Here is a 56,643-nt window from a genome sequence, read left to right as displayed (position 1 = left end):
CGAGGGTGGGGTGGCGATGGTCTACCAGGAATCCAGCCTGGTCCCCTCCATGACGGTGGCGCAGAACCTTGAACTCGGCATGGAGAAATGGGTCACGGTCTACAGCAAGATCAACATCGCCGCGACCCAGTCGCTGCAATCGATGAACTTCAACGTCGACCCGCTGGTGCTGGTGGAGAATCTCGGAACGGCCAAGCGGCAGATGGTCGAGATCGTGCGTGCGGTTCGCCACAACGCCCAGGTCTTCATCTTCGATGAGCCGACCGCATCGCTGACCCCTGAAGAGACCCAGCACCTGTTCCATCTTCTCAACACCCTGAAGGAGAAGGGCGCCGGGATCATCTTCATCTCGCATGCTCTGGAAGAGGCATTGAACATCGCGGATCGCATCACCGTGCTGCGCGATGGCAAGCTGGTCGCCACCGTACCGGCGAAGGACGTCACGCGTGACGCCCTGGTGCGGATGATGGTTGGCCGTGAGGAAACGGCAGCGCAGTACGCGACCCACGGGGCTGATCCGGATGCGCCGAAGCCGCATGCCTCCCGCGGTGAGAAGGTGCTTTCGGTCGAGAACGTGACGATGGGCAGCATCGTCAAGAACATGTCGTTCTCGGTGTTCAACGGCGAAGTGGTCGGGATCTTCGGGCTGGTCGGGGCAGGCCGCTCCGAGATCGCGCAGATCGTCAGCGGCGCCCGCAAGCGCAACTTCCTGCGCGGCGGGATGATCTATCTGCGGGACAAGCCGGTCCGCTACCGGGTGCCGCGGCAGGCGGTGCGCGACGGAATCGCCTACATCACCGAGGACCGCAAGGTCGACGGCTTCTTCGAGACGATGACGGTGGATCAGAATATCTATCTTGGCTATCTGTCGTCGCCGCGCGTCAAGCGGTTCCTTTACTCCGCGCGCGAGATGAAGCGGATCGCCGATCAATGGATCTCGGCGCTCTCGATCTCTGCATTGAAGCGGACGCTGAAGATTGTCGAATATTCCGGCGGCAACCAGCAGAAAGTCGTGGTGGGAAAGTCTCTGGCCCAGGAGCCTACGGTGGTCATCTTCGACGAACCGACGCGCGGTGTCGATGTGAGCGCCATTCCACAAATTCACGAGGCGATTCGCAGGCTGGCGCGCGAGAACAAGGCGGTTGTCGTTATTTCTTCCTATCTGCCGGAGATTCTGGCTATCTCGGATCGGATCCTGGTCGCTCGCGGCGGACGTATCGTCGAGGAAATGGCACGGGCTGATGCGACCGAGGACAAGATCATGTACGCGGCCATTCATTGAAGGAGGGCCTTTCATGAGTCCTTATCAGCGGCCTCCCCATTGGAAGGACATGACGCGGGACGGCAATGAGGACGATCCAGAGTCCCGTCGCCTGATGAGCGAGAGGATCGCAAGCGAGATTCGCAGCGCGGTGCTGAGCGGCGAGATGCGGCCAGGCACGCGGATTCGGCAGGAGCTTCTTGCGGCCCATTTCGGAGCCAGCCGCATTCCCGTGCGCGAGGCGCTGAAGCAGCTCGAGAACGAGGGGCTCGTCGTGATGGCGCCGAACCGTGGCGCCTGGATTGCGGACGTCAATTCGGAAGAATCGATCGAGATCTACAAGATCCGTGAAGCGGTCGAGCCGCTTGCCATCGGCGAAAGCGTTCCAAATCTGACCGACGAGGATATCGAGACGCTTGACCGCATTGTGCGCGAACTTGAGCAGGTCACCACGCTCGAGGAGTACATCCAGCTTGATCGGGAGTTTCATCTACGGACCTATTCGCGGGCGCGGATGCCGCAACTGCTCGCGATGGTCGAACGCTTCTGGAACAGCACGCAGCATTTCCGGCGACAGTTTGTGAGCGAGACCTATGCCAAGGACGGGTTTCCGTTCTCCGATCCCCAGCATGTCCTGATCATGGACGCGATCCGGGCGCGCGATGTCGAAGCTGCACAGGTGTTGGTGCGTCTCCACATCCGGCGCACGCGCGTTGTCATTCAAGCAAAAGAGAGTGGGGCGGCCCAGCCGCCCCTTGCAAGCCGTGCCGCGCTTCCGCATGCGCGTCTCGGCTCGGTCTATCGAGGAAAAAGTGCCAATGAGTAGTGGCGGCGAACGCCTTTTGCCACGGTTCCTGCTGCGCCAGGTGGCGGCGGGCTGTAGCGGCCGCCGGCCCGGACGGGGCTGCCATCGTTGCGACAGTGGTGGCAAGCGGCGATGACTGTCGACCTGGATTCCGTGTCGCGTGCACGCGCTTACGAGGAAGCCGCGGGCCGGCTGCGCGCGCGGCTCGGGGAACCGGTCGCTCCGCCCGATCCCGGAAGGCGGACGGCGCTTGATCTGTTTCGAGCCGCGCCGCGCGAGGCGCCGGCCGTGTTCTATTTCGATGCGACGCAGACCTATGCCGATATCGATCGGCTCAGCGACCGGCTCGCCGCCCGCTTCGCGCAAAAAGGAGTCGGGCGCGGCGATCGGGTCGCCGTCATTCTTCAGAATGTGCCGCAGTTCGTCATCGTCAGCGTAGCGGCCTGGAAGGTCGGGGCCATCGTCGTCAGCCTCAACCCGATGTACCGCACGCCAGAGCTTCGCAAGCTGTTCGGGGATTGCGAGCCGAAGGCGGTGATCTGCCACGACGATCAATGGGAGAACGTTTTCCTGGCCGCCGGTTCGGTCGATTCCGAGCTGGTGTTCTGGACCGGCGCTCGGGAATTCCAGCTGCGAAACGATGTCCGGGTGCTGCCGGTGCCGGGCGCAGCTCCGCAGGCCCGGGCGCTGGCGACGGTTTTCGCCGAAAATGCAGCCGCACCACCGGCACCGGTTCTGACGTCCGACGACATCGCCCTTCTCTTGTATACCTCCGGAACCACGGGCGTTCCAAAGGGCGCCATGCTCACGCATCGCAATCTGGTGGCGACCGCGTTGATCTGTTGCGATCATTTCGAATTGAACGGCACGTCGTGCATCTTTGGGGTCGCGCCGCTGTTCCACATCACCGGCTTTGAAATCCAGATGGTCGCGGCGTTTGCCGCGCGTGCAGCGATGGTGCTGACCTATCGCTTCCAGCCCCAGGTCGCGCTCGATGCCTTCCTTGAATGGCGGCCGACATTCATCGTCGGTGCCATCACCGCGTACATCGCGCTGATGAACCAGGCTGACGCAACGAGCCGGCATTTCGAGAGCTTCGTACATATCTATTCCGGCGGCGCGCCGATCGCGCCCTCGGTCATCGATGCCTTTGCGAAACGGTTTGGACGGGCGATCCGCAGTTCCTATGGAATGACCGAACTGACCTCTGCAAGCCATCTTGCGCCCAACGAAGGTCGGATTCCGGTCGATCCCGACTCAGGCGCGCTGTCGATCGGCAGGCCGACTTCGGGCGTCGATGCGATCGTCGTCGACGACGAGCGCCGCCCGCTCGGACCCGGCGCGCATGGCGAGGTGGTTGTGCGTGGCTCAGGTGTGATGGCCGGCTACTGGAGGAAGCCGGCGGAAACCGACGAGGTGCTGACCAACGGCTGGCTGCATAGCGGCGACGTCGGCTTCTTTGACGAGAGCGGCTGGTTCTACCTCGTGGACCGCAAGAAGGACATGATCTCCGCCTCCGGCTTCAAGGTCTGGCCGCGCGAAGTCGAAGACGTGATCTATGGCTTTCCGGGCGTGCGCGAAGCAGCCGTCGTCGGCGCCGCCGATCCCTATCGCGGCGAGACGGTGGTCGCCTTCGTCTCCGCTCAACCCGGCACCGTGATCGATGTTGCCGCGCTCTCGCGCTTCTGCCGCGAGCGACTGGCGGCCTACAAGTGCCCGGTCGACATTCGCGTGCTGGACGATCTGCCGAAGACGGAATCCGGAAAAATCACCCGAAACACGCTCAGGGACGGCCTACGCGGCCGGTAAGGAGAATCTACATGGATATCACCCAAAGCGAGCGCAGCCAGCAACTGGCCGCGCGTCTCCAGCGCTTCATGATGGAGCACATCTATCCGAATGAGCGCCGATACTATCAGGAGGCCGAGCGGCTCGGGCCCTGGGCTGTGCACCCGGTTGTCGAGGAACTGAAGCCGCTCGCACAACAGGCCGGCCTGTGGAACCTGTTTCTACCCGCTCACGAGGACGGGCTGACCAATCTCGAATATGCCCCGCTGTGCGAGATCATGGGACGTTCGCATCTTGCTCCCGAGGTCTTCAATTGCAGCGCCCCTGACACGGGCAACATGGAGACCATCCTGCGCTACGGAACGGAGGCGCAGAAGGAACGCTGGCTGAAGCCCTTGCTGGCCGGCGAGATCCGTTCTTCCTTTGCGATGACGGAGCCCGACGTTGCCTCGTCCGACGCGACCAATGTGGCCAGCTCGATCGTCCGTGATGGCGACGATTACGTGATCAACGGTCGCAAATGGTACACCACCGGCGCCACCGATCCGCGATGCAAGATCATCATCTTCATGGGGCAGACCGATCCGCAGAATCCGGATCGTCACAAGCGTCAGTCGATGATCCTCGTGCCGAAGGAGACGCCCGGCGTGCATGTCGTCCGTTCGCTGCCCGTGCTCGGCTTCTACGGCGTCCCGGATCGTGCATCCGAGGTGATATTCACCAATGTACGCGTGCTGGCCGCCAACATGCTGCTCGGCGAGGGGCGTGGGTTCGAGATCGCGCAGGGTCGGCTCGGGCCCGGACGCATTCATCATTGCATGCGGCTGATCGGCCTCTCCGAGCGCGTGCTCGAGCGCATGTGCCGGCGCGCGCTGAAACGCGTCGCCTTCGGCAAGCCTCTCGCCGAGCAAACCGTGACGCTCGAGCGGGTGGCCGAAGCGCGCATGAAGATCGACCAGGCGCGGCTGCTGACGCTCAGAGCTGCCTACATGATGGACACGGTCGGCAACAAGGCAGCGCGGCAGGAAATCGCGATGATCAAGGTCGTCGCGCCGAACATGGCGCAGACCATTGTTGACTGGGCGATCCAGGCGTTCGGGGGAGGCGGCACCAACAACGACCATTTCCTTTCGGCAGCGCTCGCGACGACGCGCTTGTTGCGACTGGCCGACGGCCCCGACGAGGTCCACCGCAACCAGATCGGCAAGCTCGAATTGCGCCGATGGCTCAACGTCGATCCCGCACGGACCGGCGGTGGCGCGGATCCGTTGTCGCCCGATGAATCCGAATCCTGGTCCGAAGGCGGCTTGTGGCCGCGCCCGAAAGATTTGCCATGGGCGGGTTGGGAAGGGGCTGGAGCCGGAGCGCATCGGCTCCAGCGCTGATCAACAAAAGGAGAGTTGTGAGCGATCTCACAGGGGGATGTCGAGTCCTGCACTAGTCAGGACTCTCCCAGAACCAACGGAGGTTCGCATGAAGCTCCTGATGATCGCCGGCCTGACCGCCCTCGCGCTTTTTCTGGCTGCGACGAATGTCCCGAGATCGCATCCATCGTCCGTGAGCCACACATCGGTGGCAGGGATGCCCGCTGTGCAAGAACAAGACAAGCTGCCGGTTGAAGATTTCGACGATCGATCGCTGGTGTTTCCGAGGGGAACTCAGCAATAGAGAGAATGGTGCCGTCGCATCCGAACGCATTCGGTTCGGGATGAGCGGGCTGGAAATCGTCTGGCGTTGAACAGCGCGACGCGTCGGACGGCTTGTTCGCTTGCGCAGCCCCCGTCGCGCGCTGTGTTTCAAAAACTCATGAAGATCGGGTTGATCTCAGCGGGATCGCCGACATGTTCTGGGAATTGAAACGGCGCACCGTGGCGATCGACTATCAGAATTGCCAGTAGCAGCGCCAACACCGCAGCGATGTAGATGAGCAGTGGCGACGCGTCCCGGCTGGTGGGATTGCGATCCCGCGGCGGCAACACGCGAGAATGCCAAATGCGCGAGATGAACTGCAGATATGCTTTCGGATGTATTTGCATGTTCGACCTCGATTGTGAGGCGCCTTTACCAAGACTGCGACCGCGTGGGCCGCTCTTCAAGGCGCCGCTTGTCGCACCCCAAACCGAATACGAGCTCCCTTGTTGATTACTGGTGAAATGGGCACGTTGTTGCCAAGGGCCAAGCCCGTCGCCCATGGACACGCCAGATTTCCAGAATGATCGCCGGCGGGGCCGATGGACGGCAGGGGAGCACTTTGGCCGGGCAGCAAAAACGGGCAGAATGGCTTGGGGGCTGCGCTGCGAGTGTCTCCGACGGCCATGGATTTGATTTTGCGTCTCGCCACGTTCCTTGTAACAGCATCGCTGCTTCTTGCGCTGCAACCCGCGCAAGCGCAATTGGCCGGACACGGCGGACCTGTCCGCGCGATCGCCGTTTCAGGCGATGGCAGGACGGTTCTGTCGGGCAGCTTCGACACTGCGGCAATCCGATGGTCGCTGGCAACCGAGTCCGCGGATCAGGTCCTTCGCTTCCATTCGGGTGCGGTGAACGCGGTCGCCTTCCTCGGCGATGGAAGAATGGCAACGGCGGGTGCGGATGGCCGGATTGCCATCTGGACGTCGGGCCGGCCGCAGCCGGACCGGGTTTTCGCGGACCATACGGGACCCATCGTCGGGCTCGCCGTTTCGCCCGATGCATCCAAGCTCGCATCCGCCTCGTGGGACCATACCGTGCGGCTCTCGTCGTTGTCCGACGGGGGCTCGCGCGTGCTGCAAGGTCACTCGCAAAACGTGAATGGCGTGGCCTTTGCCCCCGACGGACAGTCGCTGGTGAGCGTGGGCTACGATCTGACGGTGCGGATCTGGCGCCTGCCGGACGGCAGCGCCGAGGTCGTCACGGTGCCGTTGCCGCTGAATGCCGTGGCCATCTCGCCTGACGGCGAAATCGTCACCGGCGCAGCGGACGGCAAGCTGCGCATGATGACGGCCGACGGCAAGGCAAGCGGCGAGGTCACGGCCGGCGCCACTCCGATCGTCGCCTTGGCAGTCTCGCATGACGGCGCCTTGATCGCCGCGGCGGCCATTGACGGCACGGTGGCGATCGTCGATCGCCAGGCGCGCAGCGTGCTGCGCACGCTCGCCGGGCTGGGCGGGCCGGTTTGGTCGGTGGCATTCCTGCCCGATGGCGTGACGCTCCTGACCGGCGGCGCCGACGGCAAGATCAGGCGCTGGAATGCACTGACTGGCGCGGCGGCCGGATCGAACGTGGTGGGCACGCCGAGGGACCCGCTCGCCGCCTATGCCGACGACCACGGTGCCGAAATCTTCAGGGCCTGCGTCGCCTGCCACACATTGTCGGAGACGGAGGTGCAGCGCGCCGGTCCCACCCTTGCCGGACTGTTCGGTCGGAGGATCGCCTCGCTGCCGGGCTATCGCTTCTCCGACGCACTCAAGACGATGGACATCGTCTGGACGCCGGAGACCGTCTCAAAATTGTTCGAGATCGGGCCGAACGCCTATACGCCCGGCACGAAGATGCCGGAGCAGCAGATCGGCTCGGCCGAAGATCGCCGCGCGCTCACGGACTTCCTGGCGCGTGCGACGTCGAAATAGCCCGAGTTGGCGCTAGCCGCCTTGCGCATACTCAAGCGAAGGCGTCAAGCCGCGATATGAGACTTTAATACCCCGGCCATTGCTCCACCGGAATTTTCGTCAGCTCCGGGTTCTCCTTGAGCATGCGGGCGATACTAATGCTGGGATGTTCCTTGAGCGCCGCCACGACGCACTGGTTGACGTATTTGCGGCGGGACAGCCACTTGATCTTCTTGCCCTTCGCCTCGGCCTTGCAGGCGACCACCGCCTGCTTGAGTGCAACCCTTTCGGCTTTGGTAAGGGCGGCGGCCTCGACGGCTGTGCCGCCAAGGGCGGTGGTGACAAGGCACGTCGACAGAACCTTCATGAATCGAGGCATGCGGCTAGTCCTTGTTCTCGCGTTGACGCAGGTAGTCATCCGTCGTTCGTGGCGGCGCGCGTTCCGGCACGTCCTGGATCGGATCGAACTGCTGTTCGCTCATGACAATGACCCGGCAATCGGCGCACATCCGCAAGGCCTCGGTCTGACGGTCCCCGGCAGGGTACATCCAATGCCGTCCCTCGAGTTTGGTCGCGATCCGATCGATCGTGCTCTTGACGCCGAACGGCGTGCCACAGCGAATACACAGGGCAGGTTCTTCTTCCTTGATCACCCGCGCCGGCGCGCGTCTTGCCCGGAAATCGATCTGCGGGGCGAGCCTGATGACTTTTTCAGGACAGGTGCTCTGACACAAACCGCACTGCACGCAGGCGTCCTCCACGAATTTGAGGACAGGGCGGTCGGGATCGGCGCGGAGCGCGCCGGTTGGGCAGGCCGAAACGCAGGACAGGCACAGCGTGCAACCGGCGACGTCGACGGTGATCGCACCGATAGGTGCACCCTCAGGCAAGGCGATCACGTCAACCGGCTTGGGGGCGAGGCGATGCAGTTCGCTTAAGCCGAAGCGAAGCAGATCGCCGCGTTTGCCGACCGTCAAGAAAGTCGCGGGATTTTCGAGGCCGGCGAGGGGGCCAATCCCCGTCAGTTGCTCGGCCAGAGTGTCGGGATCGTCGGTTTCGATCGTGCTCACGCGGCGGCCGTCAAATCCGAGTCCGGCGAGAATGGTCTCGGCCATCCGGATCGTCAGCAACGATCCGGTCACGTCGTGTCGTGGCTTGGCGCGCAGCAGGAGCCGCACGGCAGCCGCGCCATAGGCGAAGGCGCCGATGATGGCTTCCAGGCCGACCTGCGTCAGCTCGTTGACGGCGAGGGGAAGCACATTGGCCGGCAATCCGTCGCCATGGCGGGCGAGCGCATCGATCAGCGGCGTGCCGTGCTGGCTGTCATGCAGCAGCAGGACCGGATGTGTGCCGCCGGCCTCGCGATAGGCGCGCAACATGGCGCGGAGGATCTGCAACTGGGTATCGGCGGGTGGCAGCGCGTAGGATGCCGCTCCGGTGGGGCAGGCGGCCGCACATTGCCCGCAGCCTGCGCACACCTCCGCGTTGACTGCGACATGGTCGCCGTCCGGCGTGATCGCGCCGGTCGGACACAAATCGAGGCAGCGATGGCATCCGATCAGCTTCGAGCGGGAATGCGCGCAGAGGCTGGGTGTGAAGTCGACATATCTCGGCTTGTCGAAGCTTCCGACGAGATCGCGGGCGGCGAGCACCGCACGCAGCATGGCCGCGGGATCTCTCGGATCCGCGCGGAGATAGCCGTCTCGCAGATCGTGTGCGGGAAACAGAGGCGGCTCGCCGGAGAGGTCGAGCACGAGATCGCAGCGCGAGATCGCGCCGTTGCGCGGGGCTTCGAACTCGAAGCGGGCGCGCGAGGACGGGCGTGGCTGCGCGTAGTCGTCGATCGCGAGCTCGAAGCCGCCAACGTGCCCCCGCGCATTGCGGATCGTGCCCTGCACGATCGGGAACACGGCCGCGGCAGGCGGCACGACGTCCGCCGGCTTCCTGAGCATGACCGTGACGTCGAGATGGTCCGCCAGCAGCCGGCCAGCCTCGATCGCGGTCTCGTCGCGCCCATAGATCAGGATGATGCCATCGCTCGACAATGTGACCAGCGGATAGTCCGGCGCGGGAACCGCCGCCGCTGCAAGCAGCGCCGCCATCTTCGGGCCCGCCTTCGCGCCGTCGCGCGACCAGCCCGCCGTCTCGCGGATGTTGACGAAGCTGATCGGGCCGGCGCGTTCGCCCATCTCATTGGTGAACTGGCCGGCCTGCTGCGTGCAGGCGACGGTCAGCGGGCCGTCGGCTTTCGCGGCGTTGCGGAAATCTTCGAGCTCGGCGCCGCAGAGATGACGATGGCTCCTGATCTCGCAGTTGGGACATCCACGCTGGATCGCGGCCACGTCAAGGCGCATCGTGTCTTCACACGAGCAGATCAGGACGGTCTTCGCTGGCTGCTCCAGGTCGATCCCTCCGCGGGTGCGGCGCCGTCTTGCGGACTCGCGCCATTCCTTCACCTCGTATAGATATTCACTATCGGAAGGAAAAGGAAAGTGGAGGACGGCCCTTGCGGTCGACCCCGACCAGCCGCGTCTCCGTGACGGAAGCGATCCATCTGCCGCCGCCATTCACGCTCGTCCGGTTGCGTGAGAGCGGAGACGCCTTTGCTCACGCTTGCCGCATTGCACCCAAAAGCGGTGCCGGCACGCTGGTGTGCGTCGGCCGGTTCGATCTTGCCGAATTCGCCGTGGTGCTCGAGCCGGGCGAGCCCTTGGCCACCGCACGGCGCGCCTTCTATGCCGGCATGGTCGCGCTCACCGACGCCCTGCGCGCCTATGCGCCGCCGCACAAGACGGTCGCGATCGGCTGGCCCGACACCGTCGCGATTGACGGTGGGCTGGTCGGCGGCGGACGGATGGGATGGCCGACGTCAGCGCGCGAGGACGAGCCGCCTGCCTGGCTGGTGTTCGGCGCCATGATCCGGACGGTCGCAATGGCCGATCAGGGACCGGGCGTCCATCCGCTCGCGTCCGCGCTGGATGAGGAGGGGTTTGGCGAAGCGGGAGCCGTGCAGGTGACCGAGAGCTTTGCGCGGCACCTGATGCGGGCGATCGATAGCTGGCAGACCGACGGCTTTGGCAGCCTCGCGCGCGACTATCTCGGCCGGATCCCCCGCGAGCGGCGAACCGTGCTGCGGATCGATGACGGCGGCGATCTCCTCACGCGCCGCGTCGGTGCCGACAGGATTGAACGCAGCGTACTCGTCAAGGCACTCGGAACGCCGTCCTGGTTCGATCCGAAGCTCGGAGGGCCGCGACTGTGAAACTGCTCCGCAGCATCGCGCTCGATCCCTCCGACACCTTCGTATTCGATGTGGCGGCCGAGCCGGGCGAATGGGCCGTCTCCGGCGCCTTCCGCTTCTGCGATCAGGATCCGACGAAGCTGACCGGCAAGGCCCGCGTCGCGTTCCGCAGTGGCTTCCTTGGGGTGCAGTCCTGGGGCTGGTCGACGCTGGTGCAGATCGTGCCTGCGACCGAGAATGATTGCAGCGCGCTGATCGACCGCCTCGCCAGGCAATTGATCGATCGTTTCGGAGCGCCGAATCTGGCGACCGCGCGGACGGCGGCGGAAGAGGAGGTCGCCTTCGCGCAGTCGCTCTGCAACCATCCGGTCAGCTCGCTCATTGCCGTTCACCGTTCGGTGAGCGACGGCGAAGTCCGGGAGTCGTTCCGCAGGCTGCAACTGCGCCAGGGTCAGGGACACAGCAAGGCGTTCTCGTTCATGGAAGTCGAAGACGATGTCGAGCCTGACGGTGATCTCAAGCTTGCCGATATGAGTGGGGAGTCGCGGCACCGATGAATGATTTCTGGATCGCGTGCGGCCATCATCTGCTCGATCGCGACGAGAGCGGGGGACTTTGCGTCACCGACGAGTTCCTGAAGGCCTATTTTGCTCGTCCGGAGCTGGTTCCGCCGGACGAAGCATGCCCGGTCGAGCGGCGGCTGCACCGCGCGCTGCTCGCGGCTCCCCGCAGGCCGGTCGGCGCGGAAGAAATCGAAGCGATTGTCGATGCGGATGCCCGGGAGAACTGGCGGCTCGTGCTTGCCTTCCGCGACCTCCTCGTGCGGCATCCGACGCTGGAGCAGGCCTATCTTGCAACCGTCCGGTCCGGGACGAGCGATTTGCCGCCGCTGTTCGTCAATCAGCTCGTGCACGTGATCCTGCGCAATGCGCTCGATGGCTGCGATGATCCGTTCGAGCTGCGCGCAGCCGAACTGTTCTTCCGCCCGCAGCGCATCCTGCCGCAGGAGCAGGCCCTGCTGCTCGGCGATGAAGAGGTCGTCGGTGGACAGACTCCGACCCCGGTGCTCTCGCTGATGTCGATGCTGGGGGCGGTGACCGATGCCGAGCTCGACGTCTTGCGTGAGGACAATGCCGACGACTACTGGCGCCGGAGCGATCAATTCGACATGGCATTCGACCTCACCGCAGGCGGCCGCGGGCCGGCGGCGCTGGCGCAAGCGATGGTGCGCTGGATCTCCCATCTGCTCGGGATCGACGTCAGCATTGAGCCGCTGCGCGAGCTGCGTGATGAACGTCTCAATTGGTATGTCGGGCTCGACGCCGATGCGACCAGGCTCGGCGACCGTCTCTGGCATGGCGAGCAGCTCGAAGACCGCAGCGCCGGACGCGTGCTCTCCTTGTTCCGCCTGACGTTTGCGGACGCCAGCGCGGCCGCAGACGAGATGCGGGGCGAGCCGGTCCATCTCATTCTGTCGATGAACGCCGACCAGAAGCTGCGGATGAAGCCGCAGAACTTGCTGACGGGGCTGCCGGTCAAACATCTGGAGATGGCGACATGAGTCCGGCCGCGCTGCCGCTTGTGCGCGTTCCCGTCGGCGTCGTGGTGGAGCGGCACCAGGCGGACTCGCCGTGGACCGACTTCGTCTGGCGCGCGGTCGCCGTTCTGCCCGACGAGCCGGACACCAAACCCTGGACGGTGCTTCGCGACGAGAACGGGACGACGCTGTTTTATGCCGGCAGCGCCACGGTCGATCTCTATGGTTCCGAGACGGCGCGCTATCGCGACAATCTCGCCTCGGGCAGTCCGGCCATCTGGGCCGTCTTGTCGCCGGCGGAAGGCGCCTGGCCCTACTCGGTGGCTGCCGCGACCGCCGATCCTTCGGAGGGCGAGGCGTTCACGGAGGCCGGTGCGAATCTGGTCGAGGCCGTCCCCATGCCGGAGATGCTGCGTGAGCAGATTGAAAGCTTCGTGGCCGAGCACCACGTCGAACGTGAGTTCTTCAAGCGCAAGCGACGGCAGGCCGATCCCGAGGCGCTCGCGCGCCGGCAGCATGAAGGCGGACACGAATGAGTGAGGACAAGTTCCTGACGCGCTGGTCCCGCCGCAAGCAGGAGGCAAAGGCGAACGCCACGCCACCGGATCCGGCAATGCGCGACGACATGCAGTCGCCGCCGCCAGCCGTCAAAGACGACGACGCGGAGTTCGACCTTGCGAGCCTGCCTTCGATTGACACGATTACCTCGGCGACCGACATCACCGCGTTCCTGCGCAAGGGAATCCCGCAGGAGCTGACGCGTGCGGCGCTTCGTCGCGCCTGGAGCGCCGATCCCGTCATTCGCGACTTTGTCGGGCTTGCCGAGAATGCCTGGGACTTCAACGACCCGACCGCGATGCCGGGCTTTGGCCCGCTGGATTGCTCCGAGGCTGAGCTCACCGCGCTCATCGACAGAATCGTCGGCGGCCTCGGCAAGCCGGCCGAGGCACCGCCCGAGCGTTCGGTTGAAGTCGCGGATTCTTCGCAGGAATTGCGCGAGGTCGAGTTGCCGGGCATCGGCGCCGAAGAAGCCGCGACCACGGGAACCGCACCTGATCCTGCTGCAACGCAACGAACGCTCACCGAAAGCTCCGACGGCGAACAGGTGCCGGTTGAGCGCCGCACGCACGGCAGCGCGCTGCCTCGCTAGGGACCGCGACGAAAGGCCATAGCCTCAGACTATGCGAGCTGATTGACCCCCCGTTGGGCCGGGACTAGGCTTCGCTAGCGCTTTGTAAGAAAAGCAAAATCAGCACCCGGGACTTGGATGGAGGTCCACGTGCGCGATGCTGGCCTTGAGCGAGCCATTGACGCTGCCGGCGGCGTTGCAGAGCTTGCGCGCAAAATCGGCATCAGCCAGCCCTCTGTTTCGAACTGGAACAAGGTGCCCGCGCAACGGGTGATCGCCGTCGAAGCCGCCACAGGCATCTCGCGCGATAATTTGCGGCCTGATCTGTACAGCGAGCCGTTTTTCTCCGAAGAGCCGATCGATTCTGTCGATGTCGCGCGTGCGCAGGAATATCTGCTGCTCGCGACACTGTTGTCCGCCGCACCATCGAAGAAACTGCTCGATCAACTGGCTGCGTTGACCGCCGATGCCACGCCGCTTGGGCGCGCGCATGCCGCGCTGGCCGAATCCGCCGCCAACGCAGTCGCGGCGACGGTCGAACGCGAATATTTCGATCTGTTCACAGGTCTCGGCCGCGGCGAACTCTTGCCCTACGCCTCCTACTATCTGACCGGCTTTCTCAACGAGCGGCCGCTGTCGAGGCTGCGCGCCGACCTCGCTGCGTCCGGGATCGAGCGCATAGCGAACAATTCCGAGCCGGAAGATCACGTGGCTATCCTGTGCGAGATCATGGCAGGTTTCGCGGGAGGGCGTTTCCCGGCGCCGTTCGACACGCAGCGTGCCTTCTTCGGCAAACACGTCGCGCCCTGGATGGGGCGGCTGTTCGTCGACATCGAGCGCGCGGAGAGCGCCGTCTTCTATCGTGCGGTCGGTGCGCTTGGTCGCGCCTTTGTCGAGATCGAGACAGAAGCATTCACGTTCGCGAACTGACCTGCATCCGCAGGTCCAGGAGAGATGCGATGAGTGAAGACAGGACAACCACAGTCGGGCGCCGCGATTTCTTGCGCAAGGTCGGCGTCGGCACGGTGGGTGCCGGCGCGACCCTCGCAACGCCGCTGGTCGGGGCTGCGCAGGCTGACAGCGAAACCAACGATGAGAAGCGCAAGGCGCGCTACAAGGAAACCGATCACGTCAAGGCGTTCTACCGCGTCAATCGTTATCCGGCCAAGGGAGGTTGACCGTGCTGATCAAGCGAACAAACCAGCGTTCCCTGCGCCAAGGCTCCGCCGCCAGCTCCCTTGCAGATCAGGCCGGTGGCCTCGACCGCCGCAGCTTCCTGCGCAAATCCGGTCTTGCCGGCGGCGCGCTTGCCGCATTCGGCACCTTGCCGCTCGGCAGCGTGCGCAAGGCGGAAGCCGCGGCGGCCGGTCCGCTCACGGCGGGAGCGACCGTGCGCAAGAGCATCTGCACGCATTGTTCGGTTGGGTGCACGGTGACGGCCGAGGTCTTGAACGGGGTATGGATCGGCCAGGAGCCGAGCTGGGATTCGCCGATCAATCGCGGCTCGCATTGCGCCAAGGGCGCTTCCGTGCGTGAGCTCGTGCACAGCGAGCGGCGGTTGCGCTATCCGATGAAGCTGGTGGGCGGGCAGTGGACCCGCGTCTCCTGGGACACCGCGATCAATGAGATCGGCGACAAGATTCAGGCGGTACGTGAGAAGTCGGGTCCCGATTCCGTCTATTGGCTCGGCTCGGCCAAGATGACCAACGAAGGCGCCTACCTGTTCCGCAAGCTCGGTGCGTTCTGGGGCACCAACAATACCGATCACCAGGCCCGCATCTGCCATTCAACCACCGTCACCGGCGTCGCCAACACCTGGGGCTACGGCGCGATGACCAACAGCTACAATGACATCCGCAATGCGAAGACGCAGGTCATCCTGGGCGGCAATCCGGCCGAGGCGCATCCCGTCTCGCTGCAGCATCTGCTCGAGGGCAAGGAGCTGCAAAGGGCCAACTTCATCGTCATCGACCCGCGGCTGACGCGCACCGCCGCGCACGCGACCGAATATGTGCGGATGCGGCCGGGTACCGACATTCCGGTGCTCTACGGCATGATGTGGCACATCCTGCAGAACGGCTGGGAGGACAAGGAGTTCATCCGGCAGCGCGTCTACGGTTTCGACGACCTCAAGAAGGAGGTCGAGAAATGGCCTCCTGAGGAAGTCGAGCGCGTCACCGGCATTCCCGGCGAGCAGCTCAAGCGCGTCGCCAAGATGTTCGCCACCGAGAAGCCGGCAACGCTGATCTGGGCCATGGGCCAGACGCAGAAGACCGTCGGCACCGCCAATGTGCGGGCGAGCTGCATCGCGCTGCTGATGACCGGCAATGTCGGCAAGGCCGGCGCCGGCGCCAACATCTTCCGAGGCCACGACAACGTGCAGGGCGCGACCGATGTCGGGCTCGATATCGTCACGCTGCCGTTCTACTACGGCCTTGCCGAAGGCGCCTGGAAGCACTGGTCGCGGGTCTGGGAGGTCGACTATGACTTCCTGAAGGCGCGGTTCGATTCCAAGCAGATCATGGAAACCCCCGGCATTCCGCTGACCCGCTGGTTCGAGGCGGTGACGTTGCCGAAGGAGCAGGTTGCGCAGAAGGACAACGTGAAGGCGGTGTTCGTGCAGGGACACGCCTCCAACAGCATCACCCGTATCCCTGAATCCCTCAACGGCCTGAAGGCGCTCGAGCTGCTCGTCATCGCCGATCCGCATCCGACGACCTGGGCCTCGCTCGCGGTCGAGGCGGGACGCACCGAAGGCGTCTACATTCTCCCGGTCGCCACCCAGTTCGAGTGCAAGGGGTCGCGCGTCGCTTCCAACCGCTCGCTGCAATGGGGCGAGCAGATCGTGAAGCCGATCTTCGAGTCGAAGGACGATCTCGAAATCATCTATCTGATGGCGAAGAAGCTCGGCTTCGCCGATCAGATGTTCAAGAAGATCAAGGTCGAGAACAACCTGCCCGAGGCCGAGGACGTGCTGCGCGAGATGAACCGCGGTAGCTGGTCGACCGGCTATTGCGGACAATCGCCCGAGCGCCTCAAGGCGCACATGAAGAACCAGGCGAAGTTCGACATGCTGACGATGCGGGCGCCAAAGGATGATCCCGAGGTTGGCGGCGACTATTACGGGCTGCCTTGGCCGTGCTGGGGATCACCCGAGGTCAGGCACCCCGGCACGCCACTGCTCTACAACACCAATCTGCACGTGATGGACGGCGGCGGCACGTTCCGGCCGCGGTTCGGCGTCGAGCGTGAGGAGAAGCTGCCGGACGGCACGACGCGGAAGGTAAGCCTGCTCGCGGACGGCTCGTATTCGTTGGGGTCGGGAATCCAGGATGGCTATCCGGAATTCACGCTGGCGAGCCTGAAGAAGCTCGGCTGGGACAGCGAGCTCACCGAAGCGGAAATGGCCGTGATCAACAAGATCAATCCGGCCAATCCGGACACGGTGTCGTGGTCGCTCGATCTGTCGGGCGGCATTCAGCGCGTCGCGCTGGCGCACGGCTGCGTGCCCTACGGCAACGGCAAGGCGCGCATGAATGCCTTCGGCTTGCCGGATCCGATCCCGGTTCACCGCGAGCCGATCTATACGCCACGCGTCGATCTCGTCGCCAAATACCCGACGCTGCCCGACGCCAAGCAGTTCCGGATGCCCAATATCGGATTCTCGGTGCAGAAGGCCGCGGTGGAGAAGGGCATTGCAAAGCAGTTTCCGCTCATCCTCTCGTCCGGCCGTCTGGTCGAATATGAGGGCGGCGGCGAGGAGACGCGCACAAACCCGTGGCTCGCCGAGTTGCAGCAGGACATGTTCATCGAGATCAACCCTGTTGATGCCGCCGACCGCGGTGTCAAGGACGGCGGCTGGGTCTGGGTCACCGGCGCCGAGAACAATTCCAGGGCAAGGATGAAGGCGCTCGTCACCGAGCGGGTCGGCAAGGGCGTCGCCTGGATGCCCTTCCATTTCGGCGGCTGGCTTGCGGGCAAGGATCTTCGCGGCAACTACCCGAAGGGCACCGATCCGATCGTGCTCGGCGAAAGCGCGAACACGATCACCACCTACGGATACGATCCCGCGACGGGCATGCAGGAGCCCAAGGTCACTCTCTGCCAGATCGCGGCGGCATAAGGGAGCAACGACGATGGCACGTATGAAGTTTCTCTGCGACGCCGACCGTTGCATCGAGTGCAACGCCTGCGTCACGGCCTGCAAGAACGAGCACGAGGTGCCTTGGGGCATCAACCGCCGCCGGGTCGTCACCCTCGCCGACGGCAAGCCGGGCGAACGCTCGGTCTCGATGGCCTGCATGCACTGTACGGACGCGCCCTGTGCGGCGGTGTGCCCGGTGAATTGTTTCTATACCACCGCCGACGGCGTGGTTCTGCACTCCAAGGATCTCTGCATCGGCTGCGGCTACTGCTTCTACGCCTGTCCGTTCGGCGCGCCGCAATATCCGAAGGTCGGCAATTTCGGCTCGCGCGGAAAAATGGACAAATGCACCTATTGTGCCGGCGGTCCCGAGGCCGATGGCAGCAAGGAAGAGTACGAGAAATACGGCGCGAACCGGCTTGCCGAAGGCAAGCTGCCGCTGTGCGCGGAGATGTGCTCGACCAAGTCGCTGCTCGCCGGCGACGGCGAGATCATTGCCCAGATCTATAAAGAGCGCGTGCTGAAGCGCGGCTACGGCTCAGGCGCATGGGGCTGGAAGACCGCCTATCGCGAGACGATCGAGTCCTGACGACGACCTGGCGCGGGTCGCGTCGATATCGGGAGGACCTTATGGCGTGTTTTGCACGATGTGTTCGGCTCGTCATTGGCGTGGCTGGACTCCTGCTGCTCGTCTCCGCGGCTTCCCCGTCCGTAGCCCAGCAGGTCAACCCGACCGCAAGCGCGGTCAAGGAGCAACAGCTCCTGCAGGAACTGAACCGGGTGCAGGGACGCGTCAGCATACCCGACCAGCGCTCGGGCGTTCTCGAACAGCCGGCCGGCCGTGAATGGCGCGAGTTCCGGAACGTGACGCTGCGCTGGATCGGCGGCATCGCCATTCTTGGCATGCTCGCGGCGCTGGTCATCTTCTATCTCAGCCGCGGGATGGTGCGGCTGCAGAGCGGTCGTTCCGGCCGGACCATCGTGCGCTTTTCCGCATTCGAGCGCTTCGTGCACTGGATGACGGCGACTTGCTTCATCATTCTGGCGATCTCGGGGTTGAACGTCACTTTTGGACGTCCATTGCTGCTGCCGTTGATCGGCCACGAAGCGTTTTCCGAATGGTCGCAATGGGCGAAATATGTTCACAACTATCTCAGCTTCCCGTTCACCATCGGCGTCGTGCTGATCTTCCTGATGTGGATCGCCGGCAATATCCCGAACAAGGCGGATGTCGACTGGATCAAGCGCGGCGGCGGCATCGTCGGGCACGATCATCCGCCGGCCTATCGTTTCAACGCCGGCCAGAAGGCGATCTACTGGATCGTGGTCATCGGCGGAGGTCTGGTGGCAGCGACGGGATATGCGCTGATGTTCCCCTTCTACCTGTCAGGCATCGAAGGGATGCAGCTCGCGCAGATCGTCCACTCCATCGTAGCGATGCTCTTCACGGCAGTGATGTTGGCGCACATCTATATCGGCACGATCGGCATGGAAGGCGCGTTCGAGGCGATGGGAAGCGGCACCGTCGATGTCAATTGGGCCAGGGAGCACCACAGCCTCTGGCTGGAAGAGGAGAATGCGCGCGATGCTCGACCCCAGCCCTCCGTCACCGCGGCGGAGTAGGGGGGCGCGCAGCCGTTGAACGCGAACTTGCTACAGCCGTACGCCCGTCGTTGCAAAGGCCTGTGCGACCGGTTCTTGCACCCGGTTTAGCGCCAGGGCCCCGAATGCCGACACGACGACGGCGGCCACGCAGGCGAGCAAGAAGACTTTCATTGTCGTTCTCCCAAATCGATCGGGATGCAGTGGGAGTTTACACAAGATGACGCATCGCGGACAGCGTTGTCCGGCGCGTGTGGGCGGCCATCGCTCAAGCCATGGGGCGCAAGCGGCGGCTTTCGGGACGCTGCACCATCGAGACGCCGCATCCCGCGTTAGGTTGCCTTGGCGACCAGCAGGTCGCGTGGAGCGTGGATTGATCGCGCATGTCGAGCCTTAATGGGATTCCTCAGGCGGTCCGGTCCCCTCAAGGATCGGGGGCAAAAAGAAATTAATGAAATGAATGACTTAAGGTAGAGATTGTCGGTGACCCCGATGCTGGATTGGACTGGCTGATCCCAGGGTCACGGTAGATGATGTTTGCTCTCGGCACAGAGCGTGCGCTTCTAGACGTCAAAATGGCGCTCCCGCCTGCGCGCTTGCTGAATTGGGTTTGATTCAGATCAACCCACGATGCGCGTCGATGCTCTGTCTATGGTGTGAGGTACCGGGTCCAATGGGGAGCGCCGTGGCAGCCTGGAAGTACGCTTTGAGGGTCCTCCGCGCGACATTTATCGATGGCGACGCAAACAGCCGGAGCGCCACGCATGGGTCGATGCGGATTGCAGGATGCGTTTTGAGCATCGCGGTCGTGCTGACCTCGACGAACTGTCTCGCGATGGAGTTTTCCCGTGTCCAGGGGTGCTTTGGAGATGTCTTGAAGCTCAGTGGAGATATCAGGGATGGGGACTTTGTCCGCTTTCGCGGATATCTGGCGACTGAGCGCCGGGTCGTTGGCCTCGATCTCGATTCCCGAGGTGGGTCACTCTACGAAGGCTTCCGAATCGCCATGCTCGCGCACCAGAGGCAAATCGCCAGTTACGTTTCCGGAGAATGCGACTCGGCATGCGCTTTCATTTTCCTGGCGAGCAGGAAGCGTTATGTGGCGCCAAATGCCAAAATCGGCGTCCATTCGGTTTCCAATTTACACGGCAACGAGGACAGTCGAACGATTCGTGACACGATCAAGCTTGCGAGGTTGTCGGCCAAGCTCCGTATTCCTCCATCGGCCATCGGCAGGATGGTCATGACTCCGCCGGGAAAGATCTCCTATTTGAATAAGGAGGAACTCGCTTCGCTGAAGGTCATGGAGCGGAATCCGTTTGATCGCACGGCGACCGCGGAATCAAGGAGTGGCTCCATGTGCGGCGCGGCGCCCTCGAAGAGCGCGTCGGAGGAGGAGCGGCCGATGCGGAACGCCGCCGGCTCGAAGGGAAGCTAGGGCGCTGGTTGAGCGGGCTTTGGCGCCGAACCGGCTCGTATAGCCCAATTGGGTCAGTCAAGCCGTCGCACGTGACCCTGACTGCTTGGCACAAGCTGCACTGGTCTCTCCATTCCACCGCGATCTACAATCGCAGCCATGGGGTATACCAGCGACAGATTTCGGCGAGTGCGTGGCGCAAGCCAGCCGGCTGGCGCTCGCAATTGGCTGCTTCGCTGGCTTGAAGAGGCCGACGGCGATATTGCCTTCAAGGTCGTGGTCGTGACGGCCGGGATGCTGTCGACCGCGGCGATCGCCTTTGGATTGCTATCGTCCTGAGCGCGCCTCTTGTTTGCCGCGCGTGATGCTGGAATTGTCGTTCTGAGGTGCTCCGCCCGTGAAGCTCTGACAAGATGAGATATCGTCTTCAGCACGACACGGATCATTCACGGCGGCAATGAATGCACTTCGAATTAGCTGAAAAATCGAGCGGACGTCGAGACCGTCTGGCGGCCAGGTTGGGCGTCGGGACCTGCGCCGCGACCTTCCTGTTTTGCTGCGCGCAACAGACGGCCGCGCTGCCGCTGACGCCTTTCCGCTATGAAGCCCAGGCTCAGCGGCATTGCCCCGGCGATAGCGTGGTCTGGCTCGATTTTCGGCGCGGACGCTACTACCTCAAAGGGCAAAGCCGCTATGCCAGGGGCTTCGATGGCAGCTTCGTGTGCAGGAATGAAGCGCGCGAGAGCGGCTATCGGCGTTCGCTGCTCGGCCTTCGGTGACATCACCGAAGGCCGGCCTGTCACGTAAAGCCGGCACTACCATCCGTCATAGTAGCGTGGCCGAGCGTAATAGCCGTAGCCTCCGCCCGGCGGGCAATAGTCGTAGCCATAGCCGTATCCACCGCCATAGTAGGGATACCCGCCATAGTAGGCCGAGCTCGCGATGGCTCCGCCAACGATCGCACCGGCGGCTGCAGCGCCCCAGCCTCGATAGCCCCATCCACGATAGCCTCCCCAGCCGCCGGTGCCGCGCCAACCGCGATAGCCCCAGCCGCCGCCGCGCCAGCCGCCCCAGCGCACCTGAAGGGCGGTGTTGCTCTCGACCATGCCCTTCATGGCCGCGACGTTGGTCGGCAACGGGGCCGCCTGGCTCGCGCCAATGCCGACCATGCTCGCAAGCAGGATCAAGGCCGGCAGGGTCTTGGTGTTCTTCATGACGTCCTCCACATCGGGGTGACACAGGCAGTCGCGACCGAAAGGCAGCCAAATCGAAAGCGGCTTTCCGATCCATGAGGACGCCGAGCCTGTCAGCCGCGGCCGGCCCGAAGCTTGATTTGAATCAAAGTGGCAAGAGGGCGGTGCGGACGATTGATCCTGCGCCTGGGACAATTGCCGCGGATAGGCAGGACGCCGCCTGATGGGGCGCGATCGCGCTCGTGATCCCGAGCGCGAATGCATCCCGGCGAAGTCGGAGCGGCCCCCGATTCCTGCCCCCGAACCGGGCCGCTTCCTCGGTGAAAGTCCGGACGCGTCACGCTTGATCTGAATCAAGCCGTGCGCAGCAAGGCGATGGCATCGCTTCCCGCGTAGCTGCTGATGCTCGATTCGAAAGCACGCTCTTGAAAACCCTTCGCCAGCTCGTGACCGGAGACGAGTTCGTCCAGCTCGCAATTCGCCTCGGATTGCTGGCACTGTTGATCTACTGGTCGTTCGTCCTGGTCAGCCCGTTCGTGCCGATCCTGGCCTGGAGCGTGGTGCTCGCGGTCGCGCTCTATCCCGTCTTCACCTGGCTCGCAGCAATGCTCGGCGGCCATACCGGCGTCGCGGCGCTCGTGCTGACCTTGATCTCTCTGGGAGTCGTCATCGGGCCGGCGACCTGGCTCGGAATTGGAGCGGTAGAGGGGGTGAGGGAGCTCGCCGAACAACTCGGCGCCGGCCACGTTGTCGTGCCGTCGCCGCCGCCCGAGATCAAGGATTGGCCGCTGATCGGCGGCCCACTCCATGAGATCTGGGATAGGGCGTCGACCAATCTGCGTGCCGTGCTGCGCGAGGTCGTTCCGCAACTGAAGCCGTTGGCCGGGACCCTGTTTGCATTTGCCAGCGATGCCGGGATCGGGATGCTGAAGTTTCTGCTGGCGGTCGTCGTGGCAGGGTTTCTGTTTCCCTATGGCTTGCAGCTTGCGGCGGCGTGCCGGAGCTTTCTGTCCCGCATCGTGCCGGAGCAGAGCGAGCACTTCCTCGACCTTGCAGGTGCGACCATCCGGGCGGTTTCCCGCGGCGTCATCGGCGTCGCTGTCCTGCAATCGCTGCTGGCCGGCATTGGCTTCAAGCTGGCGGGGATCCCGAGCGCGGGGCTGCTGGCGTTTGTCGTGATGCTGCTCGCGATCGTGCAGATCGGGGCGGCAATTGTGCTGTTTCCGGTCATCATCTGGCTATGGTCGGCCAAGGATTTCACGACCGCACTCGCCCTCACGTTCTTCTTCCTGGTCGTCGGCGTCCTCGACAATGTGCTGAAGCCGCTGGTGATGGGGCGGGGCCTGACCACGCCGGCGCTCGTCATCTTTGTCGGCGTGATCGGCGGCACGCTTGCCCACGGCATCGTGGGCCTGTTCATCGGTCCAATCATTCTCGCGGTCGCCTGGGAATTGCTCACGGCATGGATCCGGGACGACCGCGCCCGGCTGGCGGGAGAGCGATAATGCTGTTTCAGCTCCTCGTGGGATCGGCGGTGAGCGCGATCAACATCGCGATCCATTCGCTGTGGACCGTCGCGGCGATCGGGTTGCTTCGCAACGTTGCCTTGAGCGCGGCCGGCCGGGCGGGGCTACAGCTCAGCGGCGTGATGGTCGCAACCGCGCTTGCGCTGATGCTGGCTCACACGCTCGAGATCGTGGTGTGGAGCCTGGCCTATTGGGTGCTCGGCGCCGCGCCCGCCGGCAGCAATCTGCTGTATTTCGCCTTTGTGAACTACACCACGCTCGGCTATGGCGACGTCATCCCGGTCAAGCAGTGGCTGTTGATCGGACCGATGGCGGCCATGAACGGCATTCTCATGTTCGGGTGGTCGACCGCGGTCTTGTTCGAGGTGTTGCAAAAGACCATCGAGCGCCAGGCGGCGCTGACGAAATCTCCCTGACGTCGGCTAGTTGTCCAGCCTGGACAGCTGGTCGCGGTCGACCAGCATGATCTCGCGCTGGTTCGAGCCAAGGAAGTTGAGCGCGCCATAGGCGTGCAGCTTGGATAGCGCACGTGACACGGTTTCGAGCGTCAGTCCGAGATAGTCGGCAATATCACGCCGGCACATCGGCAAGGCGACGACACCGACTCCGGTCAGCCGACGATCCATTTCGAGCAGAAAAGCCGCAACCCGCTCCAATGCGGTCTTGCGGCCGAGTAGCAGCATGTGCTCCTCGGCATGCCGCAGGTTGCTGGTCGTCATGACCAGCAGGTTGCGAGCCAGGGCGAAATCGGAGTCGGCCACGCGTTCGAGGCTGATCCGCCTGATCAGGTGCACGTTCGTGTCGACGATGGCTTCCGCGGTAAAGCGATGGGTTTCGGCATTCTCGAGGCCGAAAATATCCCCGACGAGGTGAAAGGCACCAATCTGGCGGCGTCCGTCGGAAAGCAGCTTGTAGCTGCGGACCGCTCCTGAAGCGACCTGGTAGACGTACTCCGCCGGCTCCTTCTCACCGTAGATCTCGGTGCCTTTCCTGTAGTGGAATTCGCTGCTGACGCAGTTGGCGTGCCGGGCGGTCAACCCACCGAGGATGCTCGGCACATTGGCGGGTCTGGCATTGACGCGAGCAAACATGGACTAACTCTCTCGGGTAACAACTGATGCAGCGTCCGCGGCGGCTCGAAATGCTTTTGTCCGCGCGCAATAACTACGACAGGGCCCGGCCGGTCTCTATTGGTCTTGAGGTCATTGTCCTAAAGGACAGGGTGCGCAAAATGCGGCAATTTGTTCGTAAATTGGTGCGCACAGTCTTAGATTACTTTTCAATTTTCTCGGCGACAACCGGGTGCTAGGTTTTGAACCCGTTGGTCTCCGGCTCCGAACGTTATGGGCAGTGCAATTCGGCTCTCTGGACTGATCATCCTGCTGGCTGCTTTGTTGGCACCGGCTGATCTCCGGGCGCAACAAACGCGCCCGCATTCCATGCTGGTGCTGGACCAGTCCGATCGACGTGGCCCCTTCTACTACCAGGTGTTCGTTGGCCTAAGGGATGCGGTGAGCGCTCACGGGCACGCGCCGACCACCGTCTACACCGAAAGCCTCGATCTCAATCGCTTCGGCGGCGAGGCCTATCAGGAGGATTTCCGGCGATTCCTCGAGGCGAAATATCGCGATCGGCCGATCGGCGTGGTGGTCACCATTGGCGCGGCTGCGCTTGAGCTTGCGCTCCGCTGGCGCCCTCAGCTCTGGCCCGACACGCCAATCGTGTTTTCGCTGGTCGAAGAGGCTGATTTCAAGCGATTGCAGCCGCCGGCCCATGTTACCGGCGGCATCGTGAACTTGAAACTCAAGGATGCCGTCACGGCTGCCCGCGCCATGATGCCAGGCCTCAAGACTGTCGTGCTGGTTGGCGCGGACTGGGACCGGCAAGTTCTGTTTCGCAATTGGAAAGACCAGGCAGCGGCCGGCATTCCGGGCCTCGACATCATCGAGATCATCGGACGTCCGATGCCCCAGATCGTTGAGCGGGTCGCGGCGCTCCCCGATCATAGCGCGATCATCTACACGGGCCTCTATAGCGACGGCAAAGGCAACTATTATCCGCCGTCGGATGCCCTCACATTTGTCGCGGCAAGAGCCAATCGTCCGATTGTCGTCGCCGCGGAGACCTTCCTCGGGGCGGGCGGCATCGGCGGATTCGTCATAGTTCCGTCGCTGATCGGTGCCGAGGCTGCGGGAAGGGCGCTGCGCATTCTGGATGGCGAGGCGCCCGAAGGCCTGCCACCGTCGGTCATCGATGCGGTGAAGCCGATCTTCAACTGGCGGCAGATGCAGCATTGGGGCGTCAGCGAAGCCAGTCTGCCAAAAGGTAGCGAAATTCGCTTCCGTGAGCCATCCTTCCTGGAAAAATATCGTTGGCGGGCCGTTGCGCTGGCAGTGGCGCTGCTGGTTCAAACCGCGCTGATTGCGTTCCTGCTCCACGAGCGTCACATGCGGCGGAGTGCCGAGGTCGAAGCCCGCAGTCGCCTGTCCGAGCTCGCCCATATCAATCGGCAGGCTACTGCCGGAGAACTCTCGTCCTCGATCGCCCATGAGCTCAACCAGCCGCTGGGCTCGATCCTGACCAATGCCGAGAGCGCGGAGCTGATCCTCGCTTCGCCGACGCCCGACCTTCAGGAGGTGCGGGAAATCATTTCCGACATCAAGCGTGATGATCTGCGCGCAAGCGAGGTGATCCGCAGGATGCGCAGCCTGCTCAAGCGTGCGCCATTTGAGAAGAAGGAGATCGACCTCAACCAGACCATGCGGGAAGCATTTGATTTCCTCAAGCTGCAGGCCTCGACGCGCAACGTCGCGATCTATCTGCAGACCTCGCCGCAGACCCTGCGGGTGAAGGGCGATCCGGTGCAGTTGCAGCAGGTCATTCTCAACCTCGTCGTCAACAGCATGGACGCGATGGCCAAAATGCCCTACGGGCGCACCATCATCGGCCGTACGGAAGTCAATGGGGACGCGTCGGCGGTGATTTCCATCAGCGATTCCGGGCCGGGAATTCCGCAGGACAGGCTGAACGATATCTTCGATCCGTTTTTCACCACAAAGGAGCAGGGCATGGGCATCGGCCTGTCCATCGCACGGACGATCGTTCTGGCGCATAGCGGCCAGCTCTGGGCCGAGAATCAGTCCGGAGGAGGGGCGGTATTCCACCTTTCGCTGCCGCTGGCCGCGTAGCGCGTTTGGGTCTTGTTTGCCGGAGTGCAAGGTTCGATTTACGACGAACGCAGCATTTTCAGATCGCCGCTGATGGACATTCTACAGGTAGCGGCGATCACCCGGCGATGGAGCAGCAATGCACGCTTACGTGCACATAGTCGACGACGACGCCTCGTTTCGCGCAGCGCTCGAGCGCCGGCTCAAGCTCGCAGGCTATCGTGTCGTCACCTACGCATCGGCCCGGGAACTGCTCGACCAATTGCCCGACGACGAAGGGGCCGGCTGTATCCTGCTGGACGTCCGCATTCCCGGAATGAGTGGTCCGGAGCTGCAGCGTCGCCTCAACGAGCTGGGATCGACGCTCCCGATCGTATTCCTGACCGGACATGCCGACACGGCGACCACCGTCCAGGCGATCAAGGCAGGTGCCGAAGATTTTTTGACCAAGCCGATCGCGTCGGAACAGCTGATCGAGGCGATCAATCGCGCCCTTGCGCGGCACGAACTGGCCCGCGGCCGGCGAACCAGGCTCGATTCGCTGCGCGCGCTGCTGGCGAAGCTGACCCCGCGCGAGCGGCAGGTGTTCGATCTGATTGTGTGCGGCCGGATCAACAAGCAGATTGCTCACGAGCTTGGCACGACCGAACGCACGATCAAGGCGCATCGTCACCAGGTCATGGAGAAGATGCAGGTGCAGTCACTTGCCGAGCTGGTTTCGATCGCCGAGCAGCTCGGCACGCGCGCATCCGGTGGCGAGGTCAAGGCTTGATCGGCCTGGCAGCTCTGCCCCTCCTGTCCCATGGTACAATATGAAAGCTCTGTGACGCGGCGTATCTCCGATCTTGGCCGCGAGAATATTGCGCGCCGGTAGCCGCTTGACGTGGCCTTTATCCATACGCGGGCGAAGGTCATTCAGCGATAGGGTGAGGCTTCAGGATTTGCCGACCGCGAAACTCGTTTTCGTCGTGGATGATAATCCCTCCATGCTCCGTGGAATCGGACGGCTTCTACGGCAGTTTGGATTTGCATCCAGGTTATTCGAGACCGGAAGCGCGTTACTGAGACATGGCAGCTTTGACAGCGCGGTCTGTCTGATATTGGACATCAATCTCAGCGATGGGTCCGGGATCGAACTGCGGCACCGCCTGGCGGATCAGGGCATCGAAATCCCCGTCATCTACATCACCGGAAATGACAATCCGGCGACGCGCATGGCGGCAACGGCATCGGGATGCGTGGCCTATCTGACCAAGCCATTCACGGCCAATTCGCTGATCCAGCCGATTGAACGGCTGTTGGCCGGCGTGGTCTAGCGGTTGCCGGTCTCGATCATTCATCGATGACTTGATCGAGCGTCAGCGCAGGCGCGCCCTTGCGCACGCTTGCAAAGCGGTCGAGCGGCACCGATGTCGTCATCGTCAAAATGCTGGTGTCGACGACCTCGATCGAGAGCGTCTTTCCGCCATCCATGTCCTCGAGAAGCTTGGGATCGGCGACATCGGCCGCGATGCACATGTTGGTCGCGCACCAGGTGTAGGGCAGCCGATGAACCGCCTTCTGGTCGACCGATAGCTTGACGCCGGCTTGCAGATACATTCCGACCGGCAGGAATAGCTGGACGCGGCTGCTGCCGTCCTCTCGCTCGATCAGATCGAGGCGAACGGCCGTCTGCCCGGTGGGGAAGGTGCCGGTGATCGTCGTTCGGCACAACGTCTTGGCGCCGGCGGCGTTGAAGCAGACCTTTCGCCACTCGCCATACTTGATGTCTCGCACCGGCTGACGTGCCCCCCGCGGGGCTACTTCGCCGCCGTCCTTCACCGTAGCAGGCGGTGAGGGCGTCTGTTGACCGTGGGCAGCACTGATGCCGGCCGCAAACAGCGCCAACTTCGCCAAGGCACCATATCGGACCATGGATGCTCCTCCAGCGGGAACGGCCGCCTAGCGAACCTTGTCTAGAAATCGTTCGACCAAAGGCGACCACGTGGGAATGGAATCGCGAGAGCCGATCAGGAAATGTCCTTCGTCGCCGAACGGCGGCAAAAGATGGTACTCGGCACGACCGCCGGCGCGCGTGAAGGCCTCGTGCATTCGCTTCGACAGGGCCGGGCCGAAGAATGTGTCGTTCTCGATGTAGAACCACAGCATCGGCACCCGCGATGTATGGCCAAACATGCCGGTGGCCTCGACCAGTCTGTCGGGGCCGCAATTGTTGTTGGGTTTGCCATCGACGCGGCCGCCGCGGCCTGCGGCGAAGGTGATGATGGCCTTGACTTGCGGCGGGTTGAGGCTCGACAGCGCGATCGCAGCCCAGCCGCCGGCCGACTGTCCGACGACGATGACATCCTTCGGCAAGGTGCGCTTTTCGGCGGCCATGTAATCAATGATCCAGAGATCGACCTGCGCGACGGCGAGGCCCGCATCGAGGAAATTCGGATTGGTGCATTTGCCGACCTTGGAGAAGAATGGGCCATAAAGACCGCGTTCAGGAATATCGATGGCCGCCGCGCCATAGCCGGTACCGACCGGCGCCACCACGAGATAGCCGCGCCGTGCAAACCACATTGCGGCATCGCGAAATTCGACCAGCGGGAAGAAGCTGCGATCCCTGGCATTCAGTGACACGCCGTGGTTCATGATGACCAGTGGGAAAGGGCCATCGCCGAGCGGACGGACCAGATAAGCGAACATCGGCAGCGGGGTAGGCAGCGCCCAGATCTCTTCCTGGATGCGCTGGGACGTGTCTTGGTCCTCCGCGCGCGCCGGAGCGATCAGGCCAAGCAACAGCAGCGCTGCGGTTGCGAGGGTCCGTAAGCGGTGCTGACGCATGCCATGCGCTCCGGCAGTCATCTGGCAAATCTGCAGGTCACGACGATCGAGCCGCGCAAGATCAGAAGCACATTTGAGCACTTCGAGGCTTGATCTGAATCAACGCGCATCGGGCCCGCCGGCGCAACCACATGCGACCATTGTGCGTCATACGGCGGGCTTGATGTCGATCCAGGCAGAGACGAGTTGGATGCGCTGGTTTCCGCCGGCGAACTGGCTCGCCGACTACCGGGCATCCTGGCTCGGGGCGGACGCAATCGCCGGGGTCACGCTGGCGGCCTACGCGATCCCGGTGTCGCTGGCCTATGCGGGGCTCGCGGGTCTGCCGCCGCAGATCGGCGTCTATGGCTATCTGCTCGGCGGCGTAGGCTACGCCCTGCTGGGCTCGTCCCGGCAGCTCGCGGTCGGACCCACGTCGGCGATCTCGCTGATGATCGCCGGCGCCGTCGGCATACTGGCCGGCGGCGACGCCACCCGTTACGGGCAGATTACCAGTCTCGTGGCCTTCAGCGTCGCCGTGCTCTGCCTGATTGCCTGGCTGTTCAAGCTCAGCCTGCTGGTGCGGCTGATCAGCGACAGTATTCTGGTGGGCTTCAAGGCCGGAGCGGGGCTCACCATCATCATGAGCCAGCTGCCCAGCCTGTTCGGCGTGGCAGGCGGCGGTCACAATTTCTTCGACCGCGCGATCAAGCTAGCGGGCCAGCTCGGCGACACCAGGCCGTTGGTGCTCGGCATTGGTGTGGCTGCGATCGTGCTGCTCCTGTTCGGTGAGAAGAGACTGCCCGGAAAACCCATTGGGCTGGCAGTGGTCGCGCTGTCCGTCCTCGCGGCCAGTGCATTCGGGCTCGCAGAATTGGGACTTCCGGTGACCGGGCCGATCCCGACCGGGTTGCCGACGATGTCGTTCCCGACGTTTGGCTTGCTTGAATTTGACGATCTCTTTCCGATCGCCGCCGGATGCCTCGTGCTGGCCTATGTGGAAGGGGTGTCTGCCGCGCGCAGCTTTGCGGCAAAGCATGGCTACCCGCTGGATGTCAGACAGGAGTTTCTGGGACTCGGCGCGGCCAATCTCGCCGCGGCCTTCGGGCATGGTTATCCCGTCGCCGGCGGGTTGTCGCAGTCGGCCGTGAATGACGCCGCCGGCGCACGCACGCCGCTGGCGCTGGTGTTCTGTTCGGCAACCCTCGCGCTCTGCCTGCTGTTCTTCACGGGCCTCCTGACCAATCTGCCGAAGACCGTGCTCGCCGCGATCGTTTTCTCAGCCGTCTACAAACTGGTCGATATTGCGGCGCTCGCCAGAATGTGGCGGATCAGCCGGATCGATTTCTATGCCGCTATCATCGCGCTGGTGTCCGTCCTGTTCCTCGGGATATTGCAGGGCGTGCTGCTGGCGGCCGTCGCTTCGATCTTCCTGCTGCTGTTGCGGGCGTCGCAACCCAATATCGCGTTTCTGGGCCGTCAAGCCGGCAGCGGGCGCTATTCCGACCGGGCGCGACACGATGATGTCGAGCCCTTGACCGGGATCATCGCGTTCCGCCCGGAAACCTCGCTGCTTTATGTCAATGCCGAGACGATCTTCGAAACGGTGCTGGCGGCGCTTCGGATGTCGCCCGACGTCAAGCTGGTGGCCTGTGACCTGTCGGCCTCGCCGTTCATCGACCTTGCGGGGTCGCGCATGCTGCACGACCTTCACCAGGAACTCGCATCGCGCCAGATCACATTCTGCATCGTCGGCGCGCACGCGCAGTTGCGGGATCTGCTTCGGGCGGATGGTCTTGCCGACAAGACCGATAGCGGCGACTGGATGCGTACGCTCGACAGCGTATTGAGCAACAGGAAGCCGCAGGCAGGAATCTAGCGTGCGCGGCCGCACGGACTGCCGCGACATTCCAGCCTTGTTGCGTCGCAAGACGTCGCGACCATGCGCGCTTGGGGAGCTGTCTCAATCCAGCTTGCAGCTTGACTTGGATCAAAGGGCGCAACGGGCCCGGTTTGTACGATTGGACAGAACCAGCGCTGAGATCACGAGATCGGGAGACACTCATGGCCAACGACGCGAAGCCGGCTCAGCAGCGCATCGATCAGTTCTTCTCTGGGCCCGGCGGACGAGCCGACAATTGGCGCGATCTGGTCGAGGCGGCGAAGGTGTGGAGCAGGGGCGGCAACCGTGCGGCGTATGACGCGGCGCTGTCGGCGCTTGCGGTGACGGAGGAGTTTCACGGCTATCCGGGCCTTCGTTTGATGGCGGCGCTGAAGGAAGCTGCGGCGGAGGGCGACGCCGCCACCTCGCATATGCTTGCGACGCGGATCGCCCAGGCGCTTCAGACAAAATCCTTCCGCCAGCATGCAGGTGACTGGAGCACGCAGGACGAGGGCAATGGCGACGTTCCCGATCTGCTTCCGCCAACTCTGGGGCAATCGGCGGTGCGCCGTCCTTACTTCGAGACCCTGATCGTGACCGGGGTGCCGGCCAGCAACTGGCCCGGGCTCCTGGCGGAATGGCGCAAGCTGCGGCGTCCGGTCGACGCCTTCATCTATGAGCCCGTGGTCGTGGGCAACCTCGAGGACGCCTTCTGTGCGGCCATGCTGAACCCCAATATTGCGGCGGTGGTGATCAATGAAGGCTTCGGGCTGCGCTCGCGCCACGATGCGCCGGTGCTTCGTGCCATGACCGGCGCCATGGGGCTCAGCGAGGAGTCCGATGCGTCCGCGCTCCGGTTGGCCCATATCCTGAAGCGGGTGCGTCCCGAGCTTGACCTCTACCTGATGTCCAACCGCGACGTCGAGGAGTTGGCCGGCAATCCCGAAGCCGATGTGGTGCGCCGCGTGTTCTACTCGGTCGAGGATATCCTCGAATTGCACCTTTCAATTCTGGAGGGCGTGCAGGATCGCTTCGACACGCCGTTCTTCGACAATTTGAAGAAATATGCGCAGCGGCCGATCGGCACATTCCACGCGCTGCCGATCGCGCGCGGCAAGTCCGTGTTCAAGTCGGACTGGATCCGCGACATGGGCGAATTCTACGGGCTAAACCTGTTCCTTGCCGAGAGCAGCGCGACCACCGGCGGCCTCGACAGCATGCTGGAGCCGACCGGCAACATCAAGAAGGCACAGGAGAAGGCCGCGCGCGCGCTCGGCGCCGACCGCGTGTACTTCGTGACCAACGGCACCTCGACATCCAACAAGATGGCGGTGCAGGCGCTGCTGGGTCCCGGCGACATCGCAATCGTCGACCGCAATTGCCACAAGTCGCACCACTACGGCATGGTGCTGGCCGGCGCGCAGCCGCTCTACGTCGAGGCATTCCCGATGACGGAATACTCGATGTATGGCGCGGTGCCGCTACAGACGATCAAGCAGGCACTTCTGAACGCGAAGGCGGATGGCCGGCTCGACCGGGTCAAGCTGATCGACCTGACCAATTGCACCTTCGACGGCCACATCTACAACACGCGGCGGGTGATGGAGGAATGCCTCGCGATCAAGCCTGACCTGATCTTCCTCTGGGACGAGGCCTGGTTCGGCTTCGCGCGGTTTTCGCCGTTCCTGAGGCGGCGAACCGCGATGGGCGCGGCGAATGAGATCGAAGCCTGGATGCGCGATCCCAGGTCGGTCGCCGCCTATGAGAAACAGCAGGCCGAGCTCGGCAAGAATCCGTCCGACGAGGTTCTGCTCAAGACCAGGCTGATCCCCGATCCGCGCCAGATCCGGCTGCGCGTCTACCAGACCAACTCGACGCACAAGTCGATGTCGGCGATCCGCCAGGGCTCGATGCTGGCGGTCAAGGACATCGAATTCCACACCGTCGAAGCGCAGTTCAAGGAGGCCGTATTCACGCACGCCTCGACCAGCCCGAACCAGCAGCTGATCGCGAGCCTCGACGTCTCGCGCCGGCAGATGGAGCTCGAGGGATATGGACTGGTGGCCAATGCCATGGAGATCGCGTTCGCCATCCGCAACGCGGTCAACACCAATCCGTTGATTTCGAGATATTTCCGCGTTCTTGGCGCGGATGCCATGGTGCCGAAGCAATACCGCCAGAGCGGATTCACCGACTATCTGGCGGCCGGGACCAACTGGGCTAGCGCCCTGAAGAGCCTGAACGACGACGAGTTCTGCCTCGATCCGACCCGCATGACGCTGGTCTGCGGCACCGCCGGGTACGACGGAACGTCGTTCAAGGGGCTGCTCGCCAGCCGCTACAACATCCAGGTCAACAAGACCTCGCGCAACTCGGTCCTGATCCAGTCCAACATCAACAATACGCGGAGCGACGTCGCGCATCTCGTCCGGGTGCTGGCCGAAATCTCCGGCGAAATTGATCGCGGCCTCGCCAAGGGCGGCGCGAACGCCAGGGCCGACTTCGACATGCGGGTCAACAGCCTGATGAAGGATGTCCCCGATCTGCCGAACTTCTCGCATTTCCACGACGCCTATCGCGGCGATGCCGGCGCGAAGACGAATGAGGGCGACATCCGCGGCGGGTTCTATTCGGCCTATGACGCGGCAGGATGCGAATATATTCGCCTGCACGATCCCGAGATCGACAGGCGTCTGAAGAACGGGCCCGCTCTCGTCTCCGCCAACTTCGTGATTCCCTATCCGCCGGGCTTCCCGATCATGGTCCCTGGCCAGGTTATCACGCAGGAGACCATCGATTTCATGCGCAAGCTGGATGTGAAGGAGATCCATGGCTACGACGCGGCCGAGGGCTTGAAGCTGGTGACGACCGAGGCATTGGGCAGGATGGGCAAGCCGCGAGCGGCCGCGCCGAAGTTCAAGGCTGCATCATAGACGAAGGAGATTCCGCAAGGCGTCTTCGCATTCTTGCGGCGATGAGTCTTGCGCAACGAGGCGTAACGCAACCGGTTCCTGGAGGGACATGATGAGGAAAGTGAGTTTGATCGGAGCTCTTGCAATGCTGGCCATTGGATTGGCCGGCTTCAGCACGCCGTCGCCGGCTGAAACCGGCTCGGTCGCCGTCATCTTCACCAAGGGTGGATTCATCGTTGGTGTCGGAGGCGGCGAGGGCGTCTTGACGCTGCGCGGCAAGCACTATCCGTTCACGGTGTCGGGCATGAGCGTCGGCTTCACGATCGGCGCCTCGACCACCAAGCTGGTCGGGCGCGCCCTCAATCTCAGAGGGCCTGCCTCGATCGAAGGCTCCTACAGCGCGGCAGGCGCCGGTGGGGCGATCGCCGCGGGCGCCGGCGGCGTGCAGCTTCAGAACGCCAATGGCGTGATCCTGCAGCTCAGCGGCCCGAAGGTCGGCGCCGAAGTCTCGGCCGCCGTGGGCGGGGTTTCCATCCGCTTGAAGTAGGTCCAAGGGAGGCCGGCCGCGCGCCCTGCGCGGCCTGTCCTCTCAGTAGCGTTCCTCGACGAACTTCATTCCGCGCAGTCCGGCCTGATCGTTGTAGCGACCCTTGTTGGAGCGCTTGGGGAGCTTGACCTTGTCGCGCTTGACCCGTCCGTGAGGAATTGTCTTCAGCAGGAACGAGATGCAATTCAGCCGCGCCCGCCGCTTGTCGTCGGAACGGATGACGTTCCAGGGCGCGTGCTTCGAGCTCGTCGCCTTGAACATCAGGTCGCGCGCGCGGGAGTAATCATACCAGCGGCGATAGGATTCCGTGTCCATCGGGCTCAGCTTCCATTGCCGCATCGGATCGTCGATCCGCGCCCTGAAGCGGCGCTCCTGCTCCTCCATCCCGACCTCGAGCCACAGCTTGATCAGGATGATGCCGCCCTCGATGATGTATTGCTCCATCTGCGGGCAGAGGGAAAGGAATCGCTTGTGCTCCGCCGGCGTGCAGAACCCCATCACATATTCGACGCCCGCGCGATTGTACCAGCTGCGATCGAAGATCACGATCTCGCCGGCCGCCGGAAACTGCTGCATGTAGCGCTGGATGAAGAGCTGGGACTTCTCACGATCCGAGGGCGCGGGCAGGGCGACCACGCGAAACACGCGCGGGCTGACCTTCTCGGTCAGGGCCTTGATCGTTCCGCCCTTGCCGGCCGCATCGCGTCCCTCGAACAGGATGATGACCCTGAGCTTGTTCGCCTGTACCCAATCCTGGAGCTGGCAGAGCTGGGCCTGCAGCTTCTGCAGCTCTTCCTCATAGTCCTTGCGCTTCATCTTCTCGGTCGGCTTGTCTTTCGCCATGGATATCCGTCCATCGTTTCAACTAATCACCCCAGGCAATGACAATGCCGATGTCGCCGGGCATGCCGCCGGGGTAATCAACGATCTGATAGCGGATGCGGTAGCCGCGCGGCTGCAGGTAGTCAGCCCAGAGCTGGTATATTTCCTTAGGGATACCCGTCAGCGTCTTCTCCCAGCCGGCCTCCATCTGATTGATCGCTCGCCCCTTGTCGGAGCACAGCGAGTTCGGGAAGCGATAGACCTGGACCTCGCTCAAACCATTGCGCACCGCCCGCTGAATCACCGTCGACGCCAGCTTGACCTTCTCGTCCTCGGTAAGCCCGGAGGGCTTGCTCAGCCGCTCGATCAACGCGCGCTTCTCGGCTTCGATAGCAGCCGCACGCTTGGCATGCTCCTCGGCCTTCTCCGCTTCCTTGAGCGCTGCCTGCTTCTGGATCTCGTGCGCCTTCGGGATCAGGTCATCGATCTTGTTTCGCATGGCTGGGGACTCCTAACCCGATCTTCCACCTTGCCCCCGGAACGGTAGAGATGAGCCGACCGGCTTCCTTGATCCAGATCAAGCAAGCGCGATAGGATCGTCAGCAGTGTCGATCAGGATTCGCCTGCGGTGTTATTGCGACCGGGAGACTTGGCTTGAGCGAACAGATGCATCCGGCGGCCCCCCATCATCTGCCGTTTTTCATTCCCGGCGCCGACGGGTCGGACACCCTGATGGTGGTGATGGGCATTTTCCTCGTAGCCACCGTCTTGTGGGTTGGCACTCTGTACTGGAAGCTGCACAGCCTGCCGGAGCGCATGGCGCACAAGAGCCAGAAACTTCAGTTTGAGATCGTCGCCGTTCTCGGCTTGATATCGCTTTTCACCCACATGCATATCTTCTGGGTCGCCGGCCTGTTGCTGGCGCTCATCGACCTGCCGGATTTCGGCACGCCGATGCGCAGCATCGCAGATTCCGTCGAGCGCATAGCCGACGCCACGCCGGGCGCTGCCGAACCGGTAGCCGAATCCGGACCTGGCGGCAGTCCCGACGGCCGGACGCCCGCGAAGCAAGAGGTGCACAACCATGCTTGAGCTGATGATCTGCTCGCTGGTGACGATCCTGCCGGATTACCTCTACCGCCGCTATTGGCAAGGCAAGCGGTTCGGCAAGGAGATCACGTTCTTCTCTGTCTGGTATGAACTGAGATGGGGGATTACCGGCTGCCTGATGCTCACGATCTCGCTGATCACGATGATCTTCTATTTTCATCCCTCGACATCCTCGGCGGCGATCTACTTCAGGACCGTGCCGATCCTGCCCGAAGGCTCCGGACGTGTCGTCGAGGTCAATGTTGGCTTCACCGCGCCGGTGAAGAAGGGGGACGTTCTGTTCCGGCTCGACAGTTCGAAGCAGGAGGCCGCGCTCGAGACCGCCAAGCGAAAGATCGCCGAGGTGGATGCGTCGTTGATCGCGGCGCAGGCCGACGTCGTAAAGGCGGACGCTCAGATCGGGGAGGCGAAGGCCTCCTTGCAGCAGGCCAAGGACGAGCTGGAGGTGAAGAGCGAGTTGCAGCGCCGCAATCCCGGCATCGTGCCGCAGCGTGACATCGAGAAGCTGCAGGTGCTGGTTGATCAGCGGCAGTCCGGCGTCGATGCCGCCAGCGCCGTTAAGGAATCGGCGACGTTGCGCGTCTCCACGCTGTTGCCGGCCGAGAAGGCGAGCGCCGAGGCTGCGCGGGCGCAGGCGCAGGTGGATCTCGACAAGACTTTCGTCCGTGCCGGCGTCGATGGCCGCGTCGAGCAATTCCTCGTTCGCCCCGGGGACCTCGTCGCCCAGATCATGCGGCCGGCCGGAATCCTGATACCGGACGAAGCGGGCCGCAACAGGTTGCAGGCGGGATTCGGGCAGATCGAGGCCCAGGTGATGAAGCCCGGCATGGTTGCGGAAGCCACCTGCATGTCGAAACCCTGGGTGATCATTCCACTGGTCGTCACCAGCGTGCAGGATTTCATCGCCGCCGGCCAGTTTCGGGCCAGCGAGCTGTTGATCGACCCGCAGAATCTGCAACAGCCTGGTTCGATCCTCGTGTTCCTCGAGCCGCTCTACAAGGGCGGCCTTGACGGCGTGACGCCGGGCAGCACTTGCATCGTCAATGCCTACACCAGCAACCATGACGAGATTTCCGATCCGAAAACCGGGGCGTTGAAAGGCTTTGCCCTGCATGCCGTCGACGCGACTGCACTCGTTCATGCCTTGCTGCTACGGATCCAGGCTCTGCTGCTGCCGATCAAGACGCTGGTGCTTAGTGGCCACTGACGGGTGCGAACAGGGAGACAGCAGATGAAACCGGTCCGTAAGCTTCGCGCAATCGTGGCGACGGGCATGATCTTCGGATTGCCGGGTTACGCGCAGGCTTTCGATCTCACGGGTGCCTGGGCCACGAGCGCCGAGCAATGCCGAAAGGTGTTCGCCCACAAGGGCAGGGCGAACCAGCTGACCTTCACGAACTTCTCAGGCGTCTATGGCGGCGGATTCATCGCCGAGCCCGATCGCCTCCGGAGCAAGTTCGAGAACTGCAAGATCAAATCGCGCAAGGACGACGGCCAGACCATCAACATCATCGTCGGTTGTGCGTCCGGAATCATGGTATCGAATGTGCAGTTCTTCCTTAAGGCCGTCGACGACGATACCATTACGCGCCAATTCCCGGGCATCGAGGGGATGGAGGTCAACTATCATCGTTGCAAGATCTAGAGGCATCCGCTCCCCGCGCTGGCTCAGCGCCGCCGGACCGTTGTCGGCTGGCGCCGAACCGATCGAGTGATGCGCCGTGGATCCCAGCAGGTTGCCGAGGTCATTGCGCATCGCCCTGGTGGCCGGCCTTGTGCTTTTGGCGGGGGGTGCGAGCCTGTTCGCCTATCGCTGGTACGAGCGGCCGGCGACCCTGACGATCGCGGTTGGGTCGCTGGACGGCGAGGCCGGGAGGCTGGTCTCGGCGATCGCAGGAAAGTTCGCCCAATCGAAAGCACCAGTCCGGCTCAGCCTGGTCCAGACGCCGGGACCGCTTGAGTCCGCCAAGGCATTCGCGTCCGGAAAGGTGGACCTCGCGGTCGTCCGTGGAGACGTCGGCGATCTATCGCAGGCCCAGGCCGTGATCGTGTTGGCCCACGCCACCGTCCTGTTGGTCGCGCCGCCCGGCGCTGCGATATCTGACGTGGCGGAGTTGAAACGCGTCGCGATCGGTGTGATCGGCGCCGAAGCCAATCAGAAGCTGATCAAGGTGCTGACCGACGAATACGATCTGACGCGCGCGGGCGTGACGTTCAAGCCGCTTGCCCCCGCGGACGCGCGCCGGGCGCTCGACACCAAGGAGGTACGGGCGATTCTGCTCGTCATGCCCTTGACCGAAAAATATCTTTCGCTGCTGCGCAATGTCTTCGCGCGCACCACGCGAGCCGGCCCGGTGATGATCGCCATCGAGTCCGCCGGAGCGATCGCCGAGAAAGAGCGCGCCTATGAAAGCTTCGACGTACCCAAGGGAACCCTGCGCGGCTCGCCGCCTGTTCCTGCTGATGACCTGACGACGCTGCAGACGTCGTTTTATCTGGTGGCACAGAAGAAGCTCGGGAATGACGTGATCAGCGACCTGACGCAGTCGATCATGAACGCGCGGCGAGAGTTGCTCGCCGAACTGCCGGCGCTCTCCCAGATCGCTACGCCTGATACCGACGCGGGCGCCTACATTCCCGTGCATCCCGGGGCGGCAGCGGTCTATGAGGGGACCAGGGAGAGCTTTCTCGATCAATGGGGCAATGCGATCTTCCTGGCGCCGATGATCGCTGGCGGGCTTGCGTCGGTGCTCGCGGCGGCGTGGAAGTTTCTCCGCTCGAGCGAGACACCGAGCCGGAAGGAGGCGCTCGACACGCTTTATGCATTGGCAGGGCGAATTCGGATGGCCAGGCGTGTGTCGGATCTCGAAGAGATCGAGCGCGAAATCGATCAGGTGCTGCGTACGCAGCGCGAGCAGCCGGTCGCGGACGACAAGGCCGAGCGTGCCGTCACGGCGGTGAACGTTGCGGCCCATCGGCTCGAGAACCTGATTCACGACCGCCGCATCCACCTTGCGTCGCGACAGCCGGGCCAGGCCGGAAGCCAGGTCGAAAGCTGAGCCGAAGGACAGTTTCCTTGATCTCGATCAAGGAGGGGAGGGGATCGTGGCCGATGCTGTCGACCGTTGGTGTCGATGGAGGTCGCGATGTTCCGTTGGGGCAAGATTCTGCTCGCGGTTGTGCTGGTGTCGGTGACGTCCGTTGCCGCATTCGCGCAAACGGCTGACAAGCCGCCCGCCCAGACCAGCCCGCCCGCCCAGGCTAGCCAGCCGGCTGCGGCAACCCAGCCGACCGATCAGCTCCTGAAGCCGGAACAGCTGGAAGCCCTGGTGGCGCCGATCGCGCTTTACCCGGACTCGCTGCTCGCCAACGTGCTGGCGGCGTCGACCTATCCGCTCGAGGTCGTGCAGGCCGATCGCTGGCTCAAGGAGCGCAAGAGCCTGAAAGGGGATGCGCTGAAGGCCGAGGTCGACAAGCAGGCCTGGGATGACAGCGTGAAGGCGCTCACCAGCACCGCCGACGTGCTCGCGATGATGAGCGACAAGATCGATTGGACGAAGAATCTGGGCGATGCCGTGCTGGCGCAGCAGCCCGACGTCATGGATGCGATCCAGCGGCTGCGCAGCAAGGCGCAGGCCAACAACAAGCTGGTGACGACCAAGCAGCAGAAGGTCAGCGTCCAGACCCAGGAGAACAAGCAGGTCATCGTCATCGAGCAGACCGATCCGAACACCGTCTATGTGCCCTATTACGATCCCGCCACGGTCTATGGCGCGTGGCCCTATGCAGACTATCCGCCGTATTATTTCGGCTATCCGTCCTATATCGGCGCCGGTGTTGTCGCGGCAGGTCTTGCATTCGGCGCCGGATGGGCGATCGGACGCTGGGGCAATTATTGGGGTGGCGGCTTCAACTGGGGCAATCGCAACGTCTATGTCAATCATCGGACCACCAACATCGCAAATGGCTGGCAGCACAATCCGGCGCACCGCCAGGGCGTCCGCTACAACAACAGCAACGTCCAGCAGCGCTTCGGCGGCAACGCCAATCGGGCTAGTGCCAGCGATCGGATGGATTTTCGCGGCCGCGATGGTCAGCAGGTCCTCAAGCCCGGCGGCGATCGCCCGGGTGCTGATCGCGCAGGTGACCGGGCAGGAGACCGCGGTGATCGCGCCGGAGATCGCGCTGGAGATCGTGGAGGCGACCGCGCCGGAGACCGTGCGGGCGATCGCGGCAAAGGCGGTGACCGTGCCGGTGCCGCCGATCGCGCCAAGGGCGGCGACCGCGCCGGTGCCGGCAACAAGGCCAAGGGCGGCGGCGATCGCGCCAAGGCCGCCAACCGCGGCAATGCCGGTAACCGCGCAGCAGCGGCGAATCGTGGCGGTGGCAGTCGCGGTGGCGCCATGAACGTATCGTCCGGGCGGGCAGCTGCGGCGGCATCGGCGCGCGGGCGATCGAGCATGGCCAGCATGCCACGCGGCGGCGGCGGCGCAAGTTTTGCCGGCCGTGGCGGGGGCGGAGGCGGCTTCCGCGGTGGTGGCGGAGGTGGCGGCTTCCGCGGCGGCGGCGGCGGTGGACGACGCTCCGACATCGCGCTCAAGCACGATATCGAGCTGCTTGGACATCTCACCAACGGCCTCGGCTACTATCGCTTCAGCTATCTCGGTAGCAGCAAAGCCTATGTCGGCGTGATGGCGCAGGAGGTCGAGCAGGTCATGCCGGCGGCGGTGACGCGCGGCGCCGACGGCTATCTCAGGGTCTATTACGACAAGCTTGGGCTCAAGTTCCGCAGCTACAACGACTGGCTTGCGGCCGGCGCGAAGATTCCATCCCCGTCGGAGGCATCACGATGACAGGCCCCTCATACTCGCGACTGGATTGTATTGCCTCCATCGGCATGGCCGCGGCAACAGCACTCGCCTTGCTGCTATCTCCTGCGCGCGCCCAGCAAGGCTTCCCCAATCCGGAAGACGCGGCGTCCGCCTTGGCAACCGCCGTCAAGGCCGGCACCAGCCGGGCGATGCTGAAGGTGCTGGGCCGCGATGCCGCCGATATCATCGAGTCGGGCGACGATGTCGCCGACGCCAATGCGCGAGAGAGCTTTCTTTCTGCCTACGACGCCAAGCATTCGATCAAGGCTGACGGCAACAAGAAGGCCACCTTGATTTTGGGGAGGGACGATTTCCCGTTCCCGATCCCGCTCGTCAACAACAATGACGGCTGGAGTTTCGACGCCGCCGCGGGGCGGCGCGAAATCCTCTACCGCAGGATCGGCCGCAATGAGCTGGCCGCGATCCAGACCAGTCTTGCCTATGTCGACGCACAGAACGAATACGCAGAGAAGGATCGCGGCGAGGGTGTGGGCGCCTATGCCCAGCGCATCGTCAGCAGGCCGGGCAAGACGGACGGGTTGTTCTGGCGCGACGACAAGGATCCAAGCCCGCTCGGCGAGCTGGCCGCCCAGGCCGCCGCGGAAGGCTACAAGGTCGGCGAGCAGAGCATGCCGTACCACGGCTACTACTATCGGATTCTGAAGGCACAGGGCTCCGACGCCCCGGGCGGCGCGCTGAACTATGTCGTGAAGGGCAAGATGATCGGTGGATTCGCGCTGGTCGCCTATCCCGCCGAATACGGCAATTCCGGCGTCATGACCTTCCTGGTCAATCACGCAGGCACGGTCTATCAAAAGGATCTCGGCTCACGCACCGATTTCCTCGCCAAGCGCATGATCGTTTTCGATCCGGATCAGACCTGGAAGAAAGTGGATCCGGCAAATCCCTGAGCGAGGAGGGGGCTGCAGTGACGCGATCCATGATCCGTTCCGTCGTACTGGCGCTTGTCGCGATGGACCTCTTGGTCGCGCCATGCTTCGCGCAGGCCGTCGGCCACGTCCAGGTCAAGTTCGTGAAGGCGGCGCTCGTCGTGGGCGGCGGCGGCGGCAGCGGCACGTTGACCTACCGCGGGCGGCACTATCGGTTCATCGCGTCCGGCTTCAGCCTCGGCGTGAGTGCCGGTGCGTCGGTGACCTGGCTGGAGGGCACCGCCTCAGGCATCAGGGACGTCAACGATTTCGCCGGCAGCTACGCGCTGGTCGGAGCAGGTGGCGCATGGGCTGGTGGCGTAGGCGGGGTGAGCCTGCGAAATGAACACGGCGTGGTTCTGATGCTCAAGGGGCCGAAGGCAGGATTGGAATTCGCCGCCAATCTGGGCGGGCTTACGATCTCGCTGCGCTGAGCTCGGGCTCGATTCGCCCTGCCTCAGATGGGCCGCAGGTGGCAGGTGCCTCCGCCGAGCGACGACCAGCGTCCGGGGTGCGGCACTGAGCGATGGATTGATCTATCTCAAGGCCGGGTCCGAGGCGCAGGTGCAGCTTGCACCTGACGGGGGGCGATACGTCATCCAGATAACCGGGAGGTCTAAGCATGTACCGGCACATTCTCATTCCGACAGATGGGTCGGAACTGGCGGAGCAAGGGGTGAAGCACGGTTTGGCGTTGGCGAAATCCGTCGGAGCCAAAGTATCGGTCGTCTTCGTCGTTGAGCCGCTCTCGGAAATAGGAGGGCGGTACCGTGATCTGCTCGCGAGATTTGCCGAGATACGCAAGGAAGAGGCCACGAGCGCGCTGGATCGTGCCGCACACGCGGCCAGGGAGGCCGGCGTTCCCTGCGAGACAAGCCAGGCCGAGAGCGGGCAACCCCATCAAGCCATCATCGCGGCAGCCGAGGATAAGGGCTGCGATCTCATCGTTATGTCATCGCACGGGCGCAGCGGGCTCTCCATGCTGCTCATCGGCAGTGTGACAAACAAGGTGCTGACGCAAGCAAAGACTCCGGTCCTTGTCTGTCAGTGAGCGTGCAGATCGCTGGATGGAAAGTACTGTGCATGGAGCTTGGGAGAAATCGAATGAACAAAATCGCTGTGTGCCTGGCTCTTGCCGGTGCGACGCTATCCGGCCCGCTGCAGGCGCAGACGAGCGTCGATATGGCGCGGATAACTTGCTCGCAATACCTCGCCATGTCCCCGGGCGATTCTTCCGTATTTTCTGCCTGGATGAGCGGCTGGTTCAATCAGAAGAAGGGATACGTCTTCGTCGATCTCAACGCGTATGCGCGAAATGTCGCAAGCGTAAAGGCGTGGTGCGCGACCAATCCCACTCAGACCGTGATGGCCGGCCTTGAGCGCTCTACGGCCGGCCAGTGATCAAACAGGGTTGGAAGATAACAATGAAACCATCGATCCTTGCCGTTGCGACCGTTGCACTCCTCGCCACCAGCGTCGTGGCCAAAGCGCAAGTCGTCGTCGATCTGTCCCTCATTACCTGCAAGCAATTGCTGGAGGCGGATCAGGAACGACAAACGCTGATCAGCTCCTGGATGTCGGGCTATTTCAGCGCATCGAAGAACCTGACCGTCGTCGATTTTCGCTACGTCGAGCGGAACGGCAAGGTTATCGGCAAGTACTGCAAGTCGCACAAGGCGGACACCGTAATGAATGCGATGCAAAAGAACTGGCGCTGATCATCGTCGCTGCGATCGCGCGAGCCTTGGAGGGCATTCTTGTCCGTCGCGTCTGCGATGAAGCCGGCGATGCCAACGGTCGGCAGGCTCGTCGCTTCACTCGCGCTTCCGATCGAACCGGCTGTCTCTCAATGCCGGCCGCGGCTCCCGTATTTTTACGGTCCGGGCGCTTGACCGAGGTCAAGGCGCGGCCACTGGCAAGATGGTGTGTCGCTAGGGCTGTTCGCTCTCTCCGGTGTCGCGGTGTCGGCCATCTGGTATGTCACTTATGAAATTCGCCGACGTGGTCTGCTGGCTCGAAGGGCGCGCAGTCCTCGCGAGACCAGGACATTTGCTACTGAATCGGAAGCCAAGGCATTCGCGCGATCAAAACTGGACGAAGGGCTGGTCGTGTTTGCCGGCACCATCAATCCGCACCTCCCCAGGCAATTGATCCCCTCGCAGAACATCGCCGATTGGCTCGTCGAACAGTGAGTCGGCTCCGGCGCTTCCTCTCCGGCAGCACGAGCTTCGTGCTGCACCGAATGTTGAAAGCACAGCCCAAGCACGGTGTTGGTTTGCCCTTGAGTGTTGCCATTTTGGCACGCGCCTTTTCGTGACTCACATCTAGGCTTCGATCACTGCCCCGATCGGGCGAGCGCAAGGACTGCTTTTCTCGATTGACGCGAAGAGACCCGGAGATCATTCCATGAAGAGATTTTTGCTTTCTGTCGCCGCGATTATCGGCATGGCCACGCCGGCGTTGTCGGCTGACATGGCCGTCAAGGCGGCGCCTGTGCCGGTTCCTCCGCCGGTCTACAACTGGACCGGCTTCTATATCGGTGCGAACGGCGGTTGGGGTGAGAGCCGCACCTGCTGGGACTTCATCCCCGCAGTCGGAGGTGTCGTGGCCGATGGATGCAGCTCGCGCTCCGGTGGCGTTTTCGGCGGACAGCTCGGCTATCGCTGGCAGGCTGGCCAGTTCGTCTTCGGCCTGGAAGGACAGGGTGACTGGGCGGACCTGAAGAGCTCGCGCCTCAGCCTGATCGATCCGAGGTTCTCGACGACAACGAAGACCGACGGACTGGGCCTTTTCACTGGCCAACTCGGCTGGGCCTGGGATGCCGCGCTGTTCTACGTGAAGGGCGGTGCAGCGGTCACCAGCAATCGCTATGACATCTTTACCACGGTCGGCGGAATCGGGGTCGCGTCGGCGACATCGACCCGTTGGGGCGGTACCGTCGGCGTGGGCTTCGAGTACGGGTTCACCCCGAACTGGTCCGTCGGGCTCGAATATGACCGTCTGTTCATGGGCGATGCCAACAACACGTTCTCGGTGGTCAATCCCATCGTGGCCGGCGCCGCCAACCGGATCGGACAGGATGTGGATCTGCTGACGATCCGCCTGAACTATCGGTTCGGTGGGCCGGTCGTCGCCAGATACTGATCTCCCTGGATGGATGTAATTTGGGCCCCGGCATTCTTGCCGGGGCCTTTCTTTTGGTTTTGGCGGCTACCGGACCAAATGTCCGAAGTGCGGCAAGCGCCGCTGTCAGCGCTTTGCGGCTGCGCCCTTCGCTGCCTCGTAGGCGTCGCGATAGCCTCTGGCGATGGTCCGAACGCCTCGCCCGATATCATCATAGACATCGTCGGGCAGGTTCGCGAGCGAGACGCGAAGCGACCATTCGGGCGCATCGAATCCGCCGCCGTTCAACAGCACGATCCCGTGGGCTTCAGCCAGCCTGAACGCGAGGTCCAGCGGATGGACGTTCTTCTTCAGGTATTCAACCGCCTCGTCGCCGATATTCTTTCGGGCCCAGAACTCGAAATCGATCAGGGCGTAGTAGGCATCATAGCTCGGATTCGGGGTCAGCTTGTCGGCAAGCCCGAGGCCGTCGAGCAGCGACCACAGGCGCTTGTTGACGATCTCCATGCAGGCGGCCTGATAGGCCTTCTTTTCGTCCATCATCTCCGCGAGCGAGAACAGGCTCATCATCACCTGCTGCGGCAACGACAGGCCCGCAGTGTGATTGAGCGCCACGTCGCGGCTGTCGGCGACGATGCGGTCGATCAGCTTGAGCTTGCGCGGTTCGAGCGTAAGCGGCCCGTAGCGCTTGTCGAGCGCCTTGACGGCCTCGTCCGGGAGCTTGGCGATCATCTTGTCGAAGATGTTGTCCTCGTGGATGGCGATCGCGCCGAGCCGCCATCCCGTGCAGCCGAAATACTTCGAATAGGAGTAGACGCCGATGGTGTTGTGCGGCAGCTCGCCCAGCAGCGAACGGAACCCGTGCACGAAGGTGCCGTACACGTCGTCGGTGAGGATCATCAGGTCGGGGCGCTTGGTCCTGACCAGATTGGCCAGCTTGGCAACTGTCTCCTTGCTTAACGCCATCCCCGGAGGGTTGGACGGATTGACCACGAAGAAGGCCTTGATCTTCGGATCCTCCAGCTTCTTGATCTCCTCGTCGGTGAACTGGAACTTGTTCTCCTGCGGAGCCCTGATCTGAACCACCTTCAGGTCGTAGTCTTCCAGGTGCGTCATCTCGATGTAGGGCGTGAAAATCGGCGTCGCCAACGCGATCGTATCGCCGGGCACCAGCAGCCGGTTGGCCTTCAGCGACTTGAAGAGGTAGCACATCGCCGCCGTCCCGCCCTCGACCGCATAGATGTCGAATTTTCCGGCCGGCCGGGGCTCGCCGCAAACCGCCCACATCAGGTATTCGTGCACGATCTTTTCGTTATGCACCAGCATGCGGTCCGGCACCGGGTAATTGTCGCCGATGATCGAATCGACCAGCTCGTGGACGAAGGCGTCCGGGTCGAAGCCGAATTTCTTGACCGCAAAGGGCAGCATCTCGGTCAGGAAGCTCGCACCCGGCATGTCCTTGTGCTGCTTGAGCCAGACTTCGAACCGGCCGGCGATGCCGCTTGCCTGGGGCATGCCGCCGATGCCCGCCGGGTGCTCCATCACCCGCTTACTCTCGGTGACGGCGAATTGTCCCAGCAGGAAGAAGCCTTCGCGCGGCGTCGTGGCCACCCAGTTCGGATTGCCCCGCCCGGCGTTCAGGAAGGGCATCTGGCTCCGCTTCGAATTGCTCTTGGCGAGGTTGATCAGCTCGTCCTTGATCTCGAAGGGGCTCAACGCCTCGAATTTCTTCAGGGTCAGAAGATCGGCCATTTGACACTCCCGGGGCGATGCGTGCTGTTGGAATGGAGGCGACAGGCTCCGTTGCCTGCGCAATCGCGCGCAGCATGATCGGCGACCGGTTACGAGCCTTGATCTATGTCAACGGTCACGCGCAGGCGATGCGATGCTGCGACGGATAGTCGCTCACGATGCGAGTGCGCGGCACATGTGTGGTGTCGGCAAGATCATGAAATCGCGAGGCTCTCGCAGCTGCGGTTGACATAGATCAACATCCTGCTCGCCAACCGCCGTCTGATGTCGACCGATACGGTTGCTCGCCCTTTTCGGCACCCGTGCACGAGATCGAAGCGGGCGCACGCCGAAGCCCCGGGACAGCATGAACGGGTGACATCATGATCGATTGGCTCTTCCAGACGCTCCGCACCTATCCCGAAATTGCGATCTTCCTCTCGCTGGCCCTGGGCTACTATTTCGGTTCCTTCACCTATAAGGGGCTTGGACTGGGCGCGGTCACCGCGACACTGGTTGCCGCTGTCATCATCGGCCAGATCGGGATCACTATATCAGGGCCGCTGAAGCCGTTCTTCTTTCTGATGTTCCTGTTTGCAATCGGTTACGGTGTCGGACCGCAATTCGTGCGCGGTATCGCGCAGGACGGCGTCCCGCAGGCGATTTTCGCGGCCGTGGTCTGCGTCTTCTGTCTGCTGTCCGCCTATCTCGGCGCCAAGGTCGCCGGTTACGACGTCGGATCGGCGATCGGGCTCTATGCCGGCTCGCAGACGATCTCCGCGTCGATGGGACTCGCGACCGACGCCATCAATCGCCTTGGTCTGCCCGCGGACGAAGCCAAGAAGCTGCTCGATGCCATGCCGGTCGCCTATGCCGTGACCTATATCTTCGGCACGGTTGGGTCGGCGATCGTGCTGGCGCTGCTCGGACCGGCGCTGCTCGGGATCGATCTCGAAGCCGCGTGCAAGAAATACGAGGAGGAGCATGGCGGCAAGAAGGAGCTGGGCGGCCCAGGGACGGCCTGGCACCAGTTCGATGTGCGCGCCTATCGCGTTCATGAGCGCGGACCCGTCGCCGGCAAGACCGTCGGGCAGGCCGAGGCGCTGCTTCCCGATCATCGCATCTTCGTCCTCCGGCTCCGGCAAGCCGGCAAGATCGTGGAGGCAACCTCCGACACCGTGATACATGCCGGCGATGTCGTCGCCGTCGCCGGGCGCCGCGATGTGCTGGTGCAGCTGATCGGCGAGCAGGCCGAGGAAGTTGACGATCGCGAGCTGCTGGCGGTGCCGATCGAAGGTGTCGATGTCTACGTGACCAGCAAGGACGTCGACGGCAAGACGCTGGAGCAACTGGCCAAGGAACCGGGCGCTCGCGGCGTATTCCTGCGCAAGATCGCCCGGGGGGCGATCGCGACCGAGATTCCGATCCTGCCGAACACCAAGATCAATCGGGGCGACATCCTCACCCTGGTCGGCCGCACGTCCGATGTCGCTGCCACCACAAAGATGCTGGGCCGGCCGGACCGTGCAACCGATGTTGCCGACGTCGCCTTCATCGGGGCTGCGATCGCGATCGGCGCCCTGGTCGGCGCCTTCGTCTACAAGATCGGAAGCGTGCCGCTGACGTTGTCCACCTCCGGCGGCGCATTGATCTCAGGTCTGTTCTTTGGCTGGCTCCGGTCCGTGCACCCGACCTTCGGCCGCATCCCGTCACCCACCGTGTGGTTCATGAACTCGGTCGGCCTGAACGTCTTCATTGCCGTGGTCGGAATCTCCTCGGGCCCGGGATTTGTCGCCGGCCTGCAAAAGCTCGGCTTCAGCCTGTTCCTTTGGGGCGTCGTCGTGACCACCGTGCCGCTGATCCTGGCGATGTTCGTCGGCAAATACGTGTTCCGCTTCCACGACGCGATCCTGCTCGGATGCTGCTCCGGCGCGCGCACCACGACCGCTTCGCTGGGCATGATCAACGACCGCGCGAAGAGCCAGATTCCCGGTCTTGGCTACACCGTCACCTATGCGGTCGGAAACACGCTGCTGACGATCTGGGGCATGGTGCTGGTGATGATGATGACATAGCCGCGGCGCGGGACCGTGTTGAGACGATGTTGAGCTGGCTGGCGCAATTTCTCGTTCGTTATCCGGAGCTCGCGCTGTTCCTGGTGATCGCCGCGGGCTACTGGATCGGAAGCTTCAAGATCGGCGCTTTCAGCCTCGGCCCGGTGACGGGCGCGCTGTTCGCAGGACTCGCGGTCGGCGATTTCGCGCATGTGCCCGTCTCCAGCATGACCAAATCGTTCCTGTTCCTGCTGTTCCTGTTCGGGGTCGGCTATTCGGTCGGTCCGCAATTCGTGCTGGCGATGAAGCGCGACGGGCTGAAGCCCATGCTGATGGCCGTTGTCGTGAGCCTCACCGGTCTTGCGGCGGCGATCGTCGTGGCACGCGTGCTGCGGCTCGACCCCGGCTTTGCCGCCGGGCTCCTGTCGGGCGCGCTCAGCCAGAGCGCTGCAATGGGTACGGCGACCGACGCGGTCAATTCCCTGCCTGTGTCCGAGGCACAGCGCGCGTTGTTTGTCTCGCATATCGCGGTCGCGGATGCGGTCTGCTACATCTTCGGCTATGCCGGCGTGATCACGTTTTGCACCATTGTCGTTCCGGCGCTGCTCAAAATCGATCTGAAGGCGGAGGCGCTCAAGCTAGAGCAGACCCTGGGCATCACGCGCGCCAAGCCCGGCCTCGCGTCGGCCTGGCGCAAGTTCGAACTGCGCGCCTACCGGCTGGATGCTCACGCTGCGATCGTCGGACTGACAGTTGCGGCCGCCGAAACGCGCGTACCCGGGCAGCGTGTATTCATCCACCGCATCCGTCGCGGCGAGCGCGTCCTCGAGGCGGAGCCTGCAACGGTGCTGGCGGCAGGCGATGTCGTCGCGCTGTCGGCGCCGCGCCAGATCATCGTCGAACTGATCGGACCGCGCGGGGAGGAGGTCGAGGACCGGGAGCTCCTCGATATCCCCGTGGTCGCGGCGGACGTGTTCCTGATCAACGCGAAGCTCGCGGGCAGCAGCCTCCAGCAGGCGTCTGAACAAGACTGGACGCGCGGCCTTTATCTGCGCTCCGTGAGCCGGGGCGGTGAAGCGCTTCCGATCGCTGCGGGCACGGTTCTGGAGCGCGGCGATCTGCTGAGCATCGTGGGTCCTGAAACCGTGGTGCAGAACGCGGCCAAGAGCATCGGCGTCATCGTCGCGCCCAGCACCACGATCGATTTCGTGGTGCTGGGGCTCGCGATTTTCCTCGGCGGCCTCCTTGGCGTTCTCATAAGCTTTTCGGTTGGCGGCATCACGATCTCGCTGAGCACCAGCGTCGGCACGCTGCTCGCCGGACTTCTGGTCGGCTACCTCCGTACGCGTCTGCCGTATTTCGGCCGGATCCCCGACGGCGCCATCAGCCTGATGACATCGCTCGGACTGGCTGCGTTCGTCGCCCTGACCGGGATTCATGCCGGGCCGATCTTCCTTTCCGCGATACGCGAGTCGGGCATCGGGCTGCTGCTGGGCGGCATGATCGTCACCCTGTTGCCGCAGATCGTCGGCTTCTGCTTCGGCCATTTCGTGTTGCGCATGAACCCGATCCTCCTGCTCGGTGCGCTGACTGGAGCACAGACGGTCACGGCCGCGATGGCGGCCATTCAGGAGCGCTCGGGCAGCTCCGTGGTGGTGCTTGGCTACACGCCCGCCTATCCGATCTCCAATATTCTGCTGACGACCTGGGGATCGATCATGGTCGTTGTTTTCGCTGGATGACGGGGCAGGGACGGCTCGCGCCTACCTCGCCATTGAGAGCGGCGCACAAGCGAGCGTCCCCCTGGTCCGGACGACCGTATTCCGCCTGTTCCGAACTGAACCGCGGTTTCCAACGAGTCCCTGCGGCTGAAGGGTCAGCGCGCCCGGCGGGACGAATCTCGAGATCCGGATCGATGCCTTTTATGAAGTCCCTCTGCTGGCCGCGTGGCCCAGACTGCGCCGATGTTGCAGGGGACTAACGCGCATTTCAGAGCGAAACATGAATATGAATGCGGAGGCCGATGAGTAACCCAGCCGCATCGCGATCTCTGTGATCGGCAGGTCGCTGCCCAACAATTCGATAGCCTTGAGCAGGCGGAGACGCTGACGCCATGCACGCAAGCTCATGCCGACTTCGCGCTCGAAGTGTCGCGTCAAGGTTCGCGGCGACATGCCAATCTCACGCCCCCATCTCTCGGCGTGGCGCGGATTCGCAGGATCGGCGTAGAGGGTTTCACAGAGGGCCAGCAAGCCCGGGTGGGTGGGCCAGGGTAACGCTGCCGAGATCGGCGTCGCCCGCCGCAACTGATCGAGGATGAGCGCGATAACGCGGTCGGCGTAGCGACGATCCTCGCTTTTCAGCGACGCGGCTTCCACGATGAGCGTCCGCAGGAGCGGGGACACATGGATGACGGTCGTGCGCGAAGTCATGCCTTGGCTGGCAGCATTGGCGACCCAGAGGCTCCGGAATTCCGCTCCCATCAGCGAGCCGACCGAATGCTTCGTACCGGCCGGCAGCCAGACGGCCTGTTCCGGAGAAATGACGACGCGCCGTCCATCCGCCTTCACGGTGAGCGCGCCCGAGATCGCGTAGACCAGCTGATTCCAGCTGTGACTGTGTTCGGCGAAGTAGCTCCTCGCGGGAAGAGACTGCACCCGAACGATCAAAGGCTTCGGTGATCCGAGGCCCTGCGGGGCATCGACCGTCTTCCAGCCGGCATTCCCTGGCGAAATGTGACGTTTCATCGACATAAATTGGCAATCTGTAGAAGGAAATTCTCCTTAACTCCGACGCGGTGATCCACGGCCCGGTGGATCGGCCACTGGTCTGATCGGCGACGTCCCATCGACGGACATCTAACGGCGGAGCAAGCCGCAACGTGAACTTCAATTTTTCCGTTCCCACCCATGAGGCGCCGACCGCCATTCGCCGCGAGCGCAACAATGTCGCAAGGCTGGCTGTCGCCCAGGCTCAGGCGCCAACGGCGGGCGTTGTCGCGCAGCGCTATGGCCGGCGCACGACATTTCTGTTCGGTGCAGGCAGCGGCGTCCTCGCTGGCTTGATTGCGCTCCTTGCGGTACTCAACGCGTCATTCCCGCTATTCTGCGCCGGGACCTTCTTTGGCGGCGTCTACGCGGCCGTGGTGCTCTCGTTCCGCTTTGCGGCGGCCGATTGCGCAGCACCTGAACGGCGTCCGCGCGCGCTCTCGGCCGTGATGGCTGGCGGTGTGTTCGCCGGTGTGATCGGTCCACAGCTTGTGACGCACACCATGAATCTGTGGGCGCCATACCTCTTTGCCACGACGTTTGTCGGCCAGGCGGTGGTTGCGGCGCTCTCCGCGGTTATTCTGGCGGGCGTTGAGCTTCCTCCGCTGACTGCAACGCATCTCAACGCCGGAAGGCCGCTAGCTGTCATTGCCCGGCAGCCGCGCTTTATCCTGGCCGTGATCTGCGGGGTCGTCTCCTACCTGCTCATGAATTTCCTCATGACCGCAGCCCCGCTGGCGATGAAGCTCTGCGGGCTGCCTCAGGAATCGGCCAATCTCGGTCTGCAGTGGCACGTCATTGGGATGTACGCCCCGAGTTTCTGGACCGGCCGCTTGATCACGCGCTTCGGCGCATCCGCGATCGTCGCGGTCGGGCTGGTATTGATTGCGGCCTCTTCGTCGGTGGGCCTGCTCGGGATCGGCTGGAACTTCGGCTTCATCGGCGCCTCCGCGATGGTTCTGGAGTGCCATCGTCCCGAGGAAAAGGCGCGCGTTCAGTCGCTCAATGACTTCGTGGTCTTCGGCACGATGACCGTCGGCTCCTTCCTGTCGGGCGGGCTGCTGTCGTCCTTCAGCTGGTCGACCGTCCAGATGCTGTCGTTCGCACCACTCGTCGCCGCATTGCTGGCACTCATCGGCTTTTCATACCGGCCCACCGCACGACCAAGCTAGCGTCTCGAGGAGAATCCACATGAGCGTAGCGGAAACCCCGGTTCAATATATGGAGCGAACGCGCCAATATTACCGTGCCCTTGGTTACGACAACGACTATGTCTGGGCGAGGTTTGATGATGTCCCTTTCATCAAACCTGCCAAACTGTCATCGGATCTGCGTATCGCACTGATTACCACGGCCAGTCCGCCGGATTTTGACGGCGTCAAACGGGTGTGGTCGGGTGAGGTTTCGCCGCCGCCCGGGAAGCTGTTTACCGACAACGTTGCGTGGGACAAGGAGTCGACCCACACCAATGATCCGGGCAGCTTCCTGCCGGTAGAAGCCGCTTTTGGATTGGTCGGCGAGGGCGCCCTTGTCGGACTGACCCGGCACTTTCACGGCGTGCCGACAGAATACAGCCAACGGAAAACGAACGCGGAGGATGCACCTGAAATCCTGGCACGGGTTCGAAAAGACGGGGCTGATGCTGCGATCCTTTGCCCCCTTTGCCCCGTGTGTCATCAGACCGTAAGCTTGGTGGCCCGGCATCTGGAAGCGAACGGCATTCCGACCGTCATTGTCGGCTCGGCGCAGGATGTCGTGGAGCACTGCGGCGTGCCACGGTTCTATTTCAGGGATTTCCCGCTGGGCAATCCTTGCGGGCATCCCTGGCGACCGGACATGCAGCGCGAAATCATGCGCCAGGCGCTCGCCCTTTTTGACACGGCGACGGCGCCGCGAACGACTGTGAAAGCGCCATTTGCGTGGAAGGAGGAGGGTTCCCTTTGGCGGCCCCGGTATGGAAGAGTAAATCCAGAGGATCGCGAGCGGCTGCTCAAGCTGGGTGACCAGCGCCGCCGGCGGCAAGCCAAGGCCAAGCAGGTTTCCATGGAGGGAGTGTCATCAAAATGACCGAGAGTTCGATGGGAAATCGGGTGGGCGTTCTTGAAGACCGGTACGGCAACCCCTTGAGCACAAGCTCTGCCGCCGCCCGCGACGCATATGTCGCCGGCGTCGACAAGCTGCTCTCGGCTGGGTCGGGGATTGACCAGGCATTCCGCGACGCGATCGCCGCCGACGAAGGTTTTGCTCTGGCGCACATTGCGCTTGCGCGAACCCTGCAACTGCTCGGTCGCGGCAACGAGGTCAAAGCGCCGCTCGAACGCGCGATCGCGCTGGCGCCTGCTACGACTTCGCGCGAGCAAGGTCATATTGCGATCTTTGCCAAGATCCTGAGTGGTCAAGGCGCTGCGGCGGTTTCGGCGATCGCCGAACATATCAAGCACTGGCCGCGCGATGCCATGGTGCTGGCACCGGCCACCGGTGTCTTCGGCTTGATCGGCTTCTCGGGCAAGTCCGGCCGCGAGATTGAGCAACTGGCGATGCTGGAGCCGCTTGCAACCCATTATGGCGATGACTGGTGGTTTCGAACCGTGCTCGCGTTTGCCGAAATCGAGCTGCACAGGCTCGACAGTGGTTTCAGGAATATCGAGACCGCACTTCGTGGTTGTCCCCGCAACGCTCACGCTGCGCATATCAAGGCCCATCTGTTCTATGAGAAGGGACAGCGCGAGGAGGGGCTGGCTTATCTCGAGCAATGGAACGCCGCTTACCCGCGCGAGGCGCAACTGCATTGCCATATCAGTTGGCATCTTGCCCTGTGGTCGCTGGAGACCGGCAGGCGGGATCAAGCCTGGCAGATCTATCGTGAGGCGCTGCATCCGGGCGGCTCGTGGGGGCCGCAAATCAATGTCCTCACCGATTGCGCCTCGTTCCTTGCGCGCGCCGAGATGGCGGGCGAGCCGCGATATCCGGAACTGTGGAGCGAGATCAGCCAGTATGCGGCGAAGTGGTTTCCCAACTCGGGGATCATCTTTGCCGACATGCACAGCGCGCTCGCCTTTGCAATGGCCGGCGATGCGGAGGCCTTGGCCAGGATCATCGAGAACCCGAAGGGACCCGCCGCGGACATGGTGGTGCCCATCGCGCGCGGGTTCGATGGTTTGGCCAAGGGCGACTGGACACGCGTCGTCGATGAGCTAAGGCCCGTCCTGGCAACCCATGAAAGGGTTGGAGGCAGCCGCGCGCAGCGCGACCTGCTGGAATATTCCGTGACTTGCGCCTTGCTGCGCAGTGGTCGCGCCGACGAGGCGCGGCGGCTGATCGCGTCACGACGACCGCAGAATGCGGCGAGCGGCGTTCCGCTCGCGGGGTTCTGAACGTGTCCTGGTTTAGGACCTGCGCTGGTCAAGAGATCCGAAATGGAGAAGCGGTGGGTTTCGGATAGCGCAGCCTGAGGGAGAGTAACGATGCGCATCAACGATGATCTGTCGAAGCCTGTTATCGTTCACGCCTCGAAGCTGGACTGGGTGGCCAGTCCGTCGGCCGGCGTGGATCGGCGCATGCTGTTCCGCATTGGCGCCGAGGTCGCGCGCGCCACCTCGATCGTGCGCTATGCTCCCGGTAGCGCCTTCCCGCGTCATACGCATGGCGGTGGAGAAGAGATTGTCGTCCTTGAAGGTACCTTTCAGGATGAGCATGGCGACTATCCCGCGGGCAGCTACTTCCGCAACCCTCCGGGGACGTCACATGTTCCCGCCTCGAAGGACGGCTGCACAATCTTCGTGCGGCTCTGGCAGTTCCGGGACGAGGACCGGACCCAGGTCGTGCGTCAGCCAGGTGAGGGCCAACAGGTTGCGCCGCGCCCCGGTGCAAGCAACGTCAGCGTGCTATTTGACGACGGCCACGAAGAGGTCCGCCTTGAAGACTGGCGGCCGGGTGAAATCGTCAGCCTTGCGAACGCGCGCGGGCTCGAGTTCTTTGTTCTATCGGGGGGACTAACGATCGGGGGCGAGACGCTGCAGCCGCAGGGCTGGGGTCGGCTACCCGCCGGCGTCGACCTGAAAGCGACGGTGAGGGCGCGAAAATCTGGATCAAGGAGGCGCCGCTGCTGCATCCGGATGTCTGTCGACTTCCCGGGTAGCCGGTACAGTTCTGACCGCCTCCGTTGAGCTCCCTGCAATGGCGAAGCTACTTTGCATGGGGTTGTTTTCGATATTTTGGTTGGGCCGGCCTGTTTCGGCCGGGCAGCGCTCCGAAACATCATGTTGCATTGAACCGATGTTGCGGCTAGGCAATTGAGATGACATGGAAATTTTCCGTCGCCCCGATGATGGATTGGAGCGAGAGTTTAAGCTTTTCAACCGGTTAGATGATGGCGTGTGCACGACGTGTGCACCGGGAGATCGAGAAAATCTCAACACAGCCAACGTGCGCAGGCCTGTGGCGCATGTGCCTGGATCTGAACTTCCGAGGGCAGGGCGAGGCGAGTGCTTAAGTGCGGTCTCAGCTGTTCGACGCGGAATGGTCGAAAACCGTGGGTTTGACTCCCACTCTCTCCGCCATTTTTACGATCTCGTGCGCTAGGTGGTGTGGACTCTAAGGATTCCCTTTTGAGAGCAAATCAGATTCAAGGCTTCTTTTTGGGAGGCGGCCTTGGGTGTGATGGAGCGTTTGGTGTTGAGCGACGCGGCC

Annotated in this window: 55 protein-coding genes and 1 pseudogene (1 of these 56 only partly in view); 44 read left to right on the top strand and 12 right to left on the bottom strand. The window is 63.3% G+C overall.

Annotated elements, in window-relative coordinates:
* The 5 genes from ACZBJS_RS24215 to ACZBJS_RS24195 all read left to right on the top strand — a co-directional run.
* Positions 1-1,282, top strand: the 3' portion of a protein-coding gene (locus tag ACZBJS_RS24215; RefSeq protein ID WP_463439400.1) for a sugar ABC transporter ATP-binding protein. Its footprint begins 260 nt before the window's first position; 1,282 of the gene's 1,542 nt are visible here — the last part of the coding sequence; its start codon lies off the left edge, out of view; its stop codon occupies positions 1,280-1,282.
* A gap of 49 nt (positions 1,283-1,331) precedes the next feature.
* Positions 1,332-2,087 carry a GntR family transcriptional regulator gene (locus ACZBJS_RS24210; protein WP_028345041.1) on the top strand — a complete coding sequence of 252 codons (756 nt, stop codon included), beginning with the start codon at positions 1,332-1,334 and terminating at the stop codon, positions 2,085-2,087.
* Between the two features lie 111 nt (positions 2,088-2,198).
* Complete coding sequence (locus tag ACZBJS_RS24205; protein WP_463439379.1) at positions 2,199-3,875, top strand: AMP-binding protein; 1,677 nt, start codon at positions 2,199-2,201, stop codon at positions 3,873-3,875.
* A gap of 11 nt (positions 3,876-3,886) precedes the next feature.
* Positions 3,887-5,239, top strand: a complete 1,353-nt coding sequence (locus tag ACZBJS_RS24200) for an acyl-CoA dehydrogenase family protein (protein ID WP_463439378.1) — start codon at positions 3,887-3,889, stop codon at positions 5,237-5,239.
* An 88-nt stretch (positions 5,240-5,327) separates the two neighbouring features.
* Positions 5,328-5,522: a hypothetical protein gene (locus ACZBJS_RS24195; RefSeq protein ID WP_057017127.1), complete on the top strand. Its 195-nt coding sequence runs from the start codon at positions 5,328-5,330 to the stop codon at positions 5,520-5,522.
* A 128-nt stretch (positions 5,523-5,650) separates the two neighbouring features.
* Here the strand turns inward: ACZBJS_RS24195 and ACZBJS_RS24190 are convergent, their stop codons facing one another.
* Complete coding sequence (locus ACZBJS_RS24190) at positions 5,651-6,052, bottom strand: hypothetical protein (RefSeq protein WP_225646077.1); 402 nt, start codon at positions 6,050-6,052, stop codon at positions 5,651-5,653.
* Between the two features lie 117 nt (positions 6,053-6,169).
* On the opposite strand from ACZBJS_RS24190, the gene ACZBJS_RS24185 reads away from it, so the two are divergent.
* Positions 6,170-7,462: a c-type cytochrome gene (locus ACZBJS_RS24185; RefSeq protein WP_463439399.1), complete on the top strand. Its 1,293-nt coding sequence runs from the start codon at positions 6,170-6,172 to the stop codon at positions 7,460-7,462.
* A gap of 64 nt (positions 7,463-7,526) precedes the next feature.
* Here the strand turns inward: ACZBJS_RS24185 and ACZBJS_RS24180 are convergent, their stop codons facing one another.
* Together ACZBJS_RS24180 and ACZBJS_RS24175 are read right to left on the bottom strand one after the other, a co-directional pair.
* Positions 7,527-7,820, bottom strand: a complete 294-nt coding sequence (locus tag ACZBJS_RS24180) for a hypothetical protein (RefSeq protein ID WP_310884908.1) — start codon at positions 7,818-7,820, stop codon at positions 7,527-7,529.
* 4 nt (positions 7,821-7,824) lie between these two features.
* Positions 7,825-9,795: a 4Fe-4S binding protein gene (locus ACZBJS_RS24175; protein WP_463439377.1), complete on the bottom strand. Its 1,971-nt coding sequence runs from the start codon at positions 9,793-9,795 to the stop codon at positions 7,825-7,827.
* Positions 9,796-9,947: 152 nt separating this feature from the next.
* Here ACZBJS_RS24175 and ACZBJS_RS24170 point away from each other — a divergent pair, with 152 nt between their 5' ends.
* The 10 genes from ACZBJS_RS24170 (at position 9,948) to ACZBJS_RS24125 (ending at position 19,115) form a co-directional block, all read left to right on the top strand.
* A complete protein-coding gene (locus ACZBJS_RS24170; protein ID WP_463439376.1) occupies positions 9,948-10,703 on the top strand; it encodes a biotin/lipoate--protein ligase family protein in 756 nt (251 codons plus the stop codon).
* Positions 10,700-11,239 (top strand): DUF6505 family protein, encoded by a 540-nt coding sequence (locus tag ACZBJS_RS24165; RefSeq protein ID WP_463439375.1) that lies wholly within the window; start codon positions 10,700-10,702, stop codon positions 11,237-11,239. Before ACZBJS_RS24170 ends, ACZBJS_RS24165 begins: the two co-directional genes overlap by 4 nt.
* Positions 11,236-12,243, top strand: a complete 1,008-nt coding sequence (locus ACZBJS_RS24160; protein WP_463439374.1) for a DUF6352 family protein — start codon at positions 11,236-11,238, stop codon at positions 12,241-12,243. Before ACZBJS_RS24165 ends, ACZBJS_RS24160 begins: the two co-directional genes overlap by 4 nt.
* Positions 12,240-12,755: a DUF3305 domain-containing protein gene (locus ACZBJS_RS24155; protein ID WP_168856827.1), complete on the top strand. Its 516-nt coding sequence runs from the start codon at positions 12,240-12,242 to the stop codon at positions 12,753-12,755. Before ACZBJS_RS24160 ends, ACZBJS_RS24155 begins: the two co-directional genes overlap by 4 nt.
* Positions 12,752-13,369, top strand: a complete 618-nt coding sequence (locus ACZBJS_RS24150) for a DUF3306 domain-containing protein (RefSeq protein WP_463439373.1) — start codon at positions 12,752-12,754, stop codon at positions 13,367-13,369. The genes ACZBJS_RS24155 and ACZBJS_RS24150 overlap by 4 nt, the downstream gene beginning before the upstream one ends.
* A gap of 129 nt (positions 13,370-13,498) precedes the next feature.
* Positions 13,499-14,278 carry a Cro/CI family transcriptional regulator gene (locus ACZBJS_RS24145; protein WP_463439372.1) on the top strand — a complete coding sequence of 260 codons (780 nt, stop codon included), beginning with the start codon at positions 13,499-13,501 and terminating at the stop codon, positions 14,276-14,278.
* Positions 14,279-14,307: 29 nt separating this feature from the next.
* Positions 14,308-14,526, top strand: a complete 219-nt coding sequence (locus tag ACZBJS_RS24140) for a twin-arginine translocation signal domain-containing protein (protein WP_028345027.1) — start codon at positions 14,308-14,310, stop codon at positions 14,524-14,526.
* Between the two features lie 2 nt (positions 14,527-14,528).
* Complete coding sequence (locus ACZBJS_RS24135) at positions 14,529-17,471, top strand: formate dehydrogenase subunit alpha (RefSeq protein WP_200844576.1); 2,943 nt, start codon at positions 14,529-14,531, stop codon at positions 17,469-17,471.
* Between the two features lie 13 nt (positions 17,472-17,484).
* A complete protein-coding gene (gene fdh3B / locus ACZBJS_RS24130) occupies positions 17,485-18,081 on the top strand; it encodes a formate dehydrogenase FDH3 subunit beta (RefSeq protein ID WP_316397263.1) in 597 nt (198 codons plus the stop codon).
* Positions 18,082-18,122: 41 nt separating this feature from the next.
* Positions 18,123-19,115, top strand: coding sequence for a formate dehydrogenase subunit gamma (locus ACZBJS_RS24125; RefSeq protein WP_057017138.1), 993 nt, complete (start codon positions 18,123-18,125; stop codon positions 19,113-19,115).
* Positions 19,116-19,145: 30 nt separating this feature from the next.
* On the opposite strand, the gene ACZBJS_RS24120 is transcribed toward ACZBJS_RS24125, so the two are convergent.
* Positions 19,146-19,268 carry a hypothetical protein gene (locus ACZBJS_RS24120; RefSeq protein ID WP_256520575.1) on the bottom strand — a complete coding sequence of 41 codons (123 nt, stop codon included), beginning with the start codon at positions 19,266-19,268 and terminating at the stop codon, positions 19,146-19,148.
* Positions 19,269-19,887: 619 nt separating this feature from the next.
* Here ACZBJS_RS24120 and ACZBJS_RS24115 point away from each other — a divergent pair.
* Both ACZBJS_RS24115 and ACZBJS_RS24110 read left to right on the top strand, forming a co-directional pair.
* Entirely contained in the window at positions 19,888-20,532 is a 645-nt protein-coding gene (locus ACZBJS_RS24115; protein WP_316397264.1) for an ATP-dependent Clp protease proteolytic subunit, read from the top strand.
* Positions 20,533-20,972: 440 nt separating this feature from the next.
* The gene (locus ACZBJS_RS24110) at positions 20,973-21,290 is read left to right on the top strand and encodes a hypothetical protein (protein ID WP_316397265.1); all 318 of its coding nucleotides are present in this window, start codon (positions 20,973-20,975) and stop codon (positions 21,288-21,290) included.
* 36 nt (positions 21,291-21,326) lie between these two features.
* On the opposite strand, the gene ACZBJS_RS24105 is transcribed toward ACZBJS_RS24110, so the two are convergent.
* Positions 21,327-21,725, bottom strand: a complete 399-nt coding sequence (locus tag ACZBJS_RS24105; protein WP_463439371.1) for a hypothetical protein — start codon at positions 21,723-21,725, stop codon at positions 21,327-21,329.
* Positions 21,726-22,129: 404 nt separating this feature from the next.
* On the opposite strand from ACZBJS_RS24105, the gene ACZBJS_RS24100 reads away from it, so the two are divergent.
* Together ACZBJS_RS24100 and ACZBJS_RS24095 are read left to right on the top strand one after the other, a co-directional pair.
* Positions 22,130-23,209 carry an AI-2E family transporter gene (locus ACZBJS_RS24100; protein ID WP_076826310.1) on the top strand — a complete coding sequence of 360 codons (1,080 nt, stop codon included), beginning with the start codon at positions 22,130-22,132 and terminating at the stop codon, positions 23,207-23,209.
* Positions 23,209-23,646, top strand: coding sequence for a potassium channel family protein (locus ACZBJS_RS24095; RefSeq protein WP_038374727.1), 438 nt, complete (start codon positions 23,209-23,211; stop codon positions 23,644-23,646). Before ACZBJS_RS24100 ends, ACZBJS_RS24095 begins: the two co-directional genes overlap by 1 nt.
* Positions 23,647-23,652: 6 nt before the next feature.
* Here the strand turns inward: ACZBJS_RS24095 and ACZBJS_RS24090 are convergent, their stop codons facing one another.
* Complete coding sequence (locus ACZBJS_RS24090) at positions 23,653-24,321, bottom strand: helix-turn-helix domain-containing protein (protein ID WP_316397267.1); 669 nt, start codon at positions 24,319-24,321, stop codon at positions 23,653-23,655.
* 348 nt (positions 24,322-24,669) lie between these two features.
* Between ACZBJS_RS24090 and ACZBJS_RS24085 the strand changes: the two genes are divergently transcribed.
* The 3 genes from ACZBJS_RS24085 (at position 24,670) to ACZBJS_RS24075 (ending at position 27,713) form a co-directional block, all read left to right on the top strand.
* A complete protein-coding gene (locus ACZBJS_RS24085) occupies positions 24,670-26,418 on the top strand; it encodes a sensor histidine kinase (RefSeq protein ID WP_463439370.1) in 1,749 nt (582 codons plus the stop codon).
* Positions 26,419-26,536: 118 nt separating this feature from the next.
* The gene (locus ACZBJS_RS24080) at positions 26,537-27,169 is read left to right on the top strand and encodes a response regulator transcription factor (protein WP_168856818.1); all 633 of its coding nucleotides are present in this window, start codon (positions 26,537-26,539) and stop codon (positions 27,167-27,169) included.
* Between the two features lie 169 nt (positions 27,170-27,338).
* Positions 27,339-27,713, top strand: coding sequence for a response regulator (locus tag ACZBJS_RS24075; RefSeq protein WP_092084456.1), 375 nt, complete (start codon positions 27,339-27,341; stop codon positions 27,711-27,713).
* A gap of 16 nt (positions 27,714-27,729) precedes the next feature.
* Here the strand turns inward: ACZBJS_RS24075 and ACZBJS_RS24070 are convergent, their stop codons facing one another.
* Both ACZBJS_RS24070 and ACZBJS_RS24065 read right to left on the bottom strand, forming a co-directional pair.
* Complete coding sequence (locus ACZBJS_RS24070; protein ID WP_316397268.1) at positions 27,730-28,311, bottom strand: invasion associated locus B family protein; 582 nt, start codon at positions 28,309-28,311, stop codon at positions 27,730-27,732.
* Between the two features lie 27 nt (positions 28,312-28,338).
* Positions 28,339-29,226: an alpha/beta hydrolase family protein gene (locus tag ACZBJS_RS24065; protein WP_456815991.1), complete on the bottom strand. Its 888-nt coding sequence runs from the start codon at positions 29,224-29,226 to the stop codon at positions 28,339-28,341.
* Positions 29,227-29,389: 163 nt separating this feature from the next.
* Here ACZBJS_RS24065 and ACZBJS_RS24060 point away from each other — a divergent pair, with 163 nt between their 5' ends.
* From ACZBJS_RS24060 to ACZBJS_RS24050, 3 genes are all read left to right on the top strand, one after another.
* Positions 29,390-31,084: a SulP family inorganic anion transporter gene (locus ACZBJS_RS24060; RefSeq protein WP_463439398.1), complete on the top strand. Its 1,695-nt coding sequence runs from the start codon at positions 29,390-29,392 to the stop codon at positions 31,082-31,084.
* Between the two features lie 185 nt (positions 31,085-31,269).
* Positions 31,270-34,020, top strand: a complete 2,751-nt coding sequence (locus ACZBJS_RS24055) for a decarboxylase (protein WP_463439369.1) — start codon at positions 31,270-31,272, stop codon at positions 34,018-34,020.
* 91 nt (positions 34,021-34,111) lie between these two features.
* Positions 34,112-34,546 (top strand): hypothetical protein, encoded by a 435-nt coding sequence (locus ACZBJS_RS24050; RefSeq protein WP_316397272.1) that lies wholly within the window; start codon positions 34,112-34,114, stop codon positions 34,544-34,546.
* Between the two features lie 42 nt (positions 34,547-34,588).
* Here ACZBJS_RS24050 and ppk2 read toward each other — a convergent pair whose 3' ends face one another.
* Positions 34,589-35,389, bottom strand: a complete 801-nt coding sequence (ppk2, locus tag ACZBJS_RS24045; RefSeq protein WP_057017150.1) for a polyphosphate kinase 2 — start codon at positions 35,387-35,389, stop codon at positions 34,589-34,591.
* A gap of 22 nt (positions 35,390-35,411) precedes the next feature.
* Positions 35,412-35,867 carry a hypothetical protein gene (locus ACZBJS_RS24040; protein WP_057017151.1) on the bottom strand — a complete coding sequence of 152 codons (456 nt, stop codon included), beginning with the start codon at positions 35,865-35,867 and terminating at the stop codon, positions 35,412-35,414.
* 155 nt (positions 35,868-36,022) lie between these two features.
* Between ACZBJS_RS24040 and ACZBJS_RS24035 the strand changes: the two genes are divergently transcribed.
* From ACZBJS_RS24035 to ACZBJS_RS23980, 12 genes are all read left to right on the top strand, one after another.
* The gene (locus tag ACZBJS_RS24035; RefSeq protein ID WP_316397273.1) at positions 36,023-36,460 is read left to right on the top strand and encodes a hypothetical protein; all 438 of its coding nucleotides are present in this window, start codon (positions 36,023-36,025) and stop codon (positions 36,458-36,460) included.
* Entirely contained in the window at positions 36,453-37,685 is a 1,233-nt protein-coding gene (locus ACZBJS_RS24030; protein ID WP_316397274.1) for an HlyD family secretion protein, read from the top strand. Before ACZBJS_RS24035 ends, ACZBJS_RS24030 begins: the two co-directional genes overlap by 8 nt.
* Positions 37,686-37,709: 24 nt before the next feature.
* Positions 37,710-38,123: a hypothetical protein gene (locus ACZBJS_RS24025; protein WP_229189524.1), complete on the top strand. Its 414-nt coding sequence runs from the start codon at positions 37,710-37,712 to the stop codon at positions 38,121-38,123.
* A 91-nt stretch (positions 38,124-38,214) separates the two neighbouring features.
* Positions 38,215-39,537 (top strand): TAXI family TRAP transporter solute-binding subunit, encoded by a 1,323-nt coding sequence (locus tag ACZBJS_RS24020; protein ID WP_316397275.1) that lies wholly within the window; start codon positions 38,215-38,217, stop codon positions 39,535-39,537.
* An 87-nt stretch (positions 39,538-39,624) separates the two neighbouring features.
* Positions 39,625-41,331 carry a DUF3300 domain-containing protein gene (locus ACZBJS_RS24015; protein ID WP_463439368.1) on the top strand — a complete coding sequence of 569 codons (1,707 nt, stop codon included), beginning with the start codon at positions 39,625-39,627 and terminating at the stop codon, positions 41,329-41,331.
* Complete coding sequence (locus ACZBJS_RS24010) at positions 41,328-42,260, top strand: DUF2950 domain-containing protein (RefSeq protein WP_410469759.1); 933 nt, start codon at positions 41,328-41,330, stop codon at positions 42,258-42,260. Before ACZBJS_RS24015 ends, ACZBJS_RS24010 begins: the two co-directional genes overlap by 4 nt.
* 29 nt (positions 42,261-42,289) lie before the next feature.
* Positions 42,290-42,712, top strand: a complete 423-nt coding sequence (locus tag ACZBJS_RS24005) for a hypothetical protein (RefSeq protein ID WP_233475530.1) — start codon at positions 42,290-42,292, stop codon at positions 42,710-42,712.
* 188 nt (positions 42,713-42,900) lie between these two features.
* Complete coding sequence (locus ACZBJS_RS24000) at positions 42,901-43,329, top strand: universal stress protein (protein WP_316397277.1); 429 nt, start codon at positions 42,901-42,903, stop codon at positions 43,327-43,329.
* Positions 43,330-43,382: 53 nt separating this feature from the next.
* Entirely contained in the window at positions 43,383-43,679 is a 297-nt protein-coding gene (locus ACZBJS_RS23995) for an HdeA/HdeB family chaperone (RefSeq protein WP_229189089.1), read from the top strand.
* 23 nt (positions 43,680-43,702) lie between these two features.
* Positions 43,703-43,996, top strand: a complete 294-nt coding sequence (locus tag ACZBJS_RS23990) for an HdeA/HdeB family chaperone (protein WP_076826336.1) — start codon at positions 43,703-43,705, stop codon at positions 43,994-43,996.
* Positions 43,997-44,203: 207 nt separating this feature from the next.
* Positions 44,204-44,470, top strand: coding sequence for a hypothetical protein (locus ACZBJS_RS23985; protein ID WP_229189088.1), 267 nt, complete (start codon positions 44,204-44,206; stop codon positions 44,468-44,470).
* 214 nt (positions 44,471-44,684) lie between these two features.
* Complete coding sequence (locus tag ACZBJS_RS23980) at positions 44,685-45,422, top strand: outer membrane protein (RefSeq protein WP_229189086.1); 738 nt, start codon at positions 44,685-44,687, stop codon at positions 45,420-45,422.
* 105 nt (positions 45,423-45,527) lie between these two features.
* On the opposite strand, the gene aspD is transcribed toward ACZBJS_RS23980, so the two are convergent.
* The gene (aspD, locus tag ACZBJS_RS23975; protein ID WP_463439367.1) at positions 45,528-47,153 is read right to left on the bottom strand and encodes an aspartate 4-decarboxylase; all 1,626 of its coding nucleotides are present in this window, start codon (positions 47,151-47,153) and stop codon (positions 45,528-45,530) included.
* Between the two features lie 362 nt (positions 47,154-47,515).
* Here aspD and aspT (ACZBJS_RS23970) point away from each other — a divergent pair, with 362 nt between their 5' ends.
* Together aspT (ACZBJS_RS23970) and aspT (ACZBJS_RS23965) are read left to right on the top strand one after the other, a co-directional pair.
* The gene (gene aspT, locus ACZBJS_RS23970; protein WP_057017161.1) at positions 47,516-49,207 is read left to right on the top strand and encodes an aspartate-alanine antiporter; all 1,692 of its coding nucleotides are present in this window, start codon (positions 47,516-47,518) and stop codon (positions 49,205-49,207) included.
* A gap of 26 nt (positions 49,208-49,233) precedes the next feature.
* On the top strand, positions 49,234-50,928 hold the full coding sequence (gene aspT, locus ACZBJS_RS23965) for an aspartate-alanine antiporter (RefSeq protein WP_463439397.1): 1,695 nt from the start codon (positions 49,234-49,236) through the stop codon (positions 50,926-50,928).
* Between the two features lie 180 nt (positions 50,929-51,108).
* Here the strand turns inward: aspT (ACZBJS_RS23965) and ACZBJS_RS23960 are convergent, their stop codons facing one another.
* Positions 51,109-51,939 carry an AraC family transcriptional regulator gene (locus tag ACZBJS_RS23960; RefSeq protein ID WP_463439366.1) on the bottom strand — a complete coding sequence of 277 codons (831 nt, stop codon included), beginning with the start codon at positions 51,937-51,939 and terminating at the stop codon, positions 51,109-51,111.
* Positions 51,940-52,112: 173 nt separating this feature from the next.
* On the opposite strand from ACZBJS_RS23960, the gene ACZBJS_RS23955 reads away from it, so the two are divergent.
* The 4 genes and pseudogenes from ACZBJS_RS23955 to ACZBJS_RS23940 all read left to right on the top strand — a co-directional run bounded on the left by ACZBJS_RS23955 (position 52,113) and on the right by ACZBJS_RS23940 (position 56,092).
* Positions 52,113-53,126: an MFS transporter gene (locus ACZBJS_RS23955; RefSeq protein ID WP_463439396.1), complete on the top strand. Its 1,014-nt coding sequence runs from the start codon at positions 52,113-52,115 to the stop codon at positions 53,124-53,126.
* Between the two features lie 19 nt (positions 53,127-53,145).
* Positions 53,146-54,021: a glycine reductase gene (locus tag ACZBJS_RS23950; protein ID WP_463439365.1), complete on the top strand. Its 876-nt coding sequence runs from the start codon at positions 53,146-53,148 to the stop codon at positions 54,019-54,021.
* Positions 54,018-55,328 carry a tetratricopeptide repeat protein gene (locus ACZBJS_RS23945; protein ID WP_463439364.1) on the top strand — a complete coding sequence of 437 codons (1,311 nt, stop codon included), beginning with the start codon at positions 54,018-54,020 and terminating at the stop codon, positions 55,326-55,328. Before ACZBJS_RS23950 ends, ACZBJS_RS23945 begins: the two co-directional genes overlap by 4 nt.
* Before the next feature lie 90 nt (positions 55,329-55,418).
* A pseudogene (locus tag ACZBJS_RS23940) lies at positions 55,419-56,092 on the top strand (cupin domain-containing protein).
* Positions 56,093-56,643 lie beyond the last annotated feature (551 nt).

The sequence above is a fragment of the Bradyrhizobium sp. KZN70725 genome (genome assembly GCF_055264925.1).
The sequence above is the reverse complement of the archived record's forward strand: the minus strand, read 5'-3'. Positions and strand labels throughout refer to the sequence as shown.

Coding starts and splice junctions, on each gene's coding strand:
- ACZBJS_RS24015 (WP_463439368.1), top strand. CDS start 39,625: ATGTTCCGTTGGGGCAAGATTCTGCTCGCGGTTGTGCTGGTGTCGGTG.
- ACZBJS_RS24060 (WP_463439398.1), top strand. CDS start 29,390: ATGTCGATCCAGGCAGAGACGAGTTGGATGCGCTGGTTTCCGCCGGCG.
- ACZBJS_RS23980 (WP_229189086.1), top strand. CDS start 44,685: ATGAAGAGATTTTTGCTTTCTGTCGCCGCGATTATCGGCATGGCCACG.
- ACZBJS_RS24025 (WP_229189524.1), top strand. CDS start 37,710: ATGAAACCGGTCCGTAAGCTTCGCGCAATCGTGGCGACGGGCATGATC.
- ACZBJS_RS24125 (WP_057017138.1), top strand. CDS start 18,123: ATGGCGTGTTTTGCACGATGTGTTCGGCTCGTCATTGGCGTGGCTGGA.
- ACZBJS_RS24105 (WP_463439371.1), bottom strand. CDS start 21,725: ATGAAGAACACCAAGACCCTGCCGGCCTTGATCCTGCTTGCGAGCATG.
- ACZBJS_RS24185 (WP_463439399.1), top strand. CDS start 6,170: ATGGATTTGATTTTGCGTCTCGCCACGTTCCTTGTAACAGCATCGCTG.
- ACZBJS_RS24180 (WP_310884908.1), bottom strand. CDS start 7,820: ATGCCTCGATTCATGAAGGTTCTGTCGACGTGCCTTGTCACCACCGCC.
- ACZBJS_RS24150 (WP_463439373.1), top strand. CDS start 12,752: ATGAGTGAGGACAAGTTCCTGACGCGCTGGTCCCGCCGCAAGCAGGAG.
- ACZBJS_RS24070 (WP_316397268.1), bottom strand. CDS start 28,311: ATGGTCCGATATGGTGCCTTGGCGAAGTTGGCGCTGTTTGCGGCCGGC.
- ACZBJS_RS24095 (WP_038374727.1), top strand. CDS start 23,209: ATGCTGTTTCAGCTCCTCGTGGGATCGGCGGTGAGCGCGATCAACATC.
- ACZBJS_RS24110 (WP_316397265.1), top strand. CDS start 20,973: ATGCACTTCGAATTAGCTGAAAAATCGAGCGGACGTCGAGACCGTCTG.
- ACZBJS_RS23990 (WP_076826336.1), top strand. CDS start 43,703: ATGAAACCATCGATCCTTGCCGTTGCGACCGTTGCACTCCTCGCCACC.
- aspD (WP_463439367.1), bottom strand. CDS start 47,153: ATGGCCGATCTTCTGACCCTGAAGAAATTCGAGGCGTTGAGCCCCTTC.
- ppk2 (WP_057017150.1), bottom strand. CDS start 35,389: ATGGCGAAAGACAAGCCGACCGAGAAGATGAAGCGCAAGGACTATGAG.
- ACZBJS_RS23950 (WP_463439365.1), top strand. CDS start 53,146: ATGAGCGTAGCGGAAACCCCGGTTCAATATATGGAGCGAACGCGCCAA.
- ACZBJS_RS24050 (WP_316397272.1), top strand. CDS start 34,112: ATGAGGAAAGTGAGTTTGATCGGAGCTCTTGCAATGCTGGCCATTGGA.
- ACZBJS_RS24010 (WP_410469759.1), top strand. CDS start 41,328: ATGACAGGCCCCTCATACTCGCGACTGGATTGTATTGCCTCCATCGGC.
- ACZBJS_RS24040 (WP_057017151.1), bottom strand. CDS start 35,867: ATGCGAAACAAGATCGATGACCTGATCCCGAAGGCGCACGAGATCCAG.
- ACZBJS_RS24080 (WP_168856818.1), top strand. CDS start 26,537: ATGCACGCTTACGTGCACATAGTCGACGACGACGCCTCGTTTCGCGCA.
- ACZBJS_RS24085 (WP_463439370.1), top strand. CDS start 24,670: ATGCTGGTGCTGGACCAGTCCGATCGACGTGGCCCCTTCTACTACCAG.
- ACZBJS_RS24055 (WP_463439369.1), top strand. CDS start 31,270: ATGGCCAACGACGCGAAGCCGGCTCAGCAGCGCATCGATCAGTTCTTC.
- fdh3B (WP_316397263.1), top strand. CDS start 17,485: ATGGCACGTATGAAGTTTCTCTGCGACGCCGACCGTTGCATCGAGTGC.
- ACZBJS_RS24140 (WP_028345027.1), top strand. CDS start 14,308: ATGAGTGAAGACAGGACAACCACAGTCGGGCGCCGCGATTTCTTGCGC.
- ACZBJS_RS24000 (WP_316397277.1), top strand. CDS start 42,901: ATGTACCGGCACATTCTCATTCCGACAGATGGGTCGGAACTGGCGGAG.
- ACZBJS_RS24210 (WP_028345041.1), top strand. CDS start 1,332: ATGACGCGGGACGGCAATGAGGACGATCCAGAGTCCCGTCGCCTGATG.
- ACZBJS_RS24205 (WP_463439379.1), top strand. CDS start 2,199: ATGACTGTCGACCTGGATTCCGTGTCGCGTGCACGCGCTTACGAGGAA.
- aspT (WP_057017161.1), top strand. CDS start 47,516: ATGATCGATTGGCTCTTCCAGACGCTCCGCACCTATCCCGAAATTGCG.
- ACZBJS_RS23945 (WP_463439364.1), top strand. CDS start 54,018: ATGACCGAGAGTTCGATGGGAAATCGGGTGGGCGTTCTTGAAGACCGG.
- ACZBJS_RS24195 (WP_057017127.1), top strand. CDS start 5,328: ATGAAGCTCCTGATGATCGCCGGCCTGACCGCCCTCGCGCTTTTTCTG.
- ACZBJS_RS24030 (WP_316397274.1), top strand. CDS start 36,453: ATGCTTGAGCTGATGATCTGCTCGCTGGTGACGATCCTGCCGGATTAC.
- ACZBJS_RS24065 (WP_456815991.1), bottom strand. CDS start 29,226: ATGCGTCAGCACCGCTTACGGACCCTCGCAACCGCAGCGCTGCTGTTG.
- ACZBJS_RS24090 (WP_316397267.1), bottom strand. CDS start 24,321: ATGTTTGCTCGCGTCAATGCCAGACCCGCCAATGTGCCGAGCATCCTC.
- ACZBJS_RS23960 (WP_463439366.1), bottom strand. CDS start 51,939: ATGTCGATGAAACGTCACATTTCGCCAGGGAATGCCGGCTGGAAGACG.
- ACZBJS_RS24175 (WP_463439377.1), bottom strand. CDS start 9,795: ATGCGCCTTGACGTGGCCGCGATCCAGCGTGGATGTCCCAACTGCGAG.
- ACZBJS_RS24160 (WP_463439374.1), top strand. CDS start 11,236: ATGAATGATTTCTGGATCGCGTGCGGCCATCATCTGCTCGATCGCGAC.
- ACZBJS_RS23995 (WP_229189089.1), top strand. CDS start 43,383: ATGAACAAAATCGCTGTGTGCCTGGCTCTTGCCGGTGCGACGCTATCC.
- aspT (WP_463439397.1), top strand. CDS start 49,234: ATGTTGAGCTGGCTGGCGCAATTTCTCGTTCGTTATCCGGAGCTCGCG.
- ACZBJS_RS24005 (WP_233475530.1), top strand. CDS start 42,290: ATGATCCGTTCCGTCGTACTGGCGCTTGTCGCGATGGACCTCTTGGTC.
- ACZBJS_RS24120 (WP_256520575.1), bottom strand. CDS start 19,268: ATGAAAGTCTTCTTGCTCGCCTGCGTGGCCGCCGTCGTCGTGTCGGCA.
- ACZBJS_RS24155 (WP_168856827.1), top strand. CDS start 12,240: ATGAGTCCGGCCGCGCTGCCGCTTGTGCGCGTTCCCGTCGGCGTCGTG.
- ACZBJS_RS24200 (WP_463439378.1), top strand. CDS start 3,887: ATGGATATCACCCAAAGCGAGCGCAGCCAGCAACTGGCCGCGCGTCTC.